Origin of the sequence: Parabacteroides sp. ASF519, from assembly GCF_000364265.2 — a bacterium.
In the GTDB taxonomy this organism is placed as follows: Bacteria; Bacteroidota; Bacteroidia; order Bacteroidales; family Tannerellaceae; genus Parabacteroides; species Parabacteroides goldsteinii.
Genome location: NZ_AQFV02000006.1, coordinates 5,478,637 through 5,536,307 on the forward strand (window position 1 = coordinate 5,478,637; position 57,671 = coordinate 5,536,307).

41 protein-coding genes, 2 tRNA genes, 3 rRNA genes and 1 pseudogene (1 of these 47 running past the window's edge) are annotated in these 57,671 nt (G+C 46.6%); 19 read left to right on the forward strand and 28 right to left on the reverse strand.

Going from position 1 to position 57,671, the window contains the following annotated elements:
• From C825_RS21965 to C825_RS21990, 6 genes and pseudogenes are all read left to right on the forward strand, one after another.
• Nucleotides 1-307 (forward strand): annotated as a pseudogene (locus C825_RS21965) (RnfABCDGE type electron transport complex subunit G); it begins 328 nt to the left of the window's first position.
• Nucleotides 300-884, forward strand: coding sequence for an RnfABCDGE type electron transport complex subunit E (locus C825_RS21970; protein ID WP_028728844.1), 585 nt, complete (start codon nucleotides 300-302; stop codon nucleotides 882-884). The pseudogene C825_RS21965 and the gene C825_RS21970 overlap by 8 nt, the downstream one beginning before the upstream one ends.
• An 18-nt stretch (nucleotides 885-902) precedes the next feature.
• Complete coding sequence (rsxA, locus tag C825_RS21975) at nucleotides 903-1,475, forward strand: electron transport complex subunit RsxA (protein WP_007657600.1); 573 nt, start codon at nucleotides 903-905, stop codon at nucleotides 1,473-1,475.
• Nucleotides 1,476-1,497: 22 nt separating this feature from the next.
• Nucleotides 1,498-2,538 (forward strand): UDP-glucose 4-epimerase GalE, encoded by a 1,041-nt coding sequence (gene galE, locus C825_RS21980; protein WP_010800189.1) that lies wholly within the window; start codon nucleotides 1,498-1,500, stop codon nucleotides 2,536-2,538.
• 300 nt (nucleotides 2,539-2,838) lie between these two features.
• Nucleotides 2,839-3,201, forward strand: a complete 363-nt coding sequence (locus C825_RS21985; protein ID WP_007657596.1) for an Hpt domain-containing protein — start codon at nucleotides 2,839-2,841, stop codon at nucleotides 3,199-3,201.
• A 13-nt stretch (nucleotides 3,202-3,214) separates the two neighbouring features.
• On the forward strand, nucleotides 3,215-5,572 hold the full coding sequence (locus C825_RS21990; protein ID WP_010800190.1) for a hybrid sensor histidine kinase/response regulator: 2,358 nt from the start codon (nucleotides 3,215-3,217) through the stop codon (nucleotides 5,570-5,572).
• A 15-nt stretch (nucleotides 5,573-5,587) separates the two neighbouring features.
• Here C825_RS21990 and C825_RS21995 read toward each other — a convergent pair whose 3' ends face one another.
• The 6 genes from C825_RS21995 to metA form a co-directional block, all read right to left on the reverse strand.
• Complete coding sequence (locus tag C825_RS21995; RefSeq protein ID WP_007657592.1) at nucleotides 5,588-6,214, reverse strand: HAD family hydrolase; 627 nt, start codon at nucleotides 6,212-6,214, stop codon at nucleotides 5,588-5,590.
• A 110-nt stretch (nucleotides 6,215-6,324) separates the two neighbouring features.
• Nucleotides 6,325-6,975, reverse strand: coding sequence for an NAD(P)-dependent oxidoreductase (locus C825_RS22000; protein WP_007657590.1), 651 nt, complete (start codon nucleotides 6,973-6,975; stop codon nucleotides 6,325-6,327).
• 154 nt (nucleotides 6,976-7,129) lie between these two features.
• Nucleotides 7,130-7,948, reverse strand: a complete 819-nt coding sequence (locus C825_RS22005) for a peptidylprolyl isomerase (RefSeq protein ID WP_007657588.1) — start codon at nucleotides 7,946-7,948, stop codon at nucleotides 7,130-7,132.
• Between the two features lie 46 nt (nucleotides 7,949-7,994).
• Complete coding sequence (locus tag C825_RS22010; protein ID WP_010800191.1) at nucleotides 7,995-9,836, reverse strand: peptidase U32 family protein; 1,842 nt, start codon at nucleotides 9,834-9,836, stop codon at nucleotides 7,995-7,997.
• A gap of 33 nt (nucleotides 9,837-9,869) precedes the next feature.
• A complete protein-coding gene (locus C825_RS22015) occupies nucleotides 9,870-11,615 on the reverse strand; it encodes a PD-(D/E)XK nuclease domain-containing ATP-binding protein (protein WP_010800192.1) in 1,746 nt (581 codons plus the stop codon).
• A gap of 48 nt (nucleotides 11,616-11,663) precedes the next feature.
• A complete protein-coding gene (gene metA, locus C825_RS22020) occupies nucleotides 11,664-12,596 on the reverse strand; it encodes a homoserine O-acetyltransferase MetA (RefSeq protein WP_010800193.1) in 933 nt (310 codons plus the stop codon).
• A gap of 366 nt (nucleotides 12,597-12,962) precedes the next feature.
• Here metA and C825_RS22025 point away from each other — a divergent pair, with 366 nt between their 5' ends.
• The 7 genes from C825_RS22025 to C825_RS22055 all read left to right on the forward strand — a co-directional run bounded on the left by C825_RS22025 (nucleotide 12,963) and on the right by C825_RS22055 (nucleotide 20,764).
• Nucleotides 12,963-13,739: a DUF4469 domain-containing protein gene (locus C825_RS22025; RefSeq protein WP_010800194.1), complete on the forward strand. Its 777-nt coding sequence runs from the start codon at nucleotides 12,963-12,965 to the stop codon at nucleotides 13,737-13,739.
• Nucleotides 13,740-13,892: 153 nt separating this feature from the next.
• Nucleotides 13,893-14,981 carry an HU family DNA-binding protein gene (locus C825_RS22030; protein WP_010800195.1) on the forward strand — a complete coding sequence of 363 codons (1,089 nt, stop codon included), beginning with the start codon at nucleotides 13,893-13,895 and terminating at the stop codon, nucleotides 14,979-14,981.
• Nucleotides 14,978-15,808, forward strand: coding sequence for a hypothetical protein (locus tag C825_RS22035; protein WP_010800196.1), 831 nt, complete (start codon nucleotides 14,978-14,980; stop codon nucleotides 15,806-15,808). Before C825_RS22030 ends, C825_RS22035 begins: the two co-directional genes overlap by 4 nt.
• 26 nt (nucleotides 15,809-15,834) lie before the next feature.
• Nucleotides 15,835-17,670: a hypothetical protein gene (locus tag C825_RS22040; protein WP_010800197.1), complete on the forward strand. Its 1,836-nt coding sequence runs from the start codon at nucleotides 15,835-15,837 to the stop codon at nucleotides 17,668-17,670.
• 61 nt (nucleotides 17,671-17,731) lie between these two features.
• The gene (locus C825_RS22045) at nucleotides 17,732-18,802 is read left to right on the forward strand and encodes a fimbrillin family protein (protein WP_007659134.1); all 1,071 of its coding nucleotides are present in this window, start codon (nucleotides 17,732-17,734) and stop codon (nucleotides 18,800-18,802) included.
• A gap of 30 nt (nucleotides 18,803-18,832) precedes the next feature.
• Nucleotides 18,833-19,804, forward strand: a complete 972-nt coding sequence (locus C825_RS22050) for a fimbrillin family protein (RefSeq protein ID WP_007659135.1) — start codon at nucleotides 18,833-18,835, stop codon at nucleotides 19,802-19,804.
• Nucleotides 19,805-19,849: 45 nt separating this feature from the next.
• Complete coding sequence (locus C825_RS22055) at nucleotides 19,850-20,764, forward strand: fimbrillin family protein (RefSeq protein ID WP_007659136.1); 915 nt, start codon at nucleotides 19,850-19,852, stop codon at nucleotides 20,762-20,764.
• 81 nt (nucleotides 20,765-20,845) lie between these two features.
• Here C825_RS22055 and C825_RS22060 read toward each other — a convergent pair whose 3' ends face one another.
• The 7 genes from C825_RS22060 to C825_RS22090 all read right to left on the reverse strand — a co-directional run bounded on the left by C825_RS22060 (nucleotide 20,846) and on the right by C825_RS22090 (nucleotide 31,911).
• Nucleotides 20,846-25,345 (reverse strand): multidrug efflux RND transporter permease subunit, encoded by a 4,500-nt coding sequence (locus C825_RS22060; protein WP_007659137.1) that lies wholly within the window; start codon nucleotides 25,343-25,345, stop codon nucleotides 20,846-20,848.
• Nucleotides 25,342-26,508 carry an efflux RND transporter periplasmic adaptor subunit gene (locus tag C825_RS22065; protein ID WP_007659138.1) on the reverse strand — a complete coding sequence of 389 codons (1,167 nt, stop codon included), beginning with the start codon at nucleotides 26,506-26,508 and terminating at the stop codon, nucleotides 25,342-25,344. Before C825_RS22065 ends, C825_RS22060 begins: the two co-directional genes overlap by 4 nt.
• A 333-nt stretch (nucleotides 26,509-26,841) precedes the next feature.
• Nucleotides 26,842-26,952, reverse strand: a 5S ribosomal RNA gene (gene rrf / locus C825_RS22070).
• Between the two features lie 104 nt (nucleotides 26,953-27,056).
• Nucleotides 27,057-29,935 (reverse strand): 23S ribosomal RNA (locus tag C825_RS22075).
• Nucleotides 29,936-30,066: 131 nt separating this feature from the next.
• Nucleotides 30,067-30,140 (reverse strand) — tRNA-Ala (locus C825_RS22080).
• Between the two features lie 23 nt (nucleotides 30,141-30,163).
• Nucleotides 30,164-30,237, reverse strand: a tRNA-Ile gene (locus tag C825_RS22085).
• A 147-nt stretch (nucleotides 30,238-30,384) separates the two neighbouring features.
• Nucleotides 30,385-31,911: ribosomal RNA gene (locus C825_RS22090) — 16S ribosomal RNA — on the reverse strand.
• The 16S, 23S and 5S rRNA genes sit together here with 2 tRNA genes alongside, the layout of an rRNA operon.
• A gap of 532 nt (nucleotides 31,912-32,443) precedes the next feature.
• Between C825_RS22090 and C825_RS22095 the strand changes: the two genes are divergently transcribed.
• From C825_RS22095 to C825_RS22105, 3 genes are all read left to right on the forward strand, one after another.
• Entirely contained in the window at nucleotides 32,444-33,331 is an 888-nt protein-coding gene (locus tag C825_RS22095; RefSeq protein ID WP_010800198.1) for a pirin family protein, read from the forward strand.
• A 129-nt stretch (nucleotides 33,332-33,460) separates the two neighbouring features.
• Nucleotides 33,461-34,621, forward strand: a complete 1,161-nt coding sequence (gene fucO / locus C825_RS22100; RefSeq protein ID WP_010800199.1) for a lactaldehyde reductase — start codon at nucleotides 33,461-33,463, stop codon at nucleotides 34,619-34,621.
• A gap of 114 nt (nucleotides 34,622-34,735) precedes the next feature.
• Entirely contained in the window at nucleotides 34,736-35,248 is a 513-nt protein-coding gene (locus tag C825_RS22105; RefSeq protein ID WP_007659478.1) for a ferritin-like domain-containing protein, read from the forward strand.
• Between the two features lie 47 nt (nucleotides 35,249-35,295).
• Here the strand turns inward: C825_RS22105 and C825_RS22110 are convergent, their stop codons facing one another.
• Both C825_RS22110 and C825_RS22115 read right to left on the reverse strand, forming a co-directional pair.
• Nucleotides 35,296-35,889 (reverse strand): 5'-nucleotidase, encoded by a 594-nt coding sequence (locus tag C825_RS22110; protein WP_154278471.1) that lies wholly within the window; start codon nucleotides 35,887-35,889, stop codon nucleotides 35,296-35,298.
• Nucleotides 35,890-36,035: 146 nt separating this feature from the next.
• Nucleotides 36,036-36,704, reverse strand: a complete 669-nt coding sequence (locus C825_RS22115) for a Crp/Fnr family transcriptional regulator (protein WP_044215266.1) — start codon at nucleotides 36,702-36,704, stop codon at nucleotides 36,036-36,038.
• Between the two features lie 361 nt (nucleotides 36,705-37,065).
• Between C825_RS22115 and hcp the strand changes: the two genes are divergently transcribed.
• Both hcp and mscL read left to right on the forward strand, forming a co-directional pair.
• The gene (gene hcp, locus C825_RS22120) at nucleotides 37,066-38,721 is read left to right on the forward strand and encodes a hydroxylamine reductase (RefSeq protein WP_010800201.1); all 1,656 of its coding nucleotides are present in this window, start codon (nucleotides 37,066-37,068) and stop codon (nucleotides 38,719-38,721) included.
• Between the two features lie 75 nt (nucleotides 38,722-38,796).
• Complete coding sequence (gene mscL, locus C825_RS22125; RefSeq protein ID WP_007659472.1) at nucleotides 38,797-39,222, forward strand: large-conductance mechanosensitive channel protein MscL; 426 nt, start codon at nucleotides 38,797-38,799, stop codon at nucleotides 39,220-39,222.
• Nucleotides 39,223-39,307: 85 nt separating this feature from the next.
• On the opposite strand, the gene C825_RS22130 is transcribed toward mscL, so the two are convergent.
• The 10 genes from C825_RS22130 to C825_RS22170 all read right to left on the reverse strand — a co-directional run bounded on the left by C825_RS22130 (nucleotide 39,308) and on the right by C825_RS22170 (nucleotide 52,632).
• Complete coding sequence (locus tag C825_RS22130) at nucleotides 39,308-40,651, reverse strand: aspartate kinase (protein WP_010800202.1); 1,344 nt, start codon at nucleotides 40,649-40,651, stop codon at nucleotides 39,308-39,310.
• Nucleotides 40,652-40,680: 29 nt separating this feature from the next.
• Nucleotides 40,681-42,411 carry a HAMP domain-containing histidine kinase gene (locus C825_RS22135; RefSeq protein ID WP_010800203.1) on the reverse strand — a complete coding sequence of 577 codons (1,731 nt, stop codon included), beginning with the start codon at nucleotides 42,409-42,411 and terminating at the stop codon, nucleotides 40,681-40,683.
• A 1-nt stretch (nucleotide 42,412) separates the two neighbouring features.
• Nucleotides 42,413-43,534 (reverse strand): sensor histidine kinase, encoded by a 1,122-nt coding sequence (locus C825_RS22140; protein ID WP_010800204.1) that lies wholly within the window; start codon nucleotides 43,532-43,534, stop codon nucleotides 42,413-42,415.
• Between the two features lie 17 nt (nucleotides 43,535-43,551).
• Nucleotides 43,552-44,325, reverse strand: a complete 774-nt coding sequence (locus C825_RS22145; RefSeq protein ID WP_044215265.1) for a TorF family putative porin — start codon at nucleotides 44,323-44,325, stop codon at nucleotides 43,552-43,554.
• A gap of 170 nt (nucleotides 44,326-44,495) precedes the next feature.
• On the reverse strand, nucleotides 44,496-45,077 hold the full coding sequence (locus C825_RS22150; protein ID WP_010800206.1) for a K(+)-transporting ATPase subunit C: 582 nt from the start codon (nucleotides 45,075-45,077) through the stop codon (nucleotides 44,496-44,498).
• Nucleotides 45,078-45,107: 30 nt separating this feature from the next.
• The gene (gene kdpB, locus C825_RS22155; protein ID WP_010800207.1) at nucleotides 45,108-47,150 is read right to left on the reverse strand and encodes a potassium-transporting ATPase subunit KdpB; all 2,043 of its coding nucleotides are present in this window, start codon (nucleotides 47,148-47,150) and stop codon (nucleotides 45,108-45,110) included.
• Between the two features lie 347 nt (nucleotides 47,151-47,497).
• Nucleotides 47,498-49,207: a potassium-transporting ATPase subunit KdpA gene (gene kdpA / locus C825_RS22160; RefSeq protein ID WP_010800208.1), complete on the reverse strand. Its 1,710-nt coding sequence runs from the start codon at nucleotides 49,205-49,207 to the stop codon at nucleotides 47,498-47,500.
• Between the two features lie 21 nt (nucleotides 49,208-49,228).
• A complete protein-coding gene (locus C825_RS27785; RefSeq protein WP_081615916.1) occupies nucleotides 49,229-49,309 on the reverse strand; it encodes a potassium-transporting ATPase subunit F in 81 nt (26 codons plus the stop codon).
• A gap of 462 nt (nucleotides 49,310-49,771) precedes the next feature.
• A complete protein-coding gene (locus C825_RS22165) occupies nucleotides 49,772-51,541 on the reverse strand; it encodes a sensor histidine kinase (protein WP_010800209.1) in 1,770 nt (589 codons plus the stop codon).
• A gap of 296 nt (nucleotides 51,542-51,837) precedes the next feature.
• Complete coding sequence (locus C825_RS22170; RefSeq protein WP_010800210.1) at nucleotides 51,838-52,632, reverse strand: DUF6261 family protein; 795 nt, start codon at nucleotides 52,630-52,632, stop codon at nucleotides 51,838-51,840.
• An 858-nt stretch (nucleotides 52,633-53,490) separates the two neighbouring features.
• On the opposite strand from C825_RS22170, the gene C825_RS22175 reads away from it, so the two are divergent.
• Nucleotides 53,491-54,159 carry a chloramphenicol acetyltransferase gene (locus C825_RS22175; protein WP_010800211.1) on the forward strand — a complete coding sequence of 223 codons (669 nt, stop codon included), beginning with the start codon at nucleotides 53,491-53,493 and terminating at the stop codon, nucleotides 54,157-54,159.
• 47 nt (nucleotides 54,160-54,206) lie between these two features.
• On the opposite strand, the gene C825_RS22180 is transcribed toward C825_RS22175, so the two are convergent.
• The 3 genes from C825_RS22180 to C825_RS22190 all read right to left on the reverse strand — a co-directional run bounded on the left by C825_RS22180 (nucleotide 54,207) and on the right by C825_RS22190 (nucleotide 57,669).
• Entirely contained in the window at nucleotides 54,207-55,547 is a 1,341-nt protein-coding gene (locus tag C825_RS22180) for a sigma-54-dependent transcriptional regulator (RefSeq protein WP_010800212.1), read from the reverse strand.
• Nucleotides 55,548-55,628: 81 nt separating this feature from the next.
• Nucleotides 55,629-56,294 carry a Crp/Fnr family transcriptional regulator gene (locus C825_RS22185; RefSeq protein ID WP_010800213.1) on the reverse strand — a complete coding sequence of 222 codons (666 nt, stop codon included), beginning with the start codon at nucleotides 56,292-56,294 and terminating at the stop codon, nucleotides 55,629-55,631.
• 64 nt (nucleotides 56,295-56,358) lie between these two features.
• The gene (locus tag C825_RS22190; protein WP_010800214.1) at nucleotides 56,359-57,669 is read right to left on the reverse strand and encodes an alginate export family protein; all 1,311 of its coding nucleotides are present in this window, start codon (nucleotides 57,667-57,669) and stop codon (nucleotides 56,359-56,361) included.
• Nucleotides 57,670-57,671 lie beyond the last annotated feature (2 nt).

Consider the following 57,671-nt stretch of genomic DNA (forward strand, 5'->3'; position numbering starts at 1 on the left):
TAAGGAAGGCAAGTTATTGAACTATTCCGTATTACAGCATGCGGAAACTCCCGGTCTGGGAGCTAAAATGCAGGAATGGTTCAGTACGGACAAGAATAAACAAAGCGTTTTGGGACGCAGCCTGTCCGCCGGACCATTAAAAGTAACTAAAGACGGTGGCAACGTGGATGCTATCACAGCAGCAACCATCACCAGCCGTGCATTTCTGGATGCGGTGAACCGTGCTTACAGCGCATTCGCCGGAACTGACGGAGTAACCGGTGCAACAACCGCTAACACTAACGAGGGAGGAAACGACAATGAGTAATATGAAAGTATTGATGAACGGTATCATCAAAGAGAACCCGACATTTGTCTTGTTGCTGGGTATGTGTCCAACTCTGGGAACAACTTCTTCAGCATTGAACGGTATGAGTATGGGACTGGCAACCATGTTCGTTCTGATCTGTTCCAATATGGTTATTTCAGCCTTGAAGAACCTGATCCCCGACATGGTACGTATTCCGGCCTTTATTGTCGTAATCGCAACATTCGTAACCGTCGTGCAGATGTGCATGGAAGCATTCGTTCCGGCTCTTTACGCCAGCCTGGGATTGTTCATCCCGCTGATCGTTGTAAACTGTATCGTGTTGGGACGTGCGGAAGCATTTGCCGCTAAAAACGGAGTGATCCCTTCCGCATTCGACGGATTAGGTATGGGACTCGGCTTTACGTTGGCACTTACCTTGCTCGGAGCTACCCGCGAACTGCTGGGAACAGGTAAACTGTTCGGCCTGACCCTGATGCCCGAACAATATGGTTCGCTGATCTTTGTATTGGCTCCGGGTGCCTTTATCGCGCTGGGTTACCTGATTGCTATTGTTAATAAATTGCGTAAAGCCTGATATTAAAAAACGAAAGATATGGAATATATACTAATATTTATCGCAGCCGTATTCGTCAACAACGTAGTGTTGGCGCAGTTCCTGGGTATCTGTCCGTTCCTGGGCGTATCGAAGAAGGTGGAAACGGCAGCCGGTATGGGTGCAGCAGTAACATTCGTGTTGACGATCGCAACCATCGTTACTTTCCTGGTGCAGAAATATATCCTGGATAAGTTCGGATTGGGCTTTATGCAGACCATCAGCTTTATCCTGATCATCGCCGCGCTGGTTCAGATGGTCGAGATCATCCTGAAAAAGGTTTCTCCGGCTCTTTACCAGGCACTTGGCGTGTTCCTGCCGCTGATCACCACCAACTGTTGTATTCTGGGTGTCGCCATCCTCGTAATACAAAAAGAATATAATTTATTGGAATCTGTTGTATATGCAATATCAACAGCTATTGGATTTGCGCTAGCTTTAGTTATCTTTGCAGGGATAAGAGAACAGTTGGCTTTGACACGTGTTCCCGAAGGTATGAAAGGTACCCCTATTGCGCTGATAACAGCCGGTTTACTGGCAATGGCGTTTATGGGATTCTCCGGAATCGTATAATTTAATCTAAATAGAGACTAGCATGAAAAAGAAAATCTTAGTAGCAGGTGGAACCGGATATATTGGCTCACACACTACAGTTGAGTTGCAGAATGCAGGTTATGATGTTGTTATCATCGACGACCTGTCAAACTCCAATATCGAAGTGTTGGATGGCATTGAAAAGATCACAGGTATCCGTCCTGAATTCATCAAACTGGATTTAAAAGATAAAGAAGGAACCCGCGAAGCATTGAGGGCTCATCCGGGTATCAACGGTATCATCCTTTTCGCAGCAAGCAAAGCTGTTGGCGAATCGGTTCAGCAGCCGCTGAAGTACTACCGTAACAATGTTGTTACGCTGGTAAACCTACTGGAACTGATGCCGGAATTTAATATCGAAGGTATTGTATTCTCTTCTTCCTGTACCGTTTACGGACAGCCTGATCCCGAAAACCTGCCTGTAACAGAAGATGCCCCGATCAAACCGGCTACTTCTCCTTATGGCAACACCAAACAGATCAACGAAGAGATCATTCGCGATACTATTCACGCAAATGCTCCGTTCAAGAGCATTATCCTGCGTTACTTCAACCCGATCGGTGCTCACCCGAGTGCAGAAATCGGCGAATTGCCTAACGGTGTTCCCCAGAACCTGATCCCGTATCTGACACAGACTGCAATCGGTATCCGCAAGGAACTGAGCGTATTCGGTGATGACTATGATACACCTGACGGCTCTTGTATCCGCGACTATATCAATGTAGTCGACCTGGCAAAAGCACACGTAATCGCTATGGACCGTATGCTGGGTGGTAAAACTGAAGAAAATGTTGAATATTTCAACCTGGGAACCGGTAACGGTGTAACGGTGTTGGAACTGATCAATACATTCGAAAAAGCTACCGGTGTAAAAGTTCCTCACAAAATCGTAGGTCGTCGCGAAGGTGATATCGAAAAAGTTTGGGCTAATCCGGAACGTGCCAATAAGGTATTGGGATGGACTGCTAAAGAAACATTGTCCGATACATTGGCTTCTGCCTGGAAATGGCAGGAAAAACTGCGCGAACGCGGTATCCAATAAAAGAAAAGTCTTTTTTAAATAAGCATGCCGGAAGATTCTCCTGAGATTTCTTCCGGCATTTTTCTTGATCCCCCACATTGCAACCGGAACCTATCAATGAAACGTCAACTGAGCTTCAAAACCAACATCAGACATCAAAACAGGCTCGTCGGAGGATCGGATTCGTCAAATAGCAGAAAAAAGCATACATTCCTATTGAATTATAACGTTTTTTCCATCTCCATATATATTTTTTATCTACTTTTGGGGATTCCTTTCGTAACAGACAGATGATTTGTTATATAAATGGCGATAAAAAACATGACAAGCGAATATAAAGAGAAGTTACAAGCGTACGGAGTTAACCTGGACAGTGCATTAAACCGTTTCATGGATAATGAACAGTTTTATGAAAGAATACTCTCCAAATTCCCTATGGATGAAAACTTCATCCTGATGGAAAGAAGCCTCAATGAGAATAATATTTCCCAGGCTTTCAGACATGCCCATACATTAAAAGGACTGGCGGCAACGCTTGACCTGACAAATATATCGGACATATTGATCCCGATGACGGAAAAACTCAGAGCCGGAGAGAGTGAAGGTATACAAGACCTGTTTGATCAGTTGAAAGTACAATACAAACTAATCTGCGACCTGATTACCGAACACAAAGCAAGATAATAAAACAAACTGCATGGATAAGAGGCTTATATCAAATAAATCATTGGCTAACTACCAATACCTCATGGATACTATCTGGACTATCTACCTGGAGGACGGAAGTGTCGAAATACAGAAAGACTCCATGATTCCGGAGTTGGAAAATACGAAACATGATTACGTCATTCTCAATAACACGATAAAGAATGATGTCTATCTGCCTGACCATATTTTATGGGACGAAACAGTTTCGCTTGAAGCCTTCCATACAATGATAGCCAAAGGATGTTTCCACAAAAAATTCGACATGCGTTTCTGTAACAAACATTTCGGTTTTGAATGGCACGAAGCCTTTATAGATATCTTGACTAACAAAGAAGGCATACCCGACAGGGTTGTCCTCTCCAGCCACAATGTTAATGATTTCAGGAAATCACAAATCATTGAAACAGCCGTAAAAGCAGAATACGACTATGTGATTTATATCGAAGCATCTAAAAACAGTTATGTCATGTACACTTCCGGTACGGAAAGCGAAACTCCTCCTCCGGTAGCCAGCAGTAACTATGAAGCGGTAGTTGCAGAGTACAACCGACAGTATATGGAACCGGAATTTTGTGATGCAATGACCGAGAAAATGAGTATCGCCCACGTCGATCCGATACTGCGACAGCATGGAGAGTATATTTTATATGGTACCATGATAGAAAACGGTGAAAAACGTGAAAAGAAAATGCGATTCAGCTACTTCGACAGGGAACAAAACATCTGGTTGATGACCAGGACCGATATAACTGAAATCAAGGAAGAGAGAAAACAGAAGCTATTGTTGCAGGAAGCCCTACAGAGCGCAACTGCCGCCAACCGTGCCAAGTCAGACTTCCTGTCGCGGATGAGCCATGACGTACGTACTCCCATAAATGCAATCGTGGGTATGACGGCAATAGCCGGTCTTCATATGAACGACCAGAACCGCATAGCCGATTGTCTGAAGAAGATAACCATATCTTCCAAGCTCCTGCTCAACCTGATAAACGAAGTACTGGATATGTCGAAGCTCGAAAGCGGTAAGATCATGCTGACGGAAGAGACATTCAAACTCGATGAACTGCTGGAAAGTTTATTTATCATGGTGCAGTCGGCCTTTGAAGCAAAAAAGCAAAAGTTAGTAATACACAGCAAAGTAAAGCATGAATGCCTGATCGGTGACGTACAACGCATACAACAAGCACTGTTGAATATGCTGACAAATGCAATCAAATATACCCCGAACAAAGGACTAATACAAATTTCAGTCGAGGAGAAACCTTCCGTTTATAACGGTTACGGGCAATTTGAAATAGCCGTCACGGACAATGGCATAGGAATGAAACCTGAATTCTTAAGCAAAGTATTCGAGCCGTTCGAACGGTCGGACGATAAAGCCATCCGCAATATCCAGGGTACCGGACTCGGTATGGCGATCAGTCGTCATATCGCCCAGATGATGAACGGAGATATCCTGGTAGAAAGCGAATATGGAAAAGGTTCCAAATTCACCATGAGATTCCATGTCAAACTGGGAGGCATGGATGAATACGACAACAATCTATTAATAGACCTGCCGGTATTGGTTGTGGATGATGATGATGTATCCTGCGAAATAGCCTGTGAAAACCTGCAAGAATTAGGGATGAAGCCGGAATGGGTTCTTTCCGGTCAGGATGCCGTACAGAAAGTAAGCGACGGGAACAAGTATTTTGCAATCATCATAGACCTGATGATGCCCAACATGAATGGCATTGAAACAACCTACAAAATACGGGAATGCGTAGGACCGGATGTTCCTATCATCATCATTTCGGCTTACGACTATTCCGACTACGAAATCGAAGCCTTGAAAGCTGGGGTCAACGGTTTCATCTGTAAGCCTATCATGAAGTCCAAACTGTTCCTCCTGATGAAAAAGTTTGCCACAAACAAAAAAGAGGAAGAAGAGGTCACTATCGTACCATCTATCGTCGCCTCTTTCCCAGGCAAACGGATACTCGTTGTGGAAGACAACGACCTGAACCGTGAGATCGCTTATGAATTGCTACAGGAAACCGGTGCTGAAATTGAAACAGCCAGCGACGGGCTGGAAGCCGTAAACAAGGTTTCCGCTTCCCCTGAAGGATATTACGATTTCATAATTATGGATATACAAATGCCTGTCATGGACGGTCTTGAAGCCACCCGGCAAATCCGTCTTCTCGACCGGCAAGACACCAAGGACTTACCGATCGTAGCCATGTCGGCCAACGCTTTTGCCGAAGACGTGCGGCTAAGCCTGGAAGCCGGAATGAACGAACATATCGCCAAACCCATAGAAATAGACAGGCTTTACAGTGTTATGGGAAAGTGGTTCCGTTGAATACCCCCAATCGGTTTATTTCAACAGCGCATCGATAGCTTCACGCCAATCTTCCCCGTTTTGGGGCTGGTAGGTGATGAAGCCCAGTGTGCGTCCTACTTCGATATTGCTTTTACCATCATCCACAAAGAGCGTCTCTGCCGGAATCAGTCCGCTGTCTTTGATCATATAGTCAAAGATACGCCGGTCGGGTTTCGTTACGCCGACTTCATACGAGGTGTACATTTTGTCAAAATAGGCACCGATCGGACGACCTGCCGGAGTAAACTCGTTTGTCCTTGCCCACCCTTCCTGGATGATGGGATTGGTATTGCTCAACAGATAAACATTGTAGTGCTCGCGAAGTTTCAACACATAATCGAGCTTATATTGAGGCGTATCGGCGATAAATCCCAGCCAACCGGATTTTATATCTTCATACGTCAGGTCCTTCCCCGTATGCTCCTGAAGCTTTTGGCAAAACTCGTCAGCACTGATCGTACCGTTTTCTACTTCCAGAAAGATACCTTTCTGCTCATAAGGATCCAGCAACTGTTCCGCATCCTCCACCCCGATCTCTTTGAAACGACGAACTGCCTGATCATGGTCCAGGTCTATAAAAACTCCTCCTAAATCAAATACAATGTTTTTAATCTTTGCCATAATTATCTCTTTTTACATCTATCTTTATCTCTACTTCCTGACAAAGATAAGCATAATAAGTGTAAAGCAACAACTATTCGAATGACTGCAACTGTTTTTGCCAAAGACACTTAGTACCCGAGTGTAAATCGCTCCTGATGATGCTTTTCCTGTTCCAGTTCATCAATCATGGCTACAGCGAAATCTTCTACGGAGATATTGCTATCCCCACTTTCATCGACAATCAGTTCATCTTTTCCCAGACGGAACTTTCCGGTACGCTCTCCCGGTGCCATATTAGCCGCAGGACTCAGGAAAACCCAATCCACCGACTTTTCCGGCAACAACAAATCGGTATAAACCTTTGCCATCCCTCGTATTCCCGGTAAAAGTTTCTTGGGAACGTCCGGTTCATCCATCAGCTGACGACCGGGAGCCACCAACAAACTGCCTGCTCCGCCAACCATCAGGAAACGATGCACACCGGAGTTGCGAACGGCACAAAGGATAGAGCCATAGCCTTCCAGTGTCTCTTCATAAATATTGGGATTCGACCAGCCCGGATTAAAAGCACTGATCACCGCATCCGACTTAGCCAGTTCGCGGGATAAAAAGTCCGTATCGGTCACACTCCCTCCCACGACTTTCAGATGCGGATGGATTAAAGTCAGTTTCGACGGATCTCTGACGATGGCTTTTACTTGATGCCCTCTGCCTAATGCTTCTTTCAGAATAGCGGATCCGACATAGCCGGTCGCGCCTATGATAACTATTTTCTTCATGACTGTATGTTGTTTGATTACTTTCTATAGAACAACATACGATGGCAAACTGTTCCCGTGCCTGACACGGGATCGCAAAGGCACCGCCCATATATCCTATTATCAATTGATACAGACAGCCCTTATGCGGTCCCGTGTCAAGTACGGGGACTAGTTACTTTTGAAATACTTTCGTCGATTTGATCATAACATCCCGGATAGGCCGATCATTCTTATCTGTTTTCACCAGCGACATTTTCTCTACGATATCGAAACCGTCCACCACTTCTCCGAAGATCGTCACGGAACTATCCAGGTGGGGCACTCCGCCAACCGTCTTATATACTTCGCGGTGTTCGGCGGGAATAACATACGGGCCCAGGTCAGCCAATGTATCCTCCACCATAACCAAAGCACGGTTTGTCAGTTCCGTTTCCAAAGAGTCGGCAGCCAGTGCCGGGTCTTCTTTCTTCAACCGGTCCAGAAATTTATAATATAACCAGTTACGGCGAATCTGGTTGATCCGTACCTCTTTCTCATCCAGTTCAGCATCAGTATGTTTCTTCCCCTGCACAAAACAAAACTGAGTTCCGGCCGATGCACGTTCGGGATTTACATCATCGCTTTCCTTGGCATCGATCAGAGCACCTCGTTTATTGAAATGGTTGGGAAGTATCTCGGCAGGAACGGTATAACCTCCATCACCGTCTCCATACAAAACACCTGGTTCATGGGCTTTGCTGGTCGGATCACCGCCTTGCACAACAAAGTCTTTAATGATACGGTGAAATAGCATCCCCTCATATTCACCCGACTGGCACAACCGGATGAAGTTATCACGATGCAAGGGAGTGTCATCATACAACAGGACAGTAACATCTCCCATAGTCGTTTTCACTGTCACATAAACGGGTTTCGAAGGGTCCAGCGGTTTATCGCCACAAGAGATCAAAGTAAACAAGACGAGTAAAAAGGCGAATAGTTGTTGTTTCATAACGAGTCGTTTTTATTATTAATACAGTCATTATCAGAATTGATTGTTACTTTTGACTAGGTGCTTCATACACCAGCATCTGACACCGCTTACAATCAAACTGCAACCTCAGCCGAGTATCCTTATATAAAAGGTAATAGGGTTCCTTATAAGGTGACTTCTCTTTCTGATACGTTGGACACCATCCCATGCTATACCGCAAGCAATGCTTGCTAAACATCAACGGAACATCTTTCTCCGGTTTTAATTCGAAAGCATCTGCAACCGTCTCTACTCCATGCGCCTTATAAAAAGCTTCCGCCCGGCTATTTGATACATTCCCCAGATAAGTCAACTGGCGTTCCGGAAAAGGAACCTCTTCCGCAGGTTCAACCTTACGCGAGAGTTCACGCTGATAACGGATCATACGATCTGACTGCAACTTCTCTACGGCCTTGCGACGCATATCCGCCAGAAGAGACGACGGGACGAACCAGTTTTCCCCCATTCCTATATGTACTTCCGATGCTTCAAACGGCGTGTTCCCCAACTTGGCAAGTTGCGTCCGGATATTGTCGGCCTGGTCACGACGTGCCAGCTCTTTATCGAACGGCTCGGTCAGCATCACACGTGCTCCCGTTTCATCTTCCATCACCAATGTAAAACCGAAAGGATTATCCAGGAATTCGATCTTTACAGCCAGCTTACGTTCGGCAGAAGGTTTCGCCAACTGCTTTTCAAAAACCTGGTCAAAGTTACGATACAAAGGCGTCTTGGGCTTTATATCCGGCATATCCAGCGGAAAGACACGATTCGCCTCTACCCTGTTGACACGAAACCCTTCCAACTCACCGCGACTATTGAAGAATACCAAGCCATCCCCATTATTCAGTTGCTTCACTCCGGCGATGGTAAACGAATTGCCTTTCAGTTCCTTGACGGTTCCGACAGGTTCACCTAACGATTTCGGAGTATTGAAAGCTGCTATATCTTTTGTACGTTCATGCAGGAAGAAAGGAGTAAATCCCCGGTTGAAACTTTTCTCGGCTACCGGCTCAAACTCATAGGTACTCTTACCCGCCGATGCACGGCAATATTCCGGACGACGTGCTAGGATAGCATCCAGTTTCTTCCGGTAATAAGCCGTTATATTCTTTACATAAGTGACATCTTTCAAGCGCCCTTCTATTTTAAAAGAAGAAGCACCCGCATCCAGCAGGGCTTCCAGTTGGTCGGAACGGTTCATATCCTTGAGTGATAACAAATGTTTGTTATGAACGATTTCCGTCCCGTTCGCATCCACCATCGAATAAGGCAACCGGCAATATTGCGCACACTCTCCCCTGTTTGCGCTTCGCCCGCTCAAAGCCGCACTCAGATAGCACTGCCCGCTGTAACTCACACATAATGCGCCATGCACAAAAACCTCCAGCGGGACAGAAACCTGTTCCGATATGCGGCGAATCTCATTCAACGACAATTCGCGCGCCAGAACCACCTGTGTAAAACCGGCTGCCTCCAGAAACTTCACCTTTTCAGGCGTACGGTTATCCGTTTGTGTGCTGGCATGCAGCGGGATAGGTGGCAGATTCAAGCGAGTGATCCCCATGTCCTGCACGATCAGAGCATCGGCTCCTGCCTGATAGAGTTGCCGGATCAGTTGCTCCGCTTCCGGCAATTCTTCTTCCCGCAGAATGGTATTTAAAGCCACATAGATACGGGCATTATATAAATGAGCATATTCACAAAGAGCACGAATATCCTCCAACGTATTTCCGGCAGCGGCACGGGCCCCAAACTTCGGCGCACCGATATACACGGCATCAGCCCCATGATTAATGGCTTCAATACCACAGTCCAGATCTTTAGCCGGCGATAATAATTCTATGCGGCGGGGTTTTATTGGCATATTGTTATTTCAGATTTATCAAAAAAGTACAACTCACAAAACAAATTCGCGCATTGCCTCCGGTTGCCAGCCACGGTAAACAGCGGCTAGCAGGCGTAAGCGGGTGTTACCGGTGCTACTGAGTATCTTCTCGTCAGTAGCGTAACGGCGCAATTGTTTTTCGGCTTCCTGCAATAAGGCTTCCACATCGGTTGTCGTATCATCCCGTTTCAGGAATTTCAACTCTACCAGATAGGAATATTGCATATCCGGATAGTTTGCCAGGTTGGGCATCAGGTAAAGATCGGAGAAACCACGGCCCGCTTCAAACTCAGGCCAGATAATAAAGTAATCCGTCAACCCCATATAAGCAACCATCAGTGTTTTAATGGTCGACTCCTGATAGATCACATCACGAAGAACCGCTTTCTTATCAACCTGACGGGCAAAAAAGTCCAAAGCAGCTTCCCACTCCCCGAAATAAGCCATACGCCGCATCCGGTCGGACAAGTCCATAAAAGGAAAAACGACCGACTCACGTTCTTTCATCGCTTCCACCAGATAACTGTAAATCTGTTCGCGGACGGCCAGGTTGGGTACTTTCATGATCGTTTCGCCATATTCCATCCGGTCATAAGTCAACAAACCGAAATAATATAACAGTGAGGTAAAGTTACCCGGATCGGCCAGGTTCTCTGCTGGAAAACTGTCTTTTATCACGTTTCCGTTCACTTCGCCGGTATCGATCAACTTTGTAATGACCGAACAACCTTCTTCCTGCATCCTGTCGATACGGATAAAATGGCGCAATTTGCTGTAATCCGTCCGGATATTACGGTCGACCATTTCGGAAGGCGGACGTTTCTTCTGTAAATAATTATTCAGGAAATAGAGCACCATATCCGAATTATACATCGTTTGCCCGATACATTCTTTGGCAAAACAGTAATTATCGTACCAGGGTTTCATCATCCGGACAATATCATCGATAGAATCGACCAGCATACCTTCCGATTGGTAATAAGATAACATCTCATGCAGTTCCGATTCGCTGAAACCAACCATCGAATTAAACCGTTCATCTGTCGTTATATTCGTCCCGATATTGAAACCACTCGTCACATCATCCAACGTAACAGGCGATACACCGGTAATGAACATTCGTTTCACAGGGGCTTCCGCTCCGGTGGTAACACCTTTTACCACATAAAAAAATGAGCGATAGAAACCTGAATCGTGCGTCAAAGAATGATACACATCATTTCCTTTAGAGGATAATATCGTATTGGTAAAATTATCGTATTCGTCGATCAGCAAGTAGATAGACAACCCTTGTTCTTTGGCACACAGGCAAATATATTCCAAACGTCCGGCAGCCTCCGGAATCAATTTTAGCTGTTCCTGGAAATCAGGTTTAAAATAAGAAGCATATACGCTGGCAAAATACGCTGTTTCCAGACTGATATGCCGGTTGAAGGCAGCTTCCAGTTTATCGTCCGTAGCCCTTACCATGCTGAAATTAAAACGTAAAACCAGGTATTTACCCTGTTCAGCAGTCGGATGCTTGCCGATGTATTGATTGCCGAACAGTTCCTCAAAACGGTCGGCATATTTCACATCGTAATAGCAGTTAAGCATATTCAGGAACAACGATTTCCCGAAACGGCGCGGACGGATCAGAAACAGGAAAGCTGCTGTCTTTTCCAGATCTTCAATATATTTCGTCTTATCCACATAGTAAAAATCTTCTGTTACAATACGAAAATAATCCGTTAATCCGTAAGGTATTTTCTTTGCCATATATACTCTTTATTTAATCGTTTCGTCAGCCCCTTTCGGTAGCAATATTTACAAACTCCCCAAATTCTTTATATCCTCAATATTGAACGGAGTTGCCTGGTAAACGTAATAGTTCAGCCAGTTTGTGAACAACAGGTTTGCATGGCCGCGCCAACGGACTACAGGGCCCTGGGCCGGGTCGTTGTTGCGGTAATAGTTGTGGGGAACGGAAATAGGAAGGCCTTTATTCAGGTCGCGGATATATTCATCGCTCAACGTATAAGGCGAATATTCGGAATGGCCCGTAATATAAAACTCACGTCCGCCGCGCGACATCGCCATATAAACGCCCGACTCCTCGCTCTCCGAAAGAAGCGTCAACTCCGGCACCTTCCGGATATCTTCGCGACGTATTTCGGTATGACGGCTGTGAGGCACATAAAACTCATCATCGAACCCTCGGAATATCGGCAGATAAGGCTCACGCAACGTATGCCGGAACACACCGAACATCTTTGCCGGCAAATCATATTTAGGCACACCATAGAAATGATACAATCCCGCCTGCGCCGCCCAACAGATATATAATGTAGAGGTTACATGCGTACGCGCCCAGTCGAAGATCGTCGTCACCTCTTCCCAGTAACTGACATCTTCAAAAGGCATCTGTTCTACCGGAGCGCCGGTAATGATCATTCCGTCGTAATAATCTTTCTCTATATCGTCGAAGTCTTTATAAAACTCCTGCATATGTTCGATCGGAGTATTCTTTGGGGTATGGCCCTTTATCTTCATAAAGTCCAGCTCCACCTGCAAAGGGGTATTACTCAACAGACGGATCAAGTCTGTCTCTGTCGTGATCTTCAACGGCATCAGGTTCAGCACTACGACACGTAGCGGACGAATATCCTGGGATGATGCACGCAAGGAATCCATCACAAAGATGTGTTCCTTCTTCAGAAGCTCGATAGCGGGTAAATTCTTTTGTAAATTTAATGGCATTGCAATTCCTCTCTATTTATTTTTCAGAAGTACAAACTTAAACAAAATATACGATTCGGTAGCGTATCCCAGACAAGATTTTTTTATTACGACTTTACTCTTTCTGAAGGGGAAAAATAAATTCGAAGAACAAACAACAGACTTTTTATATAATAGTTCTTAATGAACTAATCTTTTATTAACCGCCACAAATATAGGAAGAAATATTGATATACAAAGAGTATAACAATTTATTTCATTATAAATAAAATCACTCAAAAGCATACCCGATTAACTATTTTTCAGATTATGAGTATTGATTTATAAGACTTTGGATATTCATAACTTACCATAGTTCATTAAGAACTATGATAAAATACATTCATTATGGCAACAAACGATCCTAAAAAACACAGCATTACCGGCAATCTAGTAGCAAATATGCTGACAGAGCGTGAAGATGATTATACTTTCAATGTCACCTACACAGCCAATCGAACAATCAAAGACCTTTGCAAATTGGCCGCCAAAGGTAAAAGTAAATTCACAGCCTCCGAACTAGAAAATGCCTACAACGATCTTGAGGAACAGGCAAAGATAGAATTATTCAATGCCGCTACTGTCGAGTTCGGTCTTGCCAACAATTCATTAGGCGTTGACGGTTCATTTATCGGACCGGGGGCTAAGTTCGATCCTAACCGCAACAGCGTCACACTGCGCTGTTCCCCACGTGCCATATTAAAAGAAGAGCTGGAAAGTATCAGTGTCATAGTCGGCCAGGTATCGGAAGGATTGCCAACCATTACCAAAGTAACCGATGTAGTCACAGGCGAAGTAAATGGCCGGATCACCCCGGGCGGCAGTCTCAATGGCGAAGGAAAGCGCGTACGTATTGTCGGTGAAGAAGGCAAACCCATCGGTTTCTTCTTTATCAAGACAAGCGACGAGACCGAAACGGCCGTTCCTATGACAGCCCTTTCGCGCAACGATCCTTCCTACTTCTCATTTATCATTCCCCAACTAGCCGATGGGACCTATTATCTGGAAGTAGCTACCCAGGCGGGAACCAACAGCAAGACACTGGTAAAAGAAGTGCGGCGCAACCGTTTTCTCTATGCCCTCACTGTCGGCAACGGCGGAAGCGATCGCCCCGAAATAGAATAATACGCTCTACCCTCTTTGACGGTCATCGTCAACGATCGTTGACGGCGACCGTCAAAGAGAACCGACGAGAACCGTCAACACGGGTTGACGCCATCCGTCAAAAAAACATCCGAATACACCGCAAAAAGCAAACAATTTTCTCATCCTATAAATATGAATAAATCAGACTTAGCCAACCATGTGGCGAAACGCCTGCACATCAGCCATAGCGATAGTCTACGCTATCTAAACACACTGATAGAAGAAGTGGAAGCGATTCTGGCTGGGAACGAATATCTCACGATACAGAATTTCGGAACATTTTCACCCTGGCATCAGGCGGCACGTCCGGGCCGGAACCCGAAAAACGGAACGAACCATGCGATACCGGCACGTACCAGCGTGAAATTCAAACCCGGAAAAAGAATGCTTGAAAAGCTGAACCCGACCCTCCGTGCCATCATCTGCCTGCTATACCTGTCGGTCATGGCGGGATGTTCCGTCGAAGAGCAACCGGCAACCGGAGAATGGATTCCGGTAGAGGTCAACATAGGCGGCATCGAGCAGATAGAGGTCAGCCCGATGGGGACGAAAGCCTGGGATACCGAGCTACCTCCCATCGTTAAAACAAAGTTTAATACAGGCGATGAGATCAAGCTGACTTATACACTGGACGGCACCCCTGTAACCGAACCCTTTGTATTAAACGCCGAGGGAAAGTGGGAAAAAAAAGACGGCACTACATTCTTTCTCCCTGCAACCGCAGACAACAGCGCCCCGGTGAAGATAAAAGCGGAATACGGTACCCCGATACCGGACAATCCCGGTTATAGCACTGAGGAATACCTGATTGCCGATGCAGTTACGACTTACGATTCACACTATTATAATTGCAATTTCGGCCAGTTCAAACGTCCGGCAGATTATACCTGTTTATATATAAAAATCCTGATCCTTAATCCTCCCATTCAGGCGGGCGACAGAACTTTATATTTCACAAATGCTAAATTCTACACTACCCCAGACTGGACGGGAGGAGGAGAAACGACACCCGTGTTTCCGATTACCGATGAAACCATCAATGTATTTTACAAAGGTTCCTTTACAGCCTACGGTGTCTATCTGACCCCGATGGAGTCAGGTACACACGACGATATAGATATCCCGTTGTTCAACGCATATGACGAGAGTACTTATATAGAATTCAATTCCGGTATCATCACCCCGGTTCAATTAATAATTCCATTCACGCCTGAATCATGAAGTTTTACTACCTGTCTATCATCATCCTGCTGACAGTAAGTTGTTCGAACGAACTGGCAGAGAAACCGCATGCCGGAGGAACTCCCATCGGTATCGGAGAGATCAGCACACGCGCCGACGGAACGCCCACGTGGGTGTGGCTGCAAAACGATCAGTTGACCGCAACCGTCAACGGCCTGACAGCCGTCTACACCCGTACTGGCTCCGGAGGATGGACATGCGGCAATACAGGTTTCACCAAGGAAGCGCTCGGCACAGTGGCCGCCAACGACATCGCCCTCACGTTCGGCACACAGGCGCTCATCACCGACCAGACATCCCCGGAGAGCTACCGTCTGGCCGACTATATGACAGGTAACGGATCGCTCGATTTCCTGACGATCGACGGTACCCTCTCCCATCGATACACCGACCTGGTGATCGAAATAACCGAAGGCAACGGCTGGACCGAAGGACAGTTTGCATCGACAATGGCAGACGCTTCCGAGTTAACGGTAAACATGTCGAACCCGGCCGGCCGGGTATCCGCCTGTCATAATGCGGCTACTTTCCGTGCCATCATTCCCCCCGCCAATCTGCCGAAAGGCACGGGCGTGTCACTGGCAACCCTCACCCTGGGCTCAGGCAGCGGAACGCCTGCCTCCCTGAAAGGGCAAACGGCTACCATTACTTACAACAATACAAACAACGAAGCAAACCTGGAAGGCAAACGCCTTACGCTCACCGCCTCACTGGATATCTCACTCGATGTTACGATAACCGTGACCGGTATCACAATCGCAGACTTTTACTATCAGCCTGTCGGTTCAACTTTCACACCCGATTAATATCCATACAATAATACAGATCAGCAATGAAATCATATCGCATACTCAGTAAATACATAGCAGGGATATTGGCACTGACAGGTGCCTTGTCCGGTTGCACACACGAAGAAACAGAGGACGGTTCCAAAGTACCCCTCAGTATCTCCGCATCCTTTCAGGCCTATACCGGCGAGGTCAGTTCCCGTGGTGCAGGTAATCCGACGGTCACGATAGCGTTGAATACCACTCCGGAGGAATATAGCACCTACGGTAAAACGTATCAGGTAACCTCCACCTCCCCTATCACCTTCACACCAGAGACTCAGGGAGAAGCCTTGACGATAGCAGGCAGCGCCGCCTCCACACCGCTTACCATATACGGATGGCTGGACGAAAACACACCGGTCTGCTACACCAACGACAACATATCCGTCAGCAACGGAAACATAACAAACGTCCAGCTCTCACCCGCCTATGCCTGCATCGGCGTACGCATAAAGAAAGACGATCAGAGGGAAGCAGCCGGAAAATATACGATCGGGAGCGCTTTGCAGAGGATAGGAACATACTCGACAAACAACAACTGGAATACAGAACAAGCGAAACCGCAGTTAATCGGTGTTTCGGGATCGTCAACGATCCTAAACACCGATATATCAGCCTCCGGGGGTGAATTGGCAACCGATCTCTCCCCCGAATATTTTATGCGGATAGTTCCACAGCAAGTGTCGGCGAATTTCCAAAACCTGTTTACCGTTACCCTTCCGGACGGAACAACACTGAGCGTTCCTTCCGGTAGAAGAGACTTTCCAGCCTTCGAGCCGGGCTACTGCTATCTGTTCAACGTGAACATTAGCCGTGATGCCGAATTACAGATCGAAGGGATCGAAACAATAACCATGAATAGCAGGGTAGATGTAGCGGCTATTGATGTCCAAAAAGCCAGGTTGGGTATTTATACGTTGGAAGATTTGAAAGCATTCAGGGATGCGGTGAATAATCGTGGTGATCTCGCCAGATGGACTAGTATAGATACTGAGACTGGTAAAGATGTTATCAACTTATATATGGATATCGATCTGAAAAATGAAGAATGGATACCGATCCAAAGCTTTGATGGCATTTTCAATGGCAATGGGCATACGATATCTAATCTGAATTTATCGGCGACGAAACCTAGTGGGTACTTAGGATTCTTCAGCGCAGCTAATTCAAACAGTGAAATAAAAGGACTTACGATAGACGGAGTTACTATGACTGGTGACAATCGTCCAGTGGGAGCTATTGGAGCTATTGCCGGAGAATCAACTGGATCCATTACCGATTGCCATGTAAAAGGTCGTATTCAACTTATCGCCGGTCAGTATGCCGGAGGAATAGTGGGAATATATGAAGGTTATTATACGAACGGGAAAATTCTTGCTGCATGTACAGTACAAGCGGAAGGAGGGAGCATAACAGGAAAAGATAGTCGGGGTGCCGGTTGTATAGTCGGTATAGTATCAGAAAACTCATATGTTATAGGTTGTATTGCGCATGATATCACTTTATCCATACAGCAGAATGCCTCGCTGGGAGCGATTGCTGGGATGATTCAAGGCGAGAAGGTTTTTTGTTGCCTGATGTACAATTGCCAGGTCGATAAACCTGATTATGCCGGAGCAGTTTTCTACGGAATGAAAGAGTGCTATTACTATAATGTCTTTGGGATAAGTAGTGACCAGTATATGAAATCATCGCTCGAAGAACTCAGCGAGGAATCATTTATTAATGACCTAAATTACTATATAAATAGTCTAGGTCTTTTTGCCTGTCACTACAAAGCCTCACCCACCCCGTCTGAAACAGGTCCGACTATACACATGAAATATTATTATGAGTAGGTCCTGATCATATTAAAGCCGATTTGCAAACGATTGATGTAACATAATATTGAAAGAGAACATGCATACATTGAAATATCCCCTATTTACAAACTGGAGAAAACTCCTGACAGTATTCGCACTGTCAGGAATTGGGTTGTTGTTTGTCGCTTGCGGCAAAGATGATCCGGAACCGGGACCTGTGCCACCGGACCCTGTACCTCCCACACCGCCAACACCCGTTGTGCCGGATGCTCCGCGTGCGGTGGCTCTCCGCCTGCTGGCCCTTCCAGCCGGAGATAATCCCGAACCGTGGTCGGTAGCCGATACACTGCATCTGGTGCTGGCGGAGCCCAATGGCCGCACGGCTTTGGGCGATACCGCTTTATATCGTTATGCTTTCGGGGAGGGTGCGGATCATCCGGGACGCTTCCTACCCGTATCCGTAGTCGACAGTGCATTCCTGCCGTCCGATAGCAGTGAGGTAGACCTGATGGCCTACCGTCCGGCTTCGGCCGCCCTGCAATCCGACAGGCTCCGGCTACCGGTAGACAGCCGCGAACTGACAGCCCTGGGGCGCCCCCTGATGACGGCGGCACGTACCGCTGGAATCCATGCCGGACAGCCTGAAGCAAGCATTATGCTGGTACACCGGCTCACACGGTTGTATGTAAGTCTGAATAAAGCGAGCAAAGCTAATCTCCAAAGAAGCAGTGTCTCCGCTACGAAAGCAGACGAAACGACCATCACATTCCATGGTAACCCGGCACAGGGTATCTGGAGCCTGCCCGACGAGGCATTCGTGGAATATGGCGAGCCTGTCTCCCAGCCTTTTATCGTACAATCCGACGGAACGGGCGGATACCTGTATGCACTGCCGGGATGGCCCGGACAGCCGGATGGGCAAAAGCCGGAACTGTCGCTGACCGTACAAATTCCGGAACATGATCCACTGGAAATTCCCTTGAATAAATATCTGCCTGAAGGACTACTGGAAGCAGGTATTTCCATCGACATACAGATAGAGGTACCGGAAGTTCCTGTGCCCGCCCCGGATATTCTCCGTATTCAGGTCACCCTGAGCGATTGGGAAAATATCATTTACGATGTATCCCTTTTACCGGACAGGAACCATAGAGATGTGAAACACTAGCAGTATAAAACAATTAAATAACAGTATGATATGAAAACAACATTATTCACACATGTAACCGTGGCCTTTAGTTGTTGCCTGGCAACATTCACCGCTTGTGCAGGCCCCGAAACCGAGATTGATCCGATCGGAAACGCTCCTGTAACTATCTCCGCTTCCATAAGCGGAGAGGTGGTAACCAAAGCGGATAACAATTACCAACCGGCAGAAGGAAACAAGAAAATCTTTCTGTATTATAAGGACGGAAGTAATGTAAAGGCACACGAAAAGGGAGTCTATTCCTATAGCGGAAGTTGGACGGCTGAACTGTCAGGAAACAGCATCTTTTGGGATGATCTCGAAGATGTAAACGGGGAATATCCATTCTTCGCCGTTTCGCCCACAGACCTGGACAAGGCAACGACTGGCTCTATCGTGCAAAACCAAAGTGCCAACGCCGACTTCGCCAATTCCGACCTGCTGATGGCATTCTCTGAAGTGGCTGCCAAAAAGGCTAAAGTCCCTCTTATCTTCAAACACATGCTGGCTAAGCTGACGGTGAAGGTGAAAGTGGGTACTATAACCAACTTTACGAGTTCTACGGTTACTATTCAAAATGCAAAAAAGGAGTTTACGGTTAATTATACATCTCCGGCACCTACCGCCGCTGTTCCGGCTACAGTCGTAGTTAAGTCTGACGCAACTACGACAGAACTCACGCCGCATAGCGAAGCTGACGACTCCTATGAGGATAACGGAGTAAAAACGATAAAGGTCTATTCCATCATTCTTCCGGCGCAAGAGATCAGTAACAGTGGTGCAAAAGTAAAAACCACCATTACAGCCGGAACAGCTACCAATGTATATACCTATGCCCCCGTAATTCCTGTCAGTCTGGCAAATGGGACACATACCACCCTGACGCTTACGGTAAAAGGTACAGGTGTCGAGCTGGATGATGTGAAGGTAACCGACTGGACAACGGCCGCGGCAGACGGCAATATAACTATCGATACCCCGTAAACCTGATCACTATAACATATTATTCACTAGTTAAATATTAAGATTATGAGAACAAAACAAATTGTAAGTGGTACAGCCGCTTTAGCGCTAAGCGCATTGTTATTCAACGCATGTAATAACGAGAATGACCCAACGCCTGCCATCAGCAGCAAGTATGTAACGATTGTCCCCACCGTGACCGGTGAAGTGATCACAAAGGCAAGCAGCTCTTATGGGCAGACAGGCGACCAACTGTATCTATATTACAATACGGCCGGAAATACAGCTACCGGCCAGTATGCCGATTTCCGTTACGATGGCGCCATCTGGGATTTGGGCGCGGATAAGATGAAGTGGGCCACAATACATGCTGCTGCTACCGGTTCCATTCCTTTCTATGCAACAGCCCCTGTTGCTGCTCCAACTACAGCCAAAGTGGAAACGAATCAAAGTACAGCCGACAAGTATAAAAACTCGGACTTGCTGGTTGCTTACACATCGATAGCTAAAGCCGCAAGTGACGACAAATACACAGCGCTGTCTCTCGACTTAAAGCATGCGTTAGCCAAGCTGACCATCGAAGTAAATGCAACAGCGATAGATAATCCCGTTATCAAATCGGTGACAATCAAAGATGCTATAGCTGATTATACAGTTACTTACAATGGTTCTGATCTAACTCCGGCTACAACAACTGTTAGCGGATCCAATAAAGTGAATATCAAACCGCTGGCAGACAGAAGTGTTTTCAGTGCTGTTCTACCGGTACAGACCATTCAAGATGTAAATGGAATCACAATCGTTATTGAAGTCGGCAATGCTACATTTACTTACAAGCCAGCAACTGCCATTAATTTGATACAGGGTAAGAACACCACGCTAAAACTTCGCCTGAACGGTGAAGGAGTAATCCTGGGTGATGTCTCTGTTTCCGACTGGGGTACAGGCGATATTAAAAATGATAATATCACAGCAGACTAGGGTTGTAAAAGGGATGCTTTTTAACTTTTCGCCCCACTCCGCCTTTACAGGTGGTAGCGGGGCGAAATTATTTTAAGATATCTATTGTTCCTGATAACCTCCTCCCAGCGCTTTATACAGATAAACTACCGATAGCAGTTCATCCAACACCGCATTATTCAGGCTGATCTGGGCATCCAAATAACCACGCTGGGCATCCAACACATCGATATAATTGGTTACTCCGTTTATATATTGCAGTTCTGCCAGTTGCACGTACTTTCTTGAAGCAGCTTCCAGTTTTTCCTGCGAGCGACGGATGTCTTTTGCCATATGGATAGTTACGATTGCATCGTTCACTTCTTTGAAAGCGCCGATCACACTTTTCTGATAGCTGTACACTTCCTGTTCGTAACGAGCTTTTGCAGCCTTCAGTTTTGCTTTGTTCTTACCCATAGCAAAAAGTGGTTGCAGCAGATCGCCTGCCAGAAACCAGGCCGGACTTTTCAGCAGGTCGCCCAGTTCTTCACTTTCCGCTCCTAAGTTACCGGTTAGACTGATCTTAGGGAACAGGTCGGTATAGGCTACTCCTACTTTAGCATTCGCTTCACGTAACTTCAACTCCGCCTGGCGCATATCGGGACGACGTTCAAGTAACGCCGAAGGCAGTCCTACAGGTAGGGCGTCCGGCAAATGCTGTTCACTAAGAGACAAGCCACGGGGGATATATCCCGGATACTCGCCCAACAGGAGAGACAGGTCGCTTTCCTTTATCCGTATCTGACGTTCCAATGACGGGACGAGAGTTTCCGTACGTGCCAATTCTACCAGAGCCTGGTTATAAGAAGTCTCGGAGGTCAAACCGCCGTCATAACGAAGTTTGGCCAGGCGAACACCTTCCCTACGGGCATCGAGGGTTTGCTGAACAATATTCAGACGACGGTCGAGGGCACACAGTTCGTAATAAGCAGCGGCTACTTCGGCGACCAGTGTCAATTGTAAACTACGCTGTGCCTCTACTGATTGCATATAGGCAGCAATACCTGCTTCATTTGCCCAACGAAGATTACCCCATAAATCCAACTCCCACGATAGGGTGAGTTTAGCACCGTATTCAGGATCAGGTTTAGGGTTATCACCACCATAATTCAGCCGTTCTTTCTGACCGTAGATACGTGCACCGATCTCCGGGAACTGGTCGGCAAAAGTGATACGTTTGGCTGCAATCATTTCTTTGATCTTGGCGGCTGCTATCTTCATATCTTTATTATTCTCCAGGGCAGTCGTAATAAGCCGTTGCAAAGTGGTATCGGCATACAGGCTTTCCCAGGGAATATTATCCACGGAAAGACTGTCGGCACCGGCCTCCAGTTCAGTCGGAAGGTTCAACTCCGGACGGGCATATTTCTCTCCTAGCTTACAGGAAGAAAAAGAGAAGGTAACAGCCGACGCAGCAACCATAAAAAAGAGCATCTTCTTTTTAGGTATTATCCGCGCAACACGATCCATCCGCAGCGTTCGTTTAATCTTATAAATCAGAACAAAGAAGAACGGCACCAATACAATACCTACCGTAATGGCAACCAACATACCAAAGAACACCCCTGTACCGATGCTATGGCGTGAAGCTGATCCCGGTCCGCTAGCCAACACCATTGGAAGCATACCTAATACGAATGCCAGGGAAGTCATCAGGATCGGACGGAAACGCATCCGCGCCGCATGGATAGCAGCCTGAACAACGTCTATTCCGGCATCGACCTGTACTTTGGCAAATTCGACGATCAGGATCGCATTCTTCGCCGCCAGCCCGATCAGCGTGACAAGCCCAATCTGGAAATAGACATCGTTATGTAACCCGGTAGCCCAAATTCCCAGATAAGCACCCAAAGCGGCAACCGGCAAAGATAAGATAACAGCGATCGGAACGATCCAGCTTTCATACTGTGCAGCCAGGAACAAGAACACAAAAAGGAATACGAGTGCAAGCACCATGCCTGTCTGTCCGCCGGCCTTCTTTTCCTGATAAGACAGACCACTCCATTCCAAACCTATGTTATCGGGTAAATGTTCGCGGGCAATCCGTTGCATGGCAGCCATGGCTTCACCTGAACTATAGCCGGGGGCAGCCACTGCACTGATGGCAGCTGTCGAGAACATATTGAACTTCTTGATCGTACCCGGTCCGGTCGTATAGCTCGTCGTACCCAAAGCGGTTAGCGGAACCATCGAACCGTTTTGTGCACGGACAAAGAACAGTCCAATATTATCACGGGTGGCGCGATAAGGAGCTTCTGCCTGGATATATACCTTATATATACGGTTGAACATATTGAAGTCATTCACGTAGACGGAGCCCAAATAGGCTTTCATCGTCGAGAAGATATCCGTCAGAGGGATACCCAGGAACTTTGCCCGGTCACGGTCTACGTCAAAGTATAGTTGCGGAATCTCCGGTTGCAGGGCGGAAGATACGCCGGTCAGTTCGGGAGCTTTCGACGCATATAGCATAAATGTATCGGTGGCGCTTACCAAATTTTCCCAACTGGCTTCACCGCGGGCTTCCAACTGCATTTCCAAACCTCCGCTTTCTCCCAGACCGGGTATTACCGGCGGACGATTCAGATAAGCGAGTATCTCCGGATAGTATTCAAATTCTTTACGGGCCACAGCCATCACATCTTCAACCCCCATACCGGAAGACTTACGTTCTTCCCAGGGTTTCAGAATAACGGTAAGCGTGGAGCGGCTTTGCGAAGTTCCCACACGGGTACTGCTTCCCGTCACGTTCTGGACATAGGCGACAGCCGGTTGTTTTTCCAGAAATTCTATCGCCCTGTCAGTTACTTTACGGGTACGCTCCAATGTCGCACCTTCGGGCATAACTAATTCCACCGTAAAAAATCCCTGGTCTTCCTCCGGGATAAAACTGGTAGGAATAATCCGGTTCAGCACAAAGATAAAAACAAGTACCATACCGAATCCGGCCAGAATTCTTTTGGGATTAGTAATCGCACGGGTCAGCAAATGGATATATTTATTATTCCCTTTATGCAGCCATATATTGATCTTCCGGAAGACGAAGTTTTTCTTCCCTACAGTCGGACGTAATATCAAAGCACACATCGCCGGGCTTAATGTCAAAGCAACGACAGTCGACAACAATACGGAAACCACGATCGTAATAGAGAACTGGCGATACAGTTGTCCCGTAATCCCGCTCAGGAAACTCACCGGAACGAACACTGCTGCCAACACCATCGATGTAGCAATCAAAGCTCCCGATAATTCACGCATCGCTTTATGGGTGGCTTCGCGGGCTGTAAGCCGTTCTTCATGCATGATACGTTCCACATTCTCCACTACGACAATCGCATCGTCGACCACAATACCGATCGCCAGGATCAGTCCGAGCAAGGTCAGCATATTCAGGGAGAATCCCATGATAAGCATAAATCCGAATGTCCCGATCAATGATATGGGAACAGCGATAGTCGGGATTAAAGCGGCACGCCAATTCTGTAATGACAGGAATACAACCAGTATAACCAGGAACAAAGCCTCAAACAAGGTTTTATAAACTTCATGGATAGACTGTGATATATATTCGGTCATATCAAAAGGGAACTTATATTCCAGCCCTTCCGGAAAGTTCTGGCTGATCTCTTTCATCGCTTCTTTTACATTCGTTGCCACTTCCAGAGCATTGGCACCCGGTAGCATATAAATACCCAGGATAGCCGCATTCTTTCCGTTTATTCCACTTTCCGTAGAATAAGAAGAGGCTTCCAAAGATATTCTCGCGACATCGCGCAAACGGACAATCGATCCGTCAGGATTGGCACGGACAACGATATCTTCAAATTCTTTTACCGTAGACAGACGTCCGCGGGCAGTGATCGGCAAAGTGATATCCACGTCGATAACCGGCTGTTTACCTAATTCTCCGGCAGCGGATTCACTGTTCTGTTCTTTTAGGGCAGCCTGGATATCTTTTACTGTCAGTCCCATATTAGCCAAACGGTCCGGATATACCCATATCTGCATACCATAGTAACGGCTACCGATATTGGAGACACGTCCCACACCCGGAATACGGCGAAGTACGTCGAGCACATTGATCGTTGCGAAGTTACTCAGATAGATTTCATCAAAACGCGGGTCATCCGAACTCAGGCTTAACGTCATCAACTGGCTGGCCGATTGCTTTTCCACGGTGATACCATTCTGAACAACATCGGAAGGCAGGCGCGATTCAGCCAGCTTCACACGGTTTTGTATTTCCACAGCAGCAAGGTCAGCATCAGCAGAAACATCGAATGTGACTGTTATAGTCAAACCTCCGGAGTTCGTACTGCTGCTCTGCATATAGATCATACCCGGAGTACCATTCAGTTCCTGTTCGATCGGTGTTGCAACAGCCTGCGACACCGTCAAGGCACTGGCTCCCGGATAAGAGGCACTGATCTTCACAACCGGAGGCGTGATCTGAGGATACTGGTCCACCGGTAACATCATCAATCCTATAACCCCGACAATAACGATCAATAAAGATAGTACGGTCGAGAATACGGGACGGTCTATAAAGAATCCCGGCTTCATTCTCCTGCCTCCTCTCTATATGCTTCAATGGCTTTGTCATCCCCTGCCTGAACCGGACGCACCAGCATACCAGGAACTAATTTATGATAGCCTTCGATAACTACTGCTTCATTTTCTCCCAGACCGCGCTCAATAACAATGTTATTTCCGATTTCAGGTCCTGTTTGTACAAAACGCTTTTCCGCTACATTATCACGCCGAATAATATAGATGAAGACACCGCCTTGTTCTATGGAAATAGCTTTCCGGGGAACCACGATTGCTCGTTCACGTACATCTAATAATAGTTTCACGCGGGTGAACTGTCCGGGAAGCAATTTCTGATTCGGATTAGCCAATTCTGCACGTACACCGAAAGTTCCTGTTTGAGGATCTACAATCGGATCGGCAAAGTCGACTACGCCTTTGACCGGATATTCGGAATTATCGGCCAGCGTCACGGTTACAGTCGGCTGCCAGGAACGGGTCGTATCCTGCTCACCGAACTTAATGTTACGGCGTTCGGCACGCAGATAATCCAATGCAGTCATTTTGAAGTCGACCAATACTGTGTCACTTTTTACCACGGCCGCTAATTTGGAGTTAACACCGGGACCAACCAGGGCGCCGACATCGACAAAACGCTCACTGATATATCCGGCAATCGGTGAAGTGACTGTTGTATAACCCAGCTCCAGTTGTGCCTGGTCCAGGTCAGCTCTGCTCATTGCGATATTAGCTTCCGAATCATCCAGGGAAGCTAATGCGTTATCAAGATCCAACTGGCTGGCCGCATGCTGTTCGTACAACGGCTGTAAACGCTCTACATCTCTTTTGGCTTTTGCCGCCTGAGCTTCGTTTTTCTTTAACTGTGCTTTCGCTTTCTCTACGCGTGCCTTATAAAGTGCTGAATTTATTATAAACAAAGGTTCATTTTGTTTCACCTGTTTACCTTCTACAAACAGCATCCTTTCCAGATAACCTTCTACGCGTGCATGTATCTCTACATAACTTGCGGCACGAATACGGCCTACATATTCACCAAAAATTTGCACATCTTCTTTCTGAGGCTTGTCAACTATGACAAGGGGACGCAACGGCTCTTCTTTTTTTCGACATCCTGTTGCCAACATTAAAAGGGCGACTAATACGATACCTCCTTTTACTAATCTTTCTCCTACCATTACTAATATCTATAAATGACATTTAAATTTTCTATTGTTCTATCTCTATATTGTAAGAATGAAATAATCGTACCATTGTTCAATACAATCTGTTAAAAAACGCTATATCCCTAAATACTAACCATATAAATAAACAACCAAATAGAACAACTTCTTTATTAAAAACGGGGTTCGTAGAATTATTCCACAGACAAATGCTACATAATCCACAAAACAAATATAAACCAAATACAAATAATGTATTTATGGATAGTCAGAGTCATCAGCTATAAATGCAAAAAGGAACCAACCTTACGATTGATTCCTTTCATTTGTTTGGAGTTCTTGACTCTAAAACGGCGGCTATCTACTCTCCCACTTTTACGCAGTACCATCGACGTGGTTGGGCTTAACTTCTCTGTTCGGAATGGGAAGAGGTGGATCCCCAACGCTATAACCACCTTAATACCTTTTAAGATGTTTGACCTGGACAACGCTACTCTTTCAGTAACCTTCGCTTTGTTAGTATCTCTACTAACCCTGCTGATATATCAATCCTTCCTTCCGGAAATAGAAAGTCTCGGGCTATTAGTACTACTCGGCTTCGACATTACTGCCCTTACACCTGTAGCCTATCAACGTCGTAGTCTACAACGACCCTCAGGGAGATCTTATCTTGAGGCTGGCTTCGTACTTAGATGCTTTCAGCACTTATCCAATCCAGACTTAGATACCCGGCGGTGCACCTGGCGGTACAACCGGTAAACCAGAGGTCTGTCCAACACGGTCCTCTCGTACTAGTGTCAGAGCCACTCAAATCTCCTACGCCCACGATAGATAGAGACCGAACTGTCTCACGACGTTCTGAACCCAGCTCGCGTGCCACTTTAATGGGCGAACAGCCCAACCCTTGGGACCTTCTCCAGCCCCAGGATGTGACGAGCCGACATCGAGGTGCCAAACCGCTCCGTCGATATGAGCTCTTGGGAGCGATCAGCCTGTTATCCCCGGAGTACCTTTTATCCTTTGAGCGATGGCCCTTCCATGCGGAACCACCGGATCACTATGCTCTAGTTTCCTACCTGATCGAGTTGTATCTCTCCCAGTCAAGCACCCTTATGCCATTACACTCTACGACCGGTTACCAATCGGTCTGAGGGTACCTTTAGAAGCCTCCGTTACTCTTTTGGAGGCGACCACCCCAGTCAAACTACCCACCATACAGTGTCCTCGTTTCCACGAGTTAGAACTCAAACAACCAAAGGGCCGTATTTCAACGGCGACTCCACCGACACTGGCGTGCCTGCTTCGCAGTCTCCGGCCTATCCTACACATTAGTTGCCCAAATTCAATGTAAAGCTATAGTAAAGGTTCACGGGGTCTTTTCGTCCCATCGCGGGTAATCGGCATCTTCACCGATACTACAATTTCACCGAGCTCACGGTTGAGACAGTGTCCAGATCATTACACCATTCGTGCAGGTCGGAACTTACCCGACAAGGAATTTCGCTACCTTAGGACCGTTATAGTTACGGCCGCCGTTTACTGGGGCTTCAATTCAAACCTTCTCTTGCGATGAGCTCTCCTCTTAACCTTCCAGCACCGGGCAGGTGTCAGGCTGTATACTTCATATTTCTATTTCGCACAGCCATGTGTTTTTGTTAAACAGTTGCCTGGACCTATTCTCTGCGCCCCGCCATCGCTGACAGGGACCCTTTATCCCGAAGTTACAGGGTCAATTTGCCTAGTTCCTTAACCGTGAATCACTCGAGCGCCTCAGTATTCTCAACCCAACTACGTGTGTCCGTTTACGGTACGGGTACTCTATAGATATGCTTAGCGGATTTTCTAGGGAGCCTGTTTACATCCATATTGCCTTGTACAAGTACTCGGCATACTCTCAGGTTCGACTCTCACGGCGGATTTGCCTACCGCGATCAACGTCTACACCCTTTAACCAACTATTCCGTCAGTTGGCAGGACTGTCACTTCTCCGTCTCCACATCGCTCTATAAAGTAGTATGGGAATATTAAACCATTCTTCCATCGGAATCGCCGTTCGGCTTATCCTTAGGTCCCGACTTACCCTGATCCGATTAACGTTGATCAGGAAACCTTAGTCTTTCGGCGAGGAAGTTTCTCACTTCCTTTATCGTTACTTATACCTACATTTGCTTTTCCAGCTACTCCAGCAAGGGTTATCCCTCACCTTCAACGCCACTGGAATGCTCCCCTACCATCCATTACTCTGGATCCATAGCTTCGGTAAACAGTTTATGCCCGAGTATTATCCACGCCAAACTCCTCGACTAGTGAGCTGTTACGCACTCTTTAAATGAATGGCTGCTTCCAAGCCAACATCCTAGCTGTCTCTGCAGTCTGACTTCGTTAGTTCAACTTAACTGTTATTTGGGGACCTTAGCTGATGGTCTGGATTCTTCTCCTCTCGGACGCGGACCTTAGCACCCGCGCCCTCACTCCTTATCAATATATAGCACGCATTCGGAGTTTATCTGGACTTGATAGGCGGTGAAGCCCTCGCATCCAATCAGTCGCTCTACCTCATGCTATACTAAATAAAGGCTGCACCTAAATGCATTTCGGGGAGTACGAGCTATCTCCAAGTTTGATTAGCCTTTCACCCCTACCCACAGTTCATCCGAAAGCTTTTCAACGCTTACCGGTTCGGTCCTCCAGTTAGTGTTACCTAACCTTCAACCTGACCATGGGTAGATCACTTGGTTTCGCGTCTACTCCCTCCGACTATGTCGCCCTGTTCAGACTCGCTTTCGCTTCGGCTCCGTATCTGAAATACTTAACCTTGCCGGAGAAAGTAACTCGTAGGTTCATTATGCAAAAGGCACGCCGTCACAACTTACGTTGCTCCGACCGCTTGTAGGCAGACGGGTTCAGGGTCTATTTCACTCCTCTGTTCGAGGTTCTTTTCACCTTTCCCTCACGGTACTGGTTCGCTATCGGTCTCTCGGGAGTATTTAGCCTTACGGGATGGGCCCCGCTAATTCACACAGAATTTCTCGTGCTCCGCGCTACTCAGGATACCACTAGGCTTCGTTAGAAAGTCGTGTACGGGATTTTCACCCTCTACGATCACTTTTTCCAAAGTGTTCCACTTTCCTAAGTTCTTGCCACAGCGTGGTCCTACAACCCCGGTATTGCCTAAACAATACCGGTTTGGGCTCTTCCGCGTTCGCTCGCCACTACTTGCGGAATCATTCTTATTTTCTCCTCCTATGGGTACTTAGATGTTTCAGTTCCCCACGTTCGCCTCCCTTACGGGATGACAGGCCTTCAACCTGCCGGGTTGCCCCATTCGGAAATCTGAGGATCAAAGATTATTTGCATCTCCCCCCAGCTTATCGCAGCTTATCACGTCCTTCGTCGCCTCCGAGAGCCAAGGCATCCACCGTCTGCCCTTGCTTACTTTCTTATTTCCGGTTACCACAGGGGTAAATCGGATTGATATATCTTCAGCTTGCTCTTGTTACTTTATTTTACGTTGTCCATCATGTCAAAGATCTTGTCGTTACTTTACGTTTCTGATGTCTCGGTAACTTTTTGTGGAGAATAACGGATTCGAACCGTTGACCCTCTGCGTGCAAGGCAGATGCTCTAGCCAGCTGAGCTAATCCCCCAAAATTCTCTCTCAGAGATTCTGTAGTCCCAGGCAGAGTTGAACTGCCGACCTCTACATTATCAGTGTAGCGCTCTAACCAACTGAGCTATAGGACTGTCAACTTTGCCTTGGTTTCCCTCAGCATCATTTTTCTCTCTTGCCGACACTTTATTGCCGGTAGATCTATATTTTATACATATTCAACCGTAGTACAAGTTAACTAATACCTCTGAGTCAACTTGATAACGAACTCTGCGCTCCAGAAAGGAGGTGTTCCAGCCGCACCTTCCGGTACGGCTACCTTGTTACGACTTAGCCCCAGTCATCGGTTTTACCCTAGGCCGATCCTTGCGGTTACGGACTTTAGGTACCCCCAACTCCCATGGCTTGACGGGCGGTGTGTACAAGGCCCGGGAACGTATTCACCGCGCCATGGCTGATGCGCGATTACTAGCGAATCCAGCTTCACGAAGTCGGGTTGCAGACTTCGATCCGAACTGAGATGGGGTTTGGAGATTAGCATCCGCTCACACGGTAGCTGCCCTTTGTCCCCACCATTGTAACACGTGTGTCGCCCCGGATGTAAGGGCCGTGCTGATTTGACGTCATCCCCACCTTCCTCACAGCTTACGCTGGCAGTCTCACTAGAGTCCTCAGCATGACCTGTTAGTAACTAGTGATAAGGGTTGCGCTCGTTATGGCACTTAAGCCGACACCTCACGGCACGAGCTGACGACAACCATGCAGCACCTCGCAAATTGCTATTACTAGAGACTCTGTTTCCAGAGCTGTCAATATGCGTTCAAACCCGGGTAAGGTTCCTCGCGTATCATCGAATTAAACCACATGTTCCTCCGCTTGTGCGGGCCCCCGTCAATTCCTTTGAGTTTCACCGTTGCCGGCGTACTCCCCAGGTGGATTACTTAACGCTTTCGCTGTGCCGCTTACTGTGTATCGCAAACAGCTAGTAATCATCGTTTACTGCGTGGACTACCAGGGTATCTAATCCTGTTTGATCCCCACGCTTTCGTGCTTCAGTGTCAGTTATAGTTTAGTAAGCTGCCTTCGCAATCGGAGTTCTGCGTGATATCTATGCATTTCACCGCTACACCACGCATTCCGCCTACCTCAAATATACTCAAGTCAACCAGTTTCAACGGCAATTTTATGGTTGAGCCACAAACTTTCACCGCTGACTTAATTAACCACCTACGCACCCTTTAAACCCAATAAATCCGGATAACGCTCGCATCCTCCGTATTACCGCGGCTGCTGGCACGGAGTTAGCCGATGCTTATTCATATGGTACATACAAAAAGGAACACGTTCCTCACTTTATTCCCATATAAAAGAAGTTTACAAACCATAGATCCTTCATCCTTCACGCGACTTGGCTGGTTCAGGCTCTCGCCCATTGACCAATATTCCTCACTGCTGCCTCCCGTAGGAGTCTGGTCCGTGTCTCAGTACCAGTGTGGGGGACCTTCCTCTCAGAACCCCTATCCATCGTGGACTTGGTGAGCCGTTACCTCACCAACTATCTAATGGAACGCATGCCCATCTATCAGCGATAATTCTTTAACAAATATTTCCATGTGGAACCCCTGTTTTATGCGGTATTAGTCCGACTTTCGCCGGGTTATTCCCCTCTGATAGGTAGGTTGCATACGCGTTACTCACCCGTGCGCCGGTCGCCACCAATGTATTGCTACACCGTGCTGCCCCTCGACTTGCATGTGTTAAGCCTGTCGCTAGCGTTCATCCTGAGCCAGGATCAAACTCTTCGTTGTTTAAATTGTTTTATATCTATGCTCAGAATTCGTATTTATTTTCAAGTTATTGACGGTATTAATTTTTAATACTTGTACTACTTGTTGATATGTAAATCTTTCAAAGAACTCTTGTTGTTACACTCGCTTTATTTTAGCGAACGTGGATGCAAAGATAAGAACTTTTATTCCATACTTCCAAATATTTTAGGAAGTTTTTTCTAAAAGTTTTTTTCATCATGTTTTGCAGTGCCGTTCTCTCTCGAATGCGGGTGCAAAAGTAGTGCTTTACAACATACGCTCCAAACTTTTATGGGATTATTTTTTAAACTAAATCGTTACCGATAGACTATAATTCTGAACGACTGACAATTACAAAAGAAAAAAAAATCTAACAGAGTCTCACCATGCAACTATCCTTAAAATTCAGACGTTATTACCTAACTAAGATCTTTTCAAGGACCTTCCCTATACATTATAATATGGGAATAACGAATTGCAACAACAAAGCCATTTTCTTTTTTGTTTTACTAAAAAACAAAGAGATTATTTTATGACAATAAAAAAAGTAGAAAGTATCATAGCTCCGCCTGCTCCGCCTGCTCCGCATATGGTTGGAGACGGATTCAGAGTTCATAATTTCATACCGCATTTGGAAGAACTAAGCAGGGAACGTATGAATCCTTTCATCCTGTTAGATTATAATGCAAAAATGGAGTTCTCTCCACGTAAAGAGCCGAGAGGAGTCGGAGTACACCCTCACCGCGGGTTTGAGACCGTCACAATCGTATATAAAGGAAAAGTAGCCCATCACGACAGCAGAGGCAACAGCGGCGTGATCGGACCGGGCGATATCCAATGGATGACAGCCGCATCCGGAGTACTTCATAAGGAATATCACGAAGAAAGTTTCAGCCGGAAAGGAGGCGAATTTCACATTGTACAATTATGGATCAATCTTCCCGCCAGGGATAAGAAAGCCGATCCTAAATATCAATCTATCGAAAACAGCCAGATACCTAAAGTCGAATTACCCGATAACACAGGTATGGTGGAAGTTATTGCAGGCAGATATCAGAATACAAACGGAATAGCATCCACTTTTACCCCGATGCATCTGTTCAATGCTAAACTAAACAAAGGTGGAAATGCTGAATTTTCATTTCCGGCAGACTACAATACTGCTATTTTAGTCGTTGAAGGTTCCGTAAAAATCAATAATAATGAATTGGTTCCAACCGACTATTTTGCTTTATTTGAAACTAAAGGAGAAACGTTCACCATCCACGCTGTAAACAAAGCTACTGTTCTTATAATGAGTGGTGAACCGATCAAAGAACCTATTGCAGCATATGGTCCGTTCGTTATGAATAACGTGGCAGAATTAAAACAAGCTTACATTGATTTGGGAGCCGGCAAGTTCGGCAAACTGGACGATTAAACGACAATAATCCTAACGTAAAAGCATTATCAGTTTTGAAACCATAAATATCATATTTATAAGTTTCAGAAACTGGTAATGCTTTACTTTTGACGCCCTATTACAATACATAACAAAAGAAAAACGATCATGAACACGAACAGAATCGTATTGAATGAAACATCTTACTTTGGTCCGGGATCAAGGAGTGTTATCCCTGAAGAAGTAAAAAGGAGAAACCTTAAAAAAGCATTTATCGTAACAGACAATGATCTTGTAAAATTTGGAGTAGTAAAACAGGTTACCGACATATTGGAACAGGCGGCTATCCCCTACACCACTTTTGCAGAAGTAAAACAAAACCCAACTGTTACAAATGTAAAAGCCGGCGTAAAAGCATATGCAGCATCTGCTGCCGATTTCATCATAGCCATAGGAGGCGGTTCCCCGACAGATACGGCAAAAGCAATAGGGATTATTACTAATAACCCTGAATTCTCAAATGTCGTTTCACTGGAAGGTGTAGCCAATACCAAAAACAAATCCGTTCCTATTATAGCTTTGCCAACTACGGCAGGAACAGCAGCAGAAGTAACTATCAACTATGTGATTACCGACGAAGAGAATGTCAAAAAAATGGTCTGTGTAGACCCGAATGATATTCCAGTCCTGGCAATCGTCGATGCAGAGCTGATGAGTTCCATGCCCAAATCGCTCACTGCTGCGACCGGTATGGATGCGCTCACCCATGCTATCGAAGGTTATATAACCAAAGGTTCCTGGGAAATGTCAGATATGTTTGAACTGAAAGCCATTGAAATGATTGCCCGCCATCTTCCCGCAGCCGTTGCCAACGGCCATGATCTTGAAGCGCGTAATGGTATGGCAGTAGCTCAATATATTGCAGGTATGGGATTCAGTAACGTCGGATTAGGAGCCGTACACGGAATGGCTCATCCCCTGGGAGCTTTCTATAACATACCTCATGGAGTTGCCAATGCTTTGTTACTTCCTTATGTGATGGAATATAATATGCCTTCTTCCATTCAGAAATATAAGAAAATAGCACAAGCAATGGGATGCGACATACAAGGAATGAACGATGAAACGGCAGCTATCGCAGCAGTAGAATCCGTCAAACAACTATCCTTGAAAATCGGCATTCCACAGAAACTAAGCGAGATCGGAGTAAAAGAAGAAGACCTGGAACAACTGGCTCAATCAGCTTATGCAGATGTATGTACTCCCGGCAATCCGAGAGACGTTACCGTCGAAGACCTTCTTGCTCTCTACCGGAAAGCCTACATCTAACATAATAGAAAAAATAATAAATTACCGTTCCAATTTAGTTTAGTATGAACAAACACACGGCAGTATTGTTTGAACAGTACGAACGAGCATTATACTAAACTAAATTTTACAATTATGGCAAAAGAAAGTGTTAAGATTCTACAGAAAAAACTAGACGTAGAAAGTTTGTTATCACAGCTTAACGCTGCATTATCAGAAGAATGGTTAGCATACTATCAATATTGGGTAGGCGCTTTGGTTGCAGAAGGTGCTATGCGTGCAAACGTACAGGCTGAATTTGAAGAACATGCCAACGAAGAGTTAGGCCATGCCAAACTATTGGCCGACCGTATCATCGAACTGGAAGGTGTTCCCGTTCTCGATCCGAAACAATGGTTCGAACTGGCCAGATGCAAATATGACGTACCAAATGACTTCGATGTTGTCAGCCTGCTGAACCAGAATGTCGCTTCAGAACGTTGCGCCATTGTCAGATACCAGCAAATTGCCGAATTTACAGATGGCAAAGACTTTACTACCTGCGAAATAGCCAAACATATCCTGGCTATGGAAGAAGAACATGAACAGGATTTGCAGGATTATCTGACTGATATTGCCAGAATGAAAAGTTCTTTCCTGAATAAGTAATACCTGGTCCGGTATAGATTACTTAAAAAAATAAACCCACTCTTTTCTTAGAAAATTGTGGGTTTATTCGATTCCAGCCGGATAAAATAAAGATTTGCCATATTAATATATTTCTGATAATCAAACAGAAGTATATCCAATGAGTTCCATCTCTGCTCGATACTTGCCATCTTTATAGCCGGAGTTTCCGAAACAACTCTGCTTTCTGCCTGTAAAGGAGTAGGAGCAGCTACAGTAGGTCCGACTGGTTCTTCCGGTTCAGATGGTTCTTCTCCCTCACCTTCACTTTCTTCACAAAAATAAATATGATCAAGATAAAGCGTCCGTCCTCCGGGAGCACAGGATAAATTAATCCGGTTAATCTTCCCTTCTGTTTTAATAAGAAGTCCGGCCAAATCTATATCAAGGGCATTCCATGTATGAGGTATTAAATCATAACTATATTCTTTTTCTACAGTATCATTACCAACCGTTATTTTCAGACTCATTCCACTTCCGGGAAATACATTCAGACAAAGACGACCTTTATCGTTCAACTGGACAGATGTTCCCAAAGTGATATTCTGCTTATCGAAATTCTCCAGTTTTATAACTTTATTCCCTTTCACATCTTCCTCTTCTCCTTTTATGGTTAAGTCCATTTCCGGGTCGGTTTGTGGCACTGTTCTAAAATTCAGTTACGAAGATAATTAAAAGCTGACCGAAGTCGGTATATCGGTCTGACGGATTAATTTCTTTTAATCCTTATAAGGATATTGGCTGGCAAAACTGTTTCCGATTGGATGCTTTATTGCCCCATCTGCCGCAAAAGCTGCATGTTACAAATCGTTATCACTTTCCTGTCTATAGAAATAATTCCTTCCTGCTCCATCTCTGCCAATGCACGTGCCAACGAAGGACGGGTCACACCAAATGAATCGGCTATCTCCTGCTGAGTATCGGTCAGATGAATCACCGTAGACCACGCGTCCGGCAGTTTATGAAGCAAATAATCCGCTATCTTATTCTTTATATTCTTCAAAGACAAGAACATAATCTTGTCACTCAGGAAATGGCTCCTGCCGGATATCAGCATCAGGAAGTTTTGAAGAAGCTGCCTGTTCTGCTGCATCCACACGGTAAAATCATCCCGATGGATAAATAAAATCTCTGACGGCTCCATGGCGATGATATTTACCGGCAAATTGTTTTTTGGGGCATATAAAAAAGCGGGGGCTAACAACTGAGCCGCTTCCAATTCTTCAATAACAACGAGTTTACCCGCATCATTCACCATCTGTCCCTGCAAAAGTCCGTTCAACACGATCATCAGATAATTGCATGGCGTTCCCTGCAAAGCTATAATGTCCTTTGGGCGGTAAGATGCGACCCGGTAAGCCGTTGTCTCCAACAAACCGGAAATGTCTGATTCCGGGATATTCCGGAATAATATGGATTTAGAAAGAATTGCTATCATATTCATTTATATATACAGACTTATTCAATTATATATACAGGCAAATATAGGAAAAGATACGGAGGAAACCTTATTCTCCTGCTGATGTAAGTTGTTGCCGACGCTGTCGGCAAAATAATCGACGACGTCGGCAAAGCTTTCGACAGTGTCGGCAATATTGTCGAGGACGTCGGCAACAACTTACATCAGCAGATAAATAAAATGACATAGGAACCGACACATGTTTCCCTCGTATCCAAATGAAAGTATGACCGCGTTTATCAAAGAAATATCCGCGTTTGTAACATTTGGTACAATATAAGAGACCGGCCTGTCCTACTTTTGTTTCGGAATAATATAAACCAATAAATTATAGAATAGTATGGATGCAAAAATGTTTTGTTTTCAGTGTCAGGAAGCTGCGAAAGGTACCGGTTGTACTATCAAGGGTGTCTGCGGGAAGGATGATGAAACGGCCAACCGGATGGACCTGCTTTTATTTGTCACCAAAGGTGTTTCCGTTGTGGCTACCCTGTTACGGAATGCCGGAGTAGAAGTTCCCGCGCATATCAACCGTTTCGTTGTCGATGCGCTCTTTTCTACTATAACAAATGCGAACTTCGATATAGAGAGTATTACCGGCCGGATTGTCTATGGTTTGAAAGTTAGGGAACAGCTAAAAGAAATGGCGGCCGGACACGGCATCGAACTGCCGGTCATCGATGAACTGGTCTGGAAAGGCAACGAAAGTACTTTCGAAGGAAAAGCCCTTACGGTCGGTGTGTTGCGTGAAGCCAATCCCGATATCCGTTCCCTGAAAGAACTCATCATCTACGGCTTAAAGGGAATGGCAGCTTATGTCGAACATGCCGGCAATCTGGGATTCGAGGAAAAGGATTTACATGCTTTCATACAGCATGCCCTTGCCGAAACTCTGCGGAAAGACCTTTCGGCCGAACAATTGACGGCACTCGTTTTGGAAACCGGCAGTTACGGTGTAAAAGCAATGGCGTTACTCGACAAGGCCAATACCAGCAGTTACGGTAATCCGGAGATCACACAGGTAAACATCGGTGTACGCAACAATCCGGCCATTCTGATTAGCGGCCATGACCTGAAAGATATGGAAGAGCTGCTTGCACAAACGGAAGGAACCGGAGTCGATGTATATACGCACAGCGAAATGCTTCCGGCCAACTATTACCCGGCCTTCAAGAAATACAAACATTTTGTCGGTAACTACGGAAATGCCTGGTGGAAACAACGGGAAGAGTTCGAGAGCTTCAACGGACCCATCCTGTTCACGACCAACTGTATCGTTCCGCCACTGGAAGGAGCTTCTTATAAAGACCGTGTGTATACAACCAACTCGACAGGCTTTCCGGGATGGAAACATATTCCGTCAAGGGAAGACGGCAGGACGAAAGACTTCTCGGAAATCATAGCCCATGCCAAACGATGTGATACGCCCAAAGAAATCGAGCACGGACAGATCACCGGAGGATTTGCCCATAACCAGGTTATGGCGTTGGCAGACAAGGTGATCGATGCCGTTAAGAGCGGTGCCATCCGTAAATTCGTCGTGATGGCCGGCTGCGACGGACGAATGAAAAGTCGCAATTACTATACGGAGTTCGCCAGCGAACTGCCTTCCGACTGCGTAATCCTGACGGCCGGCTGTGCCAAATACCGTTACAATAAGCTGCCACTCGGCGACATCGGCGGCATTCCCCGCGTGCTGGATGCCGGACAATGCAACGACAGTTATTCATTAGCCGTCATCGCCATGAAGTTGCAGGAGGCTTTCGGACTGGAAGATATCAACGAACTGCCGATTGTATATAATATTGCGTGGTATGAACAGAAGGCGGTTATCGTCCTGCTGGCGTTGCTGAGCCTGGGCGTTAAGAACATTCACCTGGGACCGACGTTACCGGCATTTCTTTCACCGAACGTGGCGAAGGTACTGGTTGAAAACTTCGGCATCGGAACCATCAGCACCGTAGATGAAGATATAGAAAAGCTAATTCTTGCCTGATATTTTAACTAAACTTTGTATATTCGCAACCAAATGCAATCATTTATGGTTATAACATAAAAAAGGCGAATATATATGGGAAAGTTTTTACAAGAATTTAAACAGTTTGCCATGCGCGGCAACGTCGTTGACATGGCTGTCGGTATCATCATTGGTGGTGCTTTCGGAAAAATCGTATCTTCGGTCGTTGGAGATATTATCATGCCTGCCGTAGGGTTACTGGTGGGTGGAGTCAACTTTACCGATTTGAAAATCGTGCTGAAACAGGCGGTTATGGAAGGCGATAAAGTCATTACGCCTGCCGTCACAATCAATTACGGGAATTTTATACAGGTGACTTTCGACTTTATCATTATCGCGTTTGCTATCTTTATGATGGTAAAGGGGATGAATGCCCTGAATAAAAAGAAAACGGAAGAAGCGCCTGCCGCCCCTCCCGCTCCGCCAGCCGATGTTCAGTTGCTGACTGAAATACGTGACTTACTGAAAGAAAAGAAATAAAGAAAAACCTTATCCGTAAGGTTTCCTGAACAACAAGGAAGCGTGTCAAAACAGAGGTCAGCCTCTTTTTGGCACGCTTCTGTTTTCAGGCACCAATCGCTTCCGTCTCATCCGGTTTCGGGAACAGGCGGGAGCTCAGTGCCTGCAATGCACGCGTTTTATCGGCGGACTTCATCACCAGGGAGACGTTGCTGCTGCTTCCCCCGTAAGAAATCATCCGCACGGGAATATCTTTCAACGCATCTATGATTCTTGCCTCGAAGCCGACATTCTGCCATTCAAGGTCGCCGACTACGCAGACGATTACCATATCCTTTTCGACACTAATCGTTGCATATTTCTCCAGGCTGCCCACTATTTCCTGCAAATGTTCGGGATTGTCGGTCGTCACGGAGATGCCTATGTCGGAAGTCGTCACCATATCGACAGCCGTTTTGTAGCGGGCGAACGTATCGAACACCGTGCTCAGGAACTTATGAGGCGGCAGGATATTCAACGACTTCATTTTGATGAAGACGATATTGTCTTTCGCTGCTACCGCCTTGATCCTGCCCTTCTCCGCTGTATTCGAGATTAATGTTCCGGGAGCATCGGGTTGCAGGGAGTTCAGCAGGCGGACCGGGATATTGCTTTCCTTTGCCGGGCGGATGCAAAAAGGATGGAGAATCTTCGCTCCGAAATAAGCCAGCTTCGCCGCCTCTTCAAAGTTAAGCTGACGGACAGGAGCGGTATGGTTTACCACGCGCGGGTCGTTATTATGCATACCGTCGATATCCGTCCATATCTGTATTTCACTGGCATGGACGGCCGCTCCGATCAGGGAGGCACTGTAATCGCTTCCCCCGCGTTGCAGGTTATCCGTCTCGCCATATGCGTTCCGGCAGATGAAACCCTGAGTAATAAAGATATCCGTGTCCGGGAAGCGGGACAGCAGTGTTCCGAGATGCTCTTCGATGTAGGACATATCCGGCTCACCGTCGGCATTTATCCGCATAAAATCGAGGGCCGGAAGCAATGCCGACTTCATTCCCTGCTCTTGCAGGTAAAGATGCATCATGCCGGTGGAAATCAATTCACCCTGCGCCAGCACCACCTTTTCATCGAAGACGGTAAAAGGAGCACCGGCAAACGCCCATATTTCATTGAAACGTTCCGTTACCAGTTCCAGTGCCTTTTCCTTATAGGCGACAGAGGTATATAAATCCTCGATATGACCGGCATAAGCCTGTTCAAGGCGGGTAATGATTTTATTTGCCTCATCGACCTCCTTGCGATAGAAGCAACGGGTGATGTCGACCAGCGAATTAGTTGTTCCGGCCATCGCCGATAAGACGACAATTTTAGGTTCACCGCCGGATATGATGGATACGACGTTCTTCATCCGTCGGGCCGAGCCGACAGATGTACCGCCAAATTTTAATACTTTCATGATTGTTTACTGTGTTTTCTTACTTATTATCAGACATTAAATGAAACGATAAAGGTACTTCCCTTTCCTATCTCGCTTTCCACACGGATGGTTCCGCCATGAGCTTCGACGAAGTCCTTGCTGATAGCCAGTCCGAGGCCGCTACCCTGCACTTTCGTACCGGGAACGCGGAAGTAACGGTCGAAAATACTCTGATGGTAACGCGGGTCGATGCCCTTGCCGAAATCGCGGACGAATATCTCCACGACTTTGCCTTCCTGGCGGGCACCGATGATGATGCGGCCGTTCTCCGGCGTGTAGTGGATGGCATTCGACAAAAGGTTTGTCAGGACCCAGGCTATCTTTTCGCTGTCGACAAAGAGTTTGGAGATTTTCTCCGGATACTCGACCTCTATATGGCAGCCGAAACGCTCCGCCTGCACACGGTTCGCCTTGATGGCGTAGTCTATCAGTTCGATTGGCTTGGTGATTTTCGGGTTCAGTTGCAGTTTTCCGGTTTCCACCTGCGTCATTTTGAGGAGTTCGCCGGTTATTTCGAGCAGGCGGTCGCTGCTTTCCTTGATGCTTTCGGCAAGCGCTCTCTGTTCGTTGTTCATATCGCCTACCCGCTGGTCTTCCAGGAGTTTGAGACTCATCATGATGGCTGAAATAGGTGTTTTCAGTTCATGGGAGATGGTCGAAATGAAGGTCGTCTTTGCTGAATCCAGTTCCTTGAACTCGGTAATGTTTTTCAGGAGGATAACGTCGCCGACGTATTGGCTGACGTCTTTCTGCCCGTCCGTCAGATGGATGGGAATGTATTGTACCTTGAAATAACTTTCTTTGTTATCAGCATAAATTTTGAGAGGCTCTTTCTTTTCGTCGGGTTGCACCAGTTCGCGCACGAGACGTCGCAGGAGGTCATTCTTCAGCGCCAGTTCGGCGGCAGACTTGCCGATGACATTTTCACGTTTCAGATTGAGGATTGTCAGGGCGACATCGTTGGCGAAAAGTATTTTACGGTTCCCGTCTAACCCGATGATCGGCTCGGTGATGCTGTTGACGATGGCTTCGATGTATTTTTTCCCCTGGATAATATCCGCCAGCGTACTCTTACGGTATTCGGTCAGCCGTTCCGCCATCCGGTTGAAGGAGTTGGCGACGGCGGCGAACTCTTCATATTTCCCGAGGTCGAGGCGCTTCTCGTAATTATGGTTGGCAATCTCCATGATACCGTCCGTCAGCTTGCGGATCGGCGTGTTGATGGATCGGGGGAGGCGGATCAGGAAAGCAAAGGCAATCAGAATGCAGATGATGCCGAGAATGCAAATCCACAGCAAGGCTTCATGTGCCGTATGCTCCGCCACCTGGCTTTTCCGGTAGATGGAGGCCATGTTCAGGCTCATCACCTCGTTCAATGCCATGCGGACACGTTGGATGGAGACGTCGTTCATATCCTTTTTCATGGATTCGTATTGCGTGACCAGATGGGTGGTCGCGACATTCTCGTCCACTTCCGTTATATTCTCCTTTTGCAGGTTCAGGTTCTTTTCGAACTCGGTACGCGCCACCGGGTCGGTCTTGATACGTTCGAGGGCATCCAGCATACGGCGCGAATACAGGAGCGTATTGTAATTATCCGCCAGGATATTCTGCGTATCTGCCGACATGCGGTAGATATTCTGTACCGAAAGACCGCCCAGCAGGACAATCATTGCAAACAGCAGACCTATACCATAGGTGAGCTTCGTTTTAATCTTCAGACTAACAGACTGTAACATATTATGCCAATATTATCAGGTCAATATTCATTTGCGACAAGCTATTCAGCAATTTCCGGTATTGGAAACAAGCACGGAACACGGAAACAAGCGTAAAGGCAGGCTTCCCGATGCAGACGGTCGAAATCTGCTTTTCGCGGCATACTTCGATAATACTGTCGGGGATGCTTTTGGACTGCACTTGTATAATTTCGCCTCCCAGTTCGGCCGCCAGCTTGAAATGATTCGACAGGTAACGCTGGTTTGCCAACGGGATGCGGTCGATACTTTCGCAGGGCATCTGCACGTAGAGGACAAAGAACTTCGTGTTGTAGCGGGTAGCCAGCCGGGCAGCCTTGCGGATGACCTTACGCGGCGTCTTCTCCTGACTGCTGATGCAAGCCAGGAATTTTTCATGCCGGACACCTGTATTGACGGGGACCGCGTTCTCCACCTTCTTCTCGACACGTAGCGCAACCTCTTTCAGGGCAAGTTCGCGCAACTGGAGAATGTTTTCGGACTTGAAGAAGTTGTTCAGCGCCGTCTGAATCTTTTCCGGCTTGTATATTTTTCCGGCTCTCAGGCGTTTCACCAGTTCGTCGGCTGTCAGGTCGATATTCACCACCTCGTCCGCCTGCTCCAGGACACTGTCGGGGATGCGTTCCTTTATCTCGATGCCGGTGATATCCTGCACGTCCTCGTTCAACCCTTCCAGATGCTGGATATTGACGGCAGTAATGACACTGATACCTGCCTCCAAAATGTCCGTAACGTCCTGCCAGCGCTTTTCATTCTTGCTACCTTCGATGTTGGTGTGCGCCAGCTCGTCTACTATCACGACCTCCGGATGGATATTCAGGATAGCCTGCAAATCCATCTCCTCCACTTCTTTCCCCTTATAAAATGACCGGCGACGCGGTATCAAAGGTAAACCTTCGACCAACGCCTCCGTTTCAACCCTGCCGTGTGTTTCCACGTAACCTACCTGCACGTCGATGCCGCTCCGAAGCAATTCGTGCGCCTCCTGCAACATACGGTAGGTTTTCCCCACACCGGCAATCATGCCGATGTATATCTTGAAATTTCCGCGGCGGGATTTTTTCAGCAAATCTAAAAAGTGTTGTACGCTCTGTTCTCTGTCCATGAGTTGCTTGTTTCAGATTACCACGGTCTTAGTGAAATGCCAAAGACCAGATGTGCATCTTCCATACGGGGATTCCAAATAGCCTGCGCAAATATAGGCAAAGAGAATGAATCGCTGAACTTTATAGCGGTACTTCCTTTCAGCGCAACGTTGGTAACAGCAAATCCGTCGTTCGTCTTCGCCCCCGTATAAACTCCGTAAGAGGTATAGGGAAGGAAGCCGCAGGTAGCGGTCAGGTCGACCATTTTCACGCGGAACGGATAATTGAGTTCGACGTAGGAAGAATAGTTCTGATTGCCGTCCTCGTCCTTATCCTGTCCGGCAAACATGGTATACCAGGCAACGGAGAGGGGAAATTTCTCCACGGGAAGCGTATAAGCCAGTCCGGCCTCGAAATGATGAGCGGTTTCATGGCTTTTGAAGTTGAAGTATTTGTTCGCGCCCTGTCCGGCCCACCACAGGTCGGCGATGAAGAGGGTAAGTCCAGAGTTGCCGAAGGTATAGGCGGCCGTCAGGTCTATTTCCTTATTGGCGGCACCTTCCGAAGATTTATAACCGTCGAAATCGGTCGATCCCCACGCTGTCAGGGAGAAGCCGGCGACGCTAAAAGCGAGGGTCGGCTGGAAACTTGCTCCCGTTTGATAGAACCCTCTCCAAAGATACGAACTCAGAAGGTCCCCTTGCACGGTAAATGTGGCTCCGCTATCGTCTTTTTGAGCCATGACGCATGTAAAAGAGGTGAAAAACAGTAACAGAAACGCCGTTACTATGCGTTTTATGGATATATTCATTGTTTTATGCATTTTTACCAGGGTATTCATCATTCGATATATTTATTTTGAGGCTACGCCGCCGATTTAACTCATAAATAGTTGTTTTTATGCGTTTTTACCTAGGTATTTGCCCATAAATACGTTTATCTGATGATTTTTACCCTGCGTTTGGTATTTCGATATGATTGTTATTTATTTTTTTCGGCCTTTTCCAAAGCGATATTCAATTTCAGGACATTGACCTTCTCCGGGCCGAACAAACCTAATAATGGTCCTTCGGTATTAGCATTCACCAGGGCCATGACGCTTTCGGGCGAGAGGCCGCGGGCCTGTGCGACACGTTGTACCTGTGCATAGGCGGCTTTCGGGGAGATATCGGGGTCGAGTCCGGAAGCGCTGGCGGTGACCATTTCGGCGGGCACTTCCTCACGTGTCAGATAAGGATGATGAACGAGGAAGGTGTCGATGCGCGCTTTGACTTCCGAAAGGTATTCTTCGTTGGAAGGGCCTTTGTTGCTTCCGGCGGAAGAAGAAGCGTCGTAGCCGTCGCCTGCACATGAGGGGCGTCCCCAGAAATAGATGTCCTCCGTGAAATTCTGGCCTACGTTTGCGGCTCCCACGACTTTGCCATTGAGTTCAAGAACTTCGGCGTTACCTTTGTTCGGGCCTGCTACCTGTGCAAAAATCCATAAGACGAAGATGTAGCAGATACTAAACAACAGACTGAATGCTATTGTCAGTTTAAATGATTTGAAAAGAGTTGATATCATACTTGTTTTTCTTTATTTTATTATTAATGATTACATAAACATGCTTACCACCAAATCGATCAGCTTGATACCGACGAACGGAGCGATTATCCCTCCTACCCCATAGATGAGCAGGTTACGGCGAAGCAGGGCGGAGGCCCCGATCGGCTTGTAAGCCACACCGCGCAATGCCAACGGAATCAAAGCCGGGATGATGAGCGCATTGAAAATAACTGCACTGAGTATTGCGCTTTGCGGACTATGCAGGTGCATGATATTCAATGCTGCCAACTGCGGAATCGCGACCATGAACAAAGCCGGCACGATGGCAAAATACTTGGCAACATCGTTCGCGATACTGAATGTAGTCAGTGTTCCGCGCATCATCAGCAATTGTTTACCGATTTCAACGATTTCGATGAGCTTGGTCGGGTCGTTGTCGAGGTCTACCATATTTCCGGCCTCCTTGGCAGCCTGCGTACCGCTGTTCATGGCGACACCGACGTTTGCCTGGGCCAGTGCGGGAGCGTCGTTCGTTCCGTCACCCATCATGGCGACCAGTTTGCCGGCTTCCTGCTCCTTCTTGATATAGTTCATTTTATCTTCCGGCTTGGCTTCGGCAATGTAATCGTCTACACCAGCTTTTTCAGCGATATATTTTGCAGTCAGCGGGTTATCGCCTGTCACCATAACGGTCTTGACACCCATCTTGCGGAGGCGTTCGAAACGTTCCTGTATTCCCGGCTTGATAATATCCTGCAACTCAATCACACCGATGATGAAATCATCCTGCGAAACGACCAGCGGCGTCCCTCCGTTGCTTGTAATCTTTTCCACCAGTTCGGCTACTTCCTCCGGATATTTATTTCCGGCAGCCTCGCTCATCCGGCGGATGGCATCGAAAGCTCCTTTGCGGATACGCGTTCCGTCTTTCAGGTCGACGCCGGAACATTTCGTTTCCGCCGTAAATTTAATCATGCGGGAACCTGACGTACTCAGGTCGCGGATGCGGACACCCTTTTCCCGTCCCAGTTCCACGATAGATTTACCCTCAGGCGTTTCGTCGGATAAGGATGCCATCAGGCAAGCCTGAACAAATGCCTGTTCGTCAATCCATTTTACAGGATAGAACTGGGTTGCTTTGCGGTTACCAATCGTGATCGTTCCTGTTTTATCGAGTAGCAGCGTGTCGATATCGCCCGCCGTCTCCACAGCCTTGCCGGATTTGGTAATTACATTTGCACGCAAGGCACGGTCCATGCCGGCGATGCCGATAGCAGAAAGCAGTCCGCCGATCGTCGTCGGAATCAGGCAGACGAACAAAGAGATAAAGGCAGCAATCGTAATCTGCGTATTCGAATAGTCTGCCATCGGCTTCAATGTCCCGCAGACAACCACGAACACCAACGTAAAACCTGCCAGCAGGATGGTCAACGCAATCTCATTGGGTGTTTTCTGGCGGGAAGCGCCCTCAACCAGGGCGATCATCTTATCAAGGAAACTTTCGCCCGGCTGCGTAGTCACTTTCACACGTATCTGGTCGGACAAAACTTTCGTACCGCCCGTTACCGAACTTTTATCGCCGCCTGCCTCGCGGATGACCGGCGCCGATTCGCCTGTGATGGCACTTTCGTCGATAGAGGCGAGTCCTTCGATAATCTCACCGTCGGAAGGGATGGTATCGCCTGCCTCGCAGATAAAAATATCGCCTTTCTTCAGTTGCGAACTGCTGACTGTCGTGATACTGCCATTCGCACCGATTAGTTTGGCAGGTGTCTCCTCACGGGTTTTCCGTAAGCTGTCTGCCTGCGCTTTGCCACGTGCTTCGGCTATTGCCTCGGCAAAATTGGCAAAGAGCAAGGTGACAAACAGCACAATGAAAACCAACATATTGTATCCGAACGCCCCCTGCGCGTGATCGCCCGTCGCAGCGGACCAGATGGTGACAAAGAGCATTACGAACGTGACAACCTCCACGATAAACATGATTGGATTCCTGAACATCGTCTTCGGGTTCAGCTTCACGAACGATTGCTTCAAACTTTCTATAACAAGCTCCCTGGGAAACAGGGAAGCGGCTTTATTATTTTTCATATTACTTGTTCTTTTTATGTTTCGATATAAATTGTATATCTATTGACAGAGTTAATTTCATATACCGGAAAATATCAGCTAGATGCTTATAGTGCCGGGAGTAACTTCTCCCCTCTCGAGAGGGGGTAGGGAGTGTGTTAACACATATCAATAAAGCAGACTTAAAATGCATTAACATGGAAATAGTTTAATTTATACTGAGGGTAGCATGATAAAGCCGGTTTACAGGCTGAGATATAACACACCCCCTGCCCCCTCTCAAGAGGGGAAAAAGTTACAATCAGTTTTTACTAATAAACATTCATCATTTAATAAACTGTGATACGTATTAATTCAATCAATCGTGCTTAATATATCGAGAAATATTCCGCTATCGGCCCCAGCGTCAGCGCAGGGAAGAAAGACAGGGCGGCAACGATAAAGATTACGCTGAACGTCATCACGGCAAATGTGGCCGTATCTGTCTTCAATGTCCCTGCACTTTCCGGGATATATTTCTTTTGTGCCAGCAGTCCCGCAATGGCAACCTGCCCGACGATAGGGAGATAACGGCTGATAATCAGTGCCAGACCAGTCGTGAAGTTCCAGAAATAGGTATTATCGCCCAGTCCTTCAAATCCCGACCCGTTGTTTGCCGAAGCCGACGTATATTCGTAAAGCATCTCGCTGAACCCGTGGAAGCCCGGATTATTCAGCCACCCTCCTTCCGCTTCCACAAAGGCCGGATTATATACCCAATAATAGCATGCCACCGCCGTGCCGATCAGGATAACGAACGGATGAGCCAGCGCCACAATCGTCGCAATCTTCATCTCGCGTGCCTCCACTTTCTTTCCCAGGAACTCAGGCGTGCGCCCGACCATCAACCCGCTGATAAAGACGGCGATAATCAGGAAAGCGTAATAGTTCATGAATCCCACGCCTACACCACCGAACCAGGTATTAATCTGCATATTCAACATCTCCATCATCCCCGACAGCGGCATCGTGCTATCGTGCATACCATTCACGGAACCATTGGAAGTCACCGTCGTCGTGCAACTCCACAAAGCGGTGGCAGCCGGACCGAGGCGGGTTTCCTTTCCTTCCATAGCACCGGCCTGCTGGTCGATTCCCATCGCCGAGATCATCGGGTTCCCTTTCGTTTCATAGTATGTATTGATGCCGACACTCACGAGGTAGGCAAACAGCATCACCCCGAATATCGAATAGGCGAGTTTCTTCCGTTTCAGATAGAATCCCAATGCAAACACCATCGCCATCGGCAGGATAAGGATGGACCAGCATTCCACCATATTCGTCAGGTAAGTCGGGTTTTCCAACGGATGCGAAGAGTTAACCCCGTAGTAACCACCGCCATTCGTTCCCAACTGTTTGATCGGGATGATTGCGGCAGCCGGACCTTGCGAAACAAGTTGTTCCTGTCCTTCCAGCGTCGTCAGCTTCATCTTGCCGTCGAATCCCATCGGCGTACCTTCTATAATCAGGATAAAACCAACCACCAGCGCCAACGGCAGCAGGATACGTGTACTACTCTTCATCAGCAGATTCCAGAAGTTACCGATCGTATGAGTCGATTTCGATGCCATCGCCTTGAATACTCCTCCCAGGGCCGCCATACCCGTTGCCGCCGTAATAAACTGGAAGAGCATGATGACAAACAACTGTGTAAAATAAGTCAACCCGCTCTCACCGCTGTAATGCTGCAAGTTACAGTTCACCATGAAACTGATACAGGTATTAAACGACAGGTGCGACGACTGGCTCGCATTGCCGTCGGGGTTCAACGGCAGGTATTGCTGGAAATACAACAGGAACATTCCCCAGAAAAACCAAAACAGGTTAATGGTCAGCAATGCTTTGAGGAAGCTCTTCCAACTCATTTCCACGTTCGGGTCGATGCCGCACAGTTTAAAAATCCATCTTTCCACCGGGGCGATGAAGTCCAGGCAGGTCTTCTCCCCTTTATAAACTTTTGCAATGTACTTTCCCAGCGGGTAGGCCAGCACGACCATGAGTACTATTTGCGCGATGCTACCTAATAATTCCGTATTCATCTTTTTACCATCATTATTTGTTTAAAACTTTTCGGGCTTAATCAACACATACATCAGATACCCGAAGATAACCAGGCAGAGTATAAACAGTGCTACGAACATATCTCTCCTCCTTCCTTTAAATCTTTTCGAACCAATCTACACACTTGAAAAAAAACCAGTAGCAAAGGCTACCTACCGCACATAAAAAAATAAATGATACAATTTCATTCTCTAACATAGCTTTGTCTTTTAATCGTTTATACAAATCATTTTGCCCTTCTATATGCCAAAGCCGTGCCAAAGCGGAGACAACAACATGTTAAAACCTGTATCACAAATACTTATCAGAAAAACGCAGCATAACGTCGGAAGAGGTAACCCTTCCATTTTGAAAAGGTCAGCCTGTCAAAACGGTAAAGTATATCAAAACGGAAAGATGAAAAAGAGAGTGAGAGAATAAAAATAAAGCCCCGGCTTGTATAGGGCCCGGGGCTTTAATAAAAGTAAAGGTAGCCTATATCTCACGACATATCTGGCTACAGCAGGTCTCACGACCTAATAACTTAAAATCAAAAAAAAATATTATTCGGTAAATTGATAAGGTACGGTGAACCAGAAACAGGTACCTCTGTCTATTTCCGAATCCACCCATATCCTACCACCTAGCTTATGGATAATCATTTCACATATACTTAACCCCAAACCGCTTCCCTGAATAAATGTATTCAACTTTGTGAAACGATGGAATATTTCTTTCACCTTATTTTTAGGAATGCCGATACCCGTATCCCTGACAAAAAACTTCAACAAGCTCTCCCTTTGGTCATATTCATAACCAACCGTTATAGTTCCCTTCTCCGTAAACTTCATGGAGTTGTTCATCAGATTGGTCAGCACCTGCATCAAACGGTGTTTGGCAATGACAGCATAACATTCCATCAAACCTTTGCTGGAGATAATCTGCACATCCTTATTTCTGTTCGTCATCCGGGCAGACGTCGCAATCTCGTCGATAATATGGTTTATACAAGTCCTCGATTCGTTAAAGTCGAGCGTTTCCGCATCAATCATTGCCAGGTCGAAAATATCGTTAATCAGTTTCAGCAACAGCGCGTTGTTACTTTCGATAATCCCGATATACTCCTGCTTTTCCTCTTCTGTCTCAACGTTAATCAACAAATTGGAAAAACCGATAATCGCATTCAGCGGCGTCCGTATCTCATGGCTCATATTCGCCAGGAAGGCGGATTTCAACCGGTTGGCCTCTTCGGCGGCACTCAGGGCGTCACGTAGGCTCTGTTCCAGCAGTTTTTGTTCCGTGATAGGCATGAAAATACCGTCGAGAGCAATAACATTCCCTTTGCTGTCGTACTCGACCTCAACCAGCATCTCTTCCCATGAGACTTCCTTGTCGTTATATATATTCAGATCGCTCAACTGGTATTCGAGATGTCCCCTGCATATCTCTCCGCTGATTAATTGCCTGAACAACTCCCTCGCCTGCTCACGGAAATCGGTATGCACCAGCATCAAAGCCGTTTCCAGCGGGACTTTTTTATCTTCAACCAGCCTCCGGTGTGTCTTTCCGGTCAACGAATCATATTCGGCCACCATCTTTTTTACGGAGAATATATCATTCTTTATATCATAATACCAGCAGACCATATTGGCAGCCTCTATCGCTATCGACAGTTTATAATTCACCAGTTCGAGATTTTCGCGGTAATTTTTCAGCTTCGTCACATCGACAAAGAACACATCCACTACATCTTCTTCTTCCGATAGACGGATTATAACTGTATAATAAGATCCGTTTATCAAATATTCACCCCTATGCGTTTCTTTCGTAATCAATATTTCTTGAGAAATATCCAGAAACCGCTCCATTGATCCCAATGAAGTCTGTTCCAGTTGTTCTCTATTTTTATGCAGGATATCTATTTTCGGCAGTACCTTTTCATTAAAAGCTTTATTAACATCGAGCACCAAAAGGTCGGGCGCCTCCCTGTCGCTCCGGATTTTACACCGCAAATATGGGATAGGCATGTTGTCGAATAAATCACGGTATTTAAGAAGCAATTTATATTCGCGGGTCCGCATCTTCGATTTTATATGCCTGATATAGATGATTGTAAGTAGTGCAACAATGATGGAAGCAAGGAAATAGAGACTGAATATCAGCAGGTCATAATGTTCGATAAAATTCAATGGCTTTTCCAGCATGGAAGAATTTTCAGTATGAAACACATTCCCTCCTATTGCCGGAGAAATATTTATCGCAGAGATGCACCCTGCATATATCTTTCCGGTAAAATATTCCAGTAAAATAAATATACCGATGTTGCGCTTCATAATTTTATTTTAGACCCAGGTTATACCCTTTTAATAAATTCATTGTATTTTCTGTTTCATCTTATCCACATATGAAGAATAGTTGAAAAACATTGCTTTTATATTATCTGCAAAGTTATTGTAATAAATCTATTCTTCAAAGATAATTTGTAATTAAATCCATGAAAACCATTGATTTTTATTAACTATCACAAAAATAGCACATAAAAAACATAATATGGAATATCAAATTCGTATCAAAAATGCAGGCGGAAACCTCGCGGCCTCCGCCTACCCCCCTTATCAATCCTAACCTCCTATTCAATTTCAGGACGGTCGCCACCGCTACTTCCTCCCGATGATGGCGGGCGGGTAGTTCCGGTGCTTGTCTTTCCTCCCTTGCCTGCTCCGAGGCTGTCGGAGATGACGACACGGTAATGATCGATACGCGCGTTCCACCATGCGAACAGTTCGGCGTATTTATCATCTCCTTTGACGAGTGCCAGGGCATTTAGTTTTTCCACCAATGCGTTATAAGCCTTCTCGTAAATGGGACGTGTCATTTCGGTACTTCCTTTTCCGCTCTTTTCGGAGTGTTCTTTCGAGCGCTTCGATGTCAGTTCGGCACAAAGGTCGTTCGCTTTTTTAAGTTCGGCTATCCAGCCGTCCAAACCTAAGAGAGTAGCGTCCGCCTTGTATTTATCGGACGCCAGTTCCTGCAAAAAGTTATTGATGAAACTTGTCTGGTCGTCGAACGAGCGCCGTTGGGCACCGGTAAAAGTATCAGCCAATACGCTCAGACGCAAAGCACCGTCTCGCTTATCCTGATCGAAGTGTCTCAATCCGTTTCTTATTTCTATAAGTATGGCAACATGCAGGTTACCACGCTGTTTGTTACCCGTAGCCATCTGTTCGGTAATAGAACTTTTGGCTACGTTGACAATGCTATCATCAAACGCCTGCAATTTTGCCTTATAATCGGGAAATATATCGGTTATCTCCAGTGTATCGTCGCCTTTGGCTTCGATAGCTGTTTCTATTTCACGACCGAACGTCAGACTTTCGTTGTTCTTCAACCGTGTTTTTGTTCCAAATGTTTGTATTTTAGTCATAAGTATGTGTTTCTATTCTTTTAGTACCTGGTAAAAATATTTTCAATATTTTACAATAACATTACGCTCTAGACACAATCCCCCGATACTTATATCGATGAAACAAAAAACCCTTTAAACTGGTTCGATACTTATATCGGGGGCGCCTTCGTTGTGTAGAAAGCTTCCGATACGAGTATCGAAAGCTTTGGCTGCCGTATGTGTCTCACGACAAAAAATCGGCATATCTAGTATTAAATGATTTGCTTGAAAACAATTTTATCGTTATCTCTAATTTTTATTCTCGCTTCCTCCTTTTGTTTATCAACATCCGGAGGATGTTCAGATTGTCTTTGTTTCATTTTTATTAGATTTAAGTTATGGCCCGTCAAGGGGTCAAATTATATTTACGTTTATATTTATTAACAGCAAAATGACTAGAAAAAACGTTCCTTTTTTCTAGTCACGTTTAAGTTTTTCTTTAGAAATAATCATATCCGATTAAATAACGCTCATTATGATAAGAAAATCAATCATTCTCTTTGATTTTTTTTGAAATAATATTTGTTTATTTAATTATTTTTCCTTCCTTTGCAATGACAGGAAAAAAGGAACGATTAATTTAGTCATTCGTGCTTAACACTTTTCACGATTGTTTTTCAATGGATACAAGCAGGTTATTCATTTAGGATTTAACATGTTTCAATTGTAAAAATCCCCTATTAGTATATATATTTTTTTATTAATAAAAAATCAATCTTATGAGGATTTCGGTATTGATTGATTTTACAATAAGTTTTCAGTCTTCCTTTTCAAAAAATAGATTCCTTCAAAACGAAATAGCTATCTTTGCATCTAATCAATAAAACTTAGTAGAGAATGGATAAGCAAACGGCCTTTCCGAAAAGACAAATCGTCGATATTGAAACGTGGGAACGGAAAGATAACTTTAATTTCTTCCGGAATTTCCTGAATCCGTGTATCACTATTACCTCCGAAGTGGAATGCACGGCGGCAAAAGAGAAAGCGAAAAAGAACGGGCAGTCCTTCTTCATACATTATTTATACGCCATCTTACGGGCGGCAAACGAGATTAAGGAGTTGCGCTTCAGAGTAGATGACGAAGGGCAGATAATATATTTCGAGACTGTCGATGTCTTATGCCCCATCCGGATGAAGGAGAACGGGAAATTCTTTACGGTCAGGATTCCATGGATAGCCGGATTTGAGGACTTCCATCGGGAGGCGCGACGTATCATCGCCTCTATCCCGGAGGACGGAGACCCGTATAATGCCGAAAACCTGTCGTCCGAAGAAAACCGGTACAGTGTTATTCTGGTGAGCGCGACGCCCGACCTTTATTTTACATCGATGACTCATACGCAGGAGCGCGAAAGCGGTAGCAGCTACCCGTTACTGAACGTGGGGAAGGCGGTGACGAGGGAAGGAAAACTGGTTATCCCCGTCGCGATCAACGTGCATCACGGGTTTGTGGATGGGGCGCATCTGGCGACGTTCTATCAGAAGGTGGAAAAATATTTGGGATAGTATCCCCTCCCCTCTCGAGAAGGGGGCAGGGGGTGTGTTATAGTTAACTACAACCCGTATTCCTCAATCTTCCTATACAGCGTAGTCAGCCCAATCCCCAGCAGACGGGAAGTTTCGGTTTTATTCCCGTTCGTATATTTCAGGACTTTCTGTATATGCATTTTTTCAACGCCGCTCAGGTCGAACCCGGCATAGGCTTCGTTTGCCGAGGCATTGGGTTGCTGAATGTTCAGGGGCAACGAATCCGGTGTCAGCACATCACCATCCGCAATAATCAGGCTGCGTTCCACCACATTCCGGAGTTCGCGGACATTTCCTTTCCAGGTGTATTTTTTCAGCAGGTTGATATAATCGGGCGAAATCGTCTGGATTTCCTTGCCCATCTTTGCCGACAAAGCCGCAACGAACGCCTTCACATGCAACGGAATATCCTCCGACCGTTCCCGTAACGGCGGCAGATGTATCTGGAAAACGGAAAGGCGGTAAAACAAATCTTCGCGGAAATGTCCCTCGGCAATCTCTTTGGAAAGATCGCGGTTGGTGGCGGCAATGACACGGACGTTGACCTTTACCGGACGTGTATCGCCAATCTTGATGAACTCGCCGGTTTCCAGGATACGCAGCAGCTTGGCTTGCAGGTCGAAAGCCATTTCACCGATTTCGTCAAGGAAGATAGTGCCGTTGTCGGCCTCCTCGAAAAGTCCTTTCGTCTCCTTCAAAGCACCCGTGAAAGCGCCTGCTTTATGACCGAACATCTCGCTCTCCAGCAGGTCGCGGCTGAAAGAAGAGCAGTTGATAGCCACAAAGGCTTTTCCGCTGCGCGAACTGTGTTGATGGATGGACTGGGCGAAGACTTCCTTTCCGGTGCCTGTCTCGCCTGTCAGCAGCACGGGTACATCGGTTTGCGCCACCTTGCGGGCCAGGGCGATCGCCTCCTGTATGGCAGGCGATTTGCCGACGATGGTGTCGAACGAATATTGCCGGCCGACCGGCGAAACGGCAGCTTTCTCCTGACGGTAGGCGGCGGTGGCTTTCTCCATAGCTTTGGCGATCAGGGGGAGGATTTTATTGTTGTCGTCGCCTTTGGTGATATAATCGAAAGCACCGTTCTTGATGGCTTGCACGCCGTCGGGGATGTTACCGTGGGCGGTCAGCAGGATGATTTCGGAATGGGGACGCAGCTTCTTTAGTTCGCGTACAAGTTCAACGCCGCTGCCGTCGGGCAGGCAGACGTCGCACAGGATGACTTCGGGGGTGTGTTGTTCCAGTTGTTTAAGACCTGCCCGGCAGGTGGACGCCTGGAATACATCGTAACCTTCAAGTCCGATGATACGTGAGAGTAAACCTAAAATCTGCTTTTCGTCGTCAATAATCAGTACTTTTCCCATACTTTCAACAATTCTGTAACGCAGGCAAATGTACGATGATTATTTTTTCCGGCAAGGGGATGCGGGGCAATATGCTGAATTTTATAGCATGCTGATAAGGGCCTGCTTGTTCAGTATCTTCACCTTGTTACGCGAGATACGGATGAAACCGCTGTCTACGAGCTTATTGATTTCTTTGGAAAGGGCGGGCCGCGTGACGCCGAAATACTCGGCAAGCTGCACCTGGTTGTGCTCCATATCGACCGTGTCTTCGCCCTCTTTCAGATGGTCTATCAGATAATAGATGTAACGGCTGCGGATGCCGCGGAAAGAGAGGACACGCAGGCGGGTCATGGTGCATTTGTTGCAACTGGTGCTGACGCAAAGGAAGTTATGAAGGAGCACGGGCATCGAATGCATCATCTTAAAGAATGAATCTTTGGAAATCTTCATCAGGACGACATCTTCCTCGACCGAGAAGGTGGCGGGGAACTGGTTCTTTTCGGCAAAAACATGCGGAGTAGCAAAGGTGCGCGGGGCTTTGATGACCTCTACCCTGACTTCGCCTCCCGAGACATCGACTACGTCTACGTTCAGTTTACCTTCGAGCAGAACGTGTATGGCCTGGCACGGCGAACCCTGGTGGATAATCGTTTTTCCTTTCGGATGGTTCTCTAGTGTGTATTCCAGATTTTCCAGGAAGTCTTCCTGCATCTTCTGCGTGAAATTCCGGAACAACGGTATTTGAAAGATATCAGTTATATTCATTCAGCATCGATTTAGTGTCGGAAATGTTTCTTACAAAGATAAGAACATTTCCGACACCTGCAAGTTACCACTTGGCAATAAATATTCTTGGGTTGATGTTGATCGACAACCATCCCCAGTCTTGCCAACTATCTTTACTGCCTCCCTTGACGGCTTCCATCGTAGATGTTCCGAGCATCGTGGAGTAGCCGGCGGAGAGTTTCACGTCTTTCATAATCTGCCAGTCCACCTGGAGGTCGAGTTCGGAACCCAGTCCGCGGTCGAGGTCTTTGCCTTTAACCGTCACGTCGCTTGTGGTGGAGAAATAATGGTAGGCGAGCGACAGGTCGACTTTTTTCGACGGTTTGAAGGCGAGCTTCACCTGATTGTCCCAAAGTCCCGGATTGAAACCGTCCTGGAATGGGGTGGCATAATAATAATCCATCGCGCCGTAGAATTTGTGATGGGTTCCGTATAATGGGTCGAAGGCCGTGTATTTGGCATCCGGACCGTCCGTGTTGTCTGTACCGCTCAGGTAATCGCTGCCGAGGGCAACACTCCATTGCGAATTGATTTTATAAGCGGCATTCAAAGCCCAGAGGAAAGCGGAGACTTCACGTTTCTTCGCATTCTTGCCGGACTGGTAATAGAAGGTACCGCCAAAGGTCCAGTCGCCCGGCTGGTAATAGAGGTTCGCTCCCATCGTTTGCATGAACTGGGTGTCGGAAACCTTTTCTTTCGGGTCGCCGCCTTCCAGTCCGAGGTTCATGAAAAGGAAAGAGGCTTTAAATTCTTTGCTGCCGATATGCTGGTACCAAAGGGTTTGCATGTTCTTGTAAGGTTGCGCGCCCTCGGCATAGAAGGTGCCGCCTATTTTAGTTTCGTCGTTCTGGTTAAAGGCGAGGATGAGATGAAGTTTGTTCTGTTTGTTCTCATACCCCAGTTTCAGGGCGTCGTGATAACGGCCGGCGATGTTCCAGTCCAGTCCGCCGAGGATACGTTCGTCATCGTAGATGAGCGACTGGCGTCCGAGCTTAGCAAAGAGGCCGTATCCGAAGTCGAGTTGTGCCCAGGCCTCGTTCAGGATGAAACGGCCGTTCTTGTCGATCTGCGGGTCCTGTCCCCAGACGCCTACGTGCTGTGCGGAAAGGCCGATCGAGAGGTTCTGCCGCTCGTAATTCATGGAGAGGCGGGCACGGTTATTGATGAAGCCGGCCGGCTCCTGCCCTTCGCTACGGGGATTTAAAACTCCGTTCCTGTACTCTGCACGCGGACGTATCTGCGCACTCATCGAGAATGTATTCTCTTTATCCTTGGATGTTTCATTTTCGTCTGCTTTCATCCACATCGAGCTTACCAACAGAAGCCCGGAAAAAACAATCACCCGTTTCTTCATAT

What these genes read in the sequence shown, in the direction of transcription:
- C825_RS22055 (WP_007659136.1), top strand. Translation starts at nt 19,850, where the DNA reads ATGAGAACAAAACAAATTGTAAGTGGTACAGCCGCTTTAGCGCTAAGC.
- C825_RS22130 (WP_010800202.1), bottom strand. Translation starts at nt 40,651, where the DNA reads ATGAAAGTATTAAAATTTGGCGGTACATCTGTCGGCTCGGCCCGACGG.
- metA (WP_010800193.1), bottom strand. Translation starts at nt 12,596, where the DNA reads ATGCCATTAAATTTACAAAAGAATTTACCCGCTATCGAGCTTCTGAAG.
- C825_RS21985 (WP_007657596.1), top strand. Translation starts at nt 2,839, where the DNA reads ATGACAAGCGAATATAAAGAGAAGTTACAAGCGTACGGAGTTAACCTG.
- C825_RS21990 (WP_010800190.1), top strand. Translation starts at nt 3,215, where the DNA reads ATGGATAAGAGGCTTATATCAAATAAATCATTGGCTAACTACCAATAC.
- C825_RS21995 (WP_007657592.1), bottom strand. Translation starts at nt 6,214, where the DNA reads ATGGCAAAGATTAAAAACATTGTATTTGATTTAGGAGGAGTTTTTATA.
- mscL (WP_007659472.1), top strand. Translation starts at nt 38,797, where the DNA reads ATGGGAAAGTTTTTACAAGAATTTAAACAGTTTGCCATGCGCGGCAAC.
- C825_RS22035 (WP_010800196.1), top strand. Translation starts at nt 14,978, where the DNA reads ATGAAGTTTTACTACCTGTCTATCATCATCCTGCTGACAGTAAGTTGT.
- kdpB (WP_010800207.1), bottom strand. Translation starts at nt 47,150, where the DNA reads ATGAAAAATAATAAAGCCGCTTCCCTGTTTCCCAGGGAGCTTGTTATA.
- C825_RS22005 (WP_007657588.1), bottom strand. Translation starts at nt 7,948, where the DNA reads ATGAAACAACAACTATTCGCCTTTTTACTCGTCTTGTTTACTTTGATC.
- C825_RS22110 (WP_154278471.1), bottom strand. Translation starts at nt 35,889, where the DNA reads ATGGACTTAACCATAAAAGGAGAAGAGGAAGATGTGAAAGGGAATAAA.
- C825_RS22010 (WP_010800191.1), bottom strand. Translation starts at nt 9,836, where the DNA reads ATGCCAATAAAACCCCGCCGCATAGAATTATTATCGCCGGCTAAAGAT.
- C825_RS22185 (WP_010800213.1), bottom strand. Translation starts at nt 56,294, where the DNA reads ATGAATATAACTGATATCTTTCAAATACCGTTGTTCCGGAATTTCACG.
- C825_RS22115 (WP_044215266.1), bottom strand. Translation starts at nt 36,704, where the DNA reads ATGATAGCAATTCTTTCTAAATCCATATTATTCCGGAATATCCCGGAA.
- galE (WP_010800189.1), top strand. Translation starts at nt 1,498, where the DNA reads ATGAAAAAGAAAATCTTAGTAGCAGGTGGAACCGGATATATTGGCTCA.
- fucO (WP_010800199.1), top strand. Translation starts at nt 33,461, where the DNA reads ATGAACACGAACAGAATCGTATTGAATGAAACATCTTACTTTGGTCCG.
- C825_RS22140 (WP_010800204.1), bottom strand. Translation starts at nt 43,534, where the DNA reads ATGGACAGAGAACAGAGCGTACAACACTTTTTAGATTTGCTGAAAAAA.
- C825_RS22060 (WP_007659137.1), bottom strand. Translation starts at nt 25,345, where the DNA reads ATGAAGCCGGGATTCTTTATAGACCGTCCCGTATTCTCGACCGTACTA.
- C825_RS22045 (WP_007659134.1), top strand. Translation starts at nt 17,732, where the DNA reads ATGCATACATTGAAATATCCCCTATTTACAAACTGGAGAAAACTCCTG.
- C825_RS21970 (WP_028728844.1), top strand. Translation starts at nt 300, where the DNA reads ATGAGTAATATGAAAGTATTGATGAACGGTATCATCAAAGAGAACCCG.
- C825_RS22175 (WP_010800211.1), top strand. Translation starts at nt 53,491, where the DNA reads ATGGATAAGCAAACGGCCTTTCCGAAAAGACAAATCGTCGATATTGAA.
- C825_RS22030 (WP_010800195.1), top strand. Translation starts at nt 13,893, where the DNA reads ATGAATAAATCAGACTTAGCCAACCATGTGGCGAAACGCCTGCACATC.
- C825_RS22170 (WP_010800210.1), bottom strand. Translation starts at nt 52,632, where the DNA reads ATGACTAAAATACAAACATTTGGAACAAAAACACGGTTGAAGAACAAC.
- C825_RS22095 (WP_010800198.1), top strand. Translation starts at nt 32,444, where the DNA reads ATGACAATAAAAAAAGTAGAAAGTATCATAGCTCCGCCTGCTCCGCCT.
- hcp (WP_010800201.1), top strand. Translation starts at nt 37,066, where the DNA reads ATGGATGCAAAAATGTTTTGTTTTCAGTGTCAGGAAGCTGCGAAAGGT.
- C825_RS22065 (WP_007659138.1), bottom strand. Translation starts at nt 26,508, where the DNA reads ATGGTAGGAGAAAGATTAGTAAAAGGAGGTATCGTATTAGTCGCCCTT.
- C825_RS22165 (WP_010800209.1), bottom strand. Translation starts at nt 51,541, where the DNA reads ATGAAGCGCAACATCGGTATATTTATTTTACTGGAATATTTTACCGGA.
- C825_RS22135 (WP_010800203.1), bottom strand. Translation starts at nt 42,411, where the DNA reads ATGTTACAGTCTGTTAGTCTGAAGATTAAAACGAAGCTCACCTATGGT.
- C825_RS22180 (WP_010800212.1), bottom strand. Translation starts at nt 55,547, where the DNA reads ATGGGAAAAGTACTGATTATTGACGACGAAAAGCAGATTTTAGGTTTA.
- C825_RS22105 (WP_007659478.1), top strand. Translation starts at nt 34,736, where the DNA reads ATGGCAAAAGAAAGTGTTAAGATTCTACAGAAAAAACTAGACGTAGAA.
- rsxA (WP_007657600.1), top strand. Translation starts at nt 903, where the DNA reads ATGGAATATATACTAATATTTATCGCAGCCGTATTCGTCAACAACGTA.
- C825_RS22015 (WP_010800192.1), bottom strand. Translation starts at nt 11,615, where the DNA reads ATGGCAAAGAAAATACCTTACGGATTAACGGATTATTTTCGTATTGTA.
- C825_RS22050 (WP_007659135.1), top strand. Translation starts at nt 18,833, where the DNA reads ATGAAAACAACATTATTCACACATGTAACCGTGGCCTTTAGTTGTTGC.
- C825_RS22000 (WP_007657590.1), bottom strand. Translation starts at nt 6,975, where the DNA reads ATGAAGAAAATAGTTATCATAGGCGCGACCGGCTATGTCGGATCCGCT.
- C825_RS22190 (WP_010800214.1), bottom strand. Translation starts at nt 57,669, where the DNA reads ATGAAGAAACGGGTGATTGTTTTTTCCGGGCTTCTGTTGGTAAGCTCG.
- C825_RS27785 (WP_081615916.1), bottom strand. Translation starts at nt 49,309, where the DNA reads ATGTTCGTAGCACTGTTTATACTCTGCCTGGTTATCTTCGGGTATCTG.
- C825_RS22040 (WP_010800197.1), top strand. Translation starts at nt 15,835, where the DNA reads ATGAAATCATATCGCATACTCAGTAAATACATAGCAGGGATATTGGCA.
- kdpA (WP_010800208.1), bottom strand. Translation starts at nt 49,207, where the DNA reads ATGAATACGGAATTATTAGGTAGCATCGCGCAAATAGTACTCATGGTC.
- C825_RS22150 (WP_010800206.1), bottom strand. Translation starts at nt 45,077, where the DNA reads ATGATATCAACTCTTTTCAAATCATTTAAACTGACAATAGCATTCAGT.
- C825_RS22025 (WP_010800194.1), top strand. Translation starts at nt 12,963, where the DNA reads ATGGCAACAAACGATCCTAAAAAACACAGCATTACCGGCAATCTAGTA.
- C825_RS22145 (WP_044215265.1), bottom strand. Translation starts at nt 44,325, where the DNA reads ATGAATATATCCATAAAACGCATAGTAACGGCGTTTCTGTTACTGTTT.